The sequence below is a fragment of the Methanosphaera sp. ISO3-F5 genome (assembly GCF_034480035.2).
GTDB lineage: Archaea > Methanobacteriota > Methanobacteria > Methanobacteriales > Methanobacteriaceae > Methanosphaera.
The window spans coordinates 1-57,671 of the sequence record NZ_CP118754.2 but is presented as its reverse complement, the minus strand read 5'-3'; the positions used below and the strand labels follow the sequence as shown (position 1 = coordinate 57,671).

The following is a 57,671-nucleotide window of genomic DNA, read 5'->3' as shown; positions in this document are numbered from 1 at the left end:
ACAATACAAGACAAAGAAGAAACCATAAATAACTTAAACAAGACAATACAAGACCTGAAAGAAAACAATAAGAAATTAGAGGATGAAATAAACAAACTATCACAAGAACTAGACAAACTAGAACGTACAACAGTAATAACCGGAGAACAAAAAGGAAACACCGTAGGAAACACAACAATAAACGTAAAACTAGAAAACCAGATAAGAAATCCGATAAAAAATGCAACAGTAAAAGTACTGACAACAAACAAAACAATACTAGGACAAGCAAAAACAGATAATAATGGAAAAGCAACAATACCAGTAAATATGAACACTACACAACCAATAAACATAATCTATGAAGGAAACAGTCAATATACAAAATCAGAAAGCACACTCACAGTAATAGTGAACAAAATCAATGTCACAATAACATTAAGTCCTGTCAATGGAATAATAGGTGAAAACATAAAACTAACAGCACGTCTAAGAGACCAAAACGGAAATCCTGTAAATGGAGGAAACCTGGTATTCAAACTCAACGGTAAAACACTAAGAAATGATGGCAGATTTGACAGCAAAGCACCAGCAATGAAATTCAAAGTAGTAAACGGACTAGTAACATACACAATCAAAGCAGACCTCTACATAAGAAACACTAAAAACCTAACAGCAGCATATAGTGGAACATACAAATACAAAGAAGCAAAAAGCAGCACAGTAACTGCCCAGATCAAGAAACGAAACGCTAAACTAACATTAACCACAACACCAAAAACACAGCAACAATACAATAAGATAACATTCACGGCAAAACTAGCCGACACAACACCAAACACCAATAACACTACAGCAATGAGCACAAATACCAAAGTAATTTTCAAAGTAAACGGTAAAACAATAAAAGACAAGACAGGAAAGAACCTGCAAGTAAAAGTGGTTAACAATACTGCAACCTACAAGTACACTGTACCAGCAGGTATGGGTGGAATCAATAAGGACGGGTCAATACGTGACTACAAGGTAGAAGCAGTACTCATAAGTGACATATACTATCCAGACACAAAAGACGATGCAACATTCAATGTAGAGAGAAAACCGGTGAAAATCAATATAACTCGGACAAGCATTAACAGTAAAAACGTGTTAAATGTACAGGCAACAATCAAAGACTTCAAATGCAATAAGATCATCGGATCAAATAATGTTGCCCTTAAAATTAATGGTAAATCCTATATTAATCCGGCAACTGGTAAAGTAAAATACTGGAGTGTTAAAAACGGAGTAGTAAACCTTAAGGGTATACAAGTAAATACGTCAATCACTGTTAAAAAGGTAATGCTTGTTACTGGTGATAGACAGGCTTACCTTGGAGGCAGAACGGAAACTACAAAGATCATAAAAGCTTAAGATTATTACCTGTATAATAATATAAGCATCATAACCTCCCACATTTAACCCCCTTTTTTTCTTTAATCATATTTTATAGAATATATATTATATTCTCTTCTTATCAAGCATATTTTAGTTCAAACTAGTGATTTTATTAATAATAAACATTTTTCAATACTAAATGTCAACATGGGGTCAAACCATTATTAAATATTTATAATATCAGATACATAATAAATACAAGAGAGTGTTATTATGGATAAACGTCTAAGAATTGCTCAAGAATTTGCAAATAATATTAAAAATAATGAAATTAAAAGGATAATACTTTTTGGATCAGTTGCAAGAGGCGAAGATAATGACGACTCAGATATAGACATATTAATAATTTCTAACAATCAAGAAAATCTAGAAGATAAAATTTCTGAAGAAAAATATAATATTATAACAAAATACAGAGAATTAATATCAGCACATGTAATAAGTGAAAAACACTATGAGGAAACAAAAAATTATTCTTTTTTAACCAATATAAGAAATGAAGGGATTATACTTGGATGAACAAGAAATAAATGATTATAAAATTAAAGCACAACGAAAACTTGATTCTGGAAAACTATTATATGAAAATGGATATTATAGCGAGTCAGTAACTCAATTTTTTTATGCTATGCTTCTAATAGCAAAGGCATTACTATTAACAAGAGATTACGTAACTGGAAAACAAAAAAGAATAATTGATGGTATTAACCAAATTTTTGTTCTAAAAGAAAATTTTAATAAGAATATTTTTAAAAATTTTGCTAGAACACAAGATCTTAGACAAACAATAGATTATGAAGCAAGAGATTATATTACTCAAGAAATTGCATTCGAAAAAATGAAAGAATGTGAAGATTTCATAAAAGAATGTGAAAAATTTTTTTAATTCTATATATATCTAATCTTATATTATGAAATTATCTTTTTTCAATTTTTAACATTTGAGGTAACTGTTGGTAAAATTTGTTTTTCAAGTGTGTGATTAGTTTTGAGAGTATTCCTTCTTCTATTTTGTATTTTCTTTTTTCTGATTTTTGTAATGACGGTTTACTATTTTAGTCAATTTTAATGACTGCATTATTCATATTATATAAATGTATTTTTTTATCAAAAATATCTATTATTATATGAACATTATACTAATTTGTTTCGGCTAAGGAAGGTGTGACAAAGAATTATTACTATAATAAATATTTATAAGATGCTGTTAATTGTTTCTATGATTTTTAATTTGAAGTATGCGTAATTGTTGAGTTATACGGATTTACTATAGTTTATACTTGCTTGTTAAGCGGTAAATTTTTTTGATAATTAGTTTAATTTATTGAAGTAGAAATTGCTTTTCATGTGCTTGATTATATTTTTTTTGTGCTATGTTTTTTGTGTGTTTTTTACTTCGTTATAGAAGACTATAACGAACTAAAAATATACCTCTGATAAAACTTGAAGAAAAAAATGAAAAAAAGTAGATTTAAATTTTTATTTCTCCAACATACAATTTATCTTAAATTATATTAAATAGAATACTATGAACAAGAATTTTTCTTCAGTTTTTAATGAAGGTTATATAAATCATTAACATTCGTTTACAAATATTTCAGCTTGTTCAATCCTTTTTAGCAATAATATGTGTAGTATCAAAGGCAGTATAATCTGCTTCTTCTCTTAAATATTAAGTACTTGCAAAGTAAGCATATATTTCCTGATTAAAATTGTCTTTATGTACAAATTCATCATTGAATTTATGCATTAATCCGTTATGTGTTTTTCCAGTAGCAATATCTCTATTTATTAGCAAGGCTTTTGCACATAGAAACATTGCATAATAACAGGTACTAACGGCAGTTGAATATTAATCCATTTCATATAACCCTTTACTTGCTATAAGTTTATTTTCAGCCTTTTAGAAAAAGTCTTCTAATTTCAGACAAGGATAACACCTTCTCTTAATACATTAGATAAAAATGAATAATCTTGTGTTGTGTTAAAATGATAGGTATCCATGATATGAGTTGATATTAATTCATCTTCTTCAATCATAACTCTACCAACCAGTTTTGAAATTTCATTATCCAATTCTTCCCAATAATCTGTAACAATTAGTAAATCTATATCTGATAATTCAGTATCTTCACCACGTGCAACAGATCCAAACAAAATAATAGTTTTAATCTTATCAGATGCTAGACTTTTAGCAAATTTTTGGGCAATCGCAACTCGTTTATTCATAGTTTCACCTATTTAATTATTTATTATAAAATTATTTATATAATTATTTGTTAAATGATTACTAAAACATATTTCCCTTTCATCTAATAGATTTGATGCAAAAGACGATTCATCCCCATATGCACAAGCAAAACCAAAGAAGATGTTCTCACTACTTGGATGAAACCAAACAAATAATACTACAAATAAATGAAAACATTCAAAAATTAGGATTTAATAATATAAACTACATATACATGGATATCATCTATGAATAGAAGACCCTTAACTTCCACATGCTGATAGTAGCCTAAGAGCAGAACTAGTAAACTACCTCCATCAAAGTAGAAGTGCCTGAACTAGAAGAAGTATTGCAACACTTCACAATACCATTCAGATATCCACAAATATACACATACTGGATCAAATATACAATAAATCACCTAACAAGAGACAAACGATTTACCGAAAATAAACAGGTAACTAAAACCATACACAATTAAAAATAAAGAACTAATAATCAACAACCAATGGGGGGGGGAATTCAAAAAACAAATAAGTCATACTCAATAACTCATGAAACTAGCAGGAAAAAATTACTGACTATATTACACAAAGTAAGCATAGACACCAAATGAATAATAAGACTACTAAGAACAATGTACCACAAAACACGACATTGTGCCACAAAAAAAGAATAAAACTGTAGCACACAAAAATAATGTGCTACAAAAATAATGTATCATTTTATATATTCCGTTTTAACCTCTTCAATTTGATCATACAAGAAATCTTCATCAATACCCAATTCACTAAAACGTTTCTTCATATCAGTATGAACACTTAAAAACGAATCAGCATCAACCTTATAACTACCAGTCCTATTAGCATAAGAACCAATCTCATCATTTTTATCTTCAATTAAAGACAAAGCCCTTGAAGCACCCAATTGACCATTTTTATACTGTTCATAAACATTAGCTTGTTCCAACATTGCAGTATACGTTCTATTTTCACTATTCAAACGATTTATCTGAATATCAATGAAATCAACAAACTCCTCTTTAAACACCTTAGATTTCAAATCCTGCAACATCAAAATCTCAGTAGAAGTAGTATTAATCGCGTCAATCTCAAACTGTTTAACATCACCCGTAGAGGGAGAAGTCATGTTCCGTACCACATCACCTGCAGCATCACTCTTATTTTCAATATCACTAATCTCTTTAATTCCATTATAGAATGTTTGCTCCTCATAATAAGAAAATCCGAAATATGCCACGGGAACAATGAAAATAATTAACAAAACTATAATTATCAACTTATTTCTCTTTTCCATAAACTATCACTAAATAACTTTATGTAATTAATAGTATATGATAATATCAAACAAAGATAATGTAATTTATACTAAAAAATCAATTACAACATATACATCAACTACTTTCAAAAAGATAATTTAAATACAAAATATTAAAAGTAGCACAAAAAACAAACGTGCCACAAAAAAACAAACATACCCAAAAAGATTATCACCCAAAACACCAAAATATCCTAAGACACAAAACATCACTAAAAAAAATATTAAAACTCATGAAAAATAAACAAATACATATACATCAAACACATCCAAAAACATAAACTAACAAAAAATAAAAAATAAAAAAGTAGCACAAAAAACAATGTGCTACAAACTAAAAAAAAATTTCTAGTTATGCCCTCAAACTTATTAAACAAATATCCCAGCATGATTAAAAAAATAAAATGAGTTATATCATGAAATCTGAACTTTCTAAAACAAAATCAATACTATGTAAATATATAATAAAACCCATATATAAACCTATCAAAAAATAAGTCATTTAACACATAACCAAATAAACCAGACAAAAAAACAACAATAAAAAAATAATAAAACAGTTTATAACAAAAATAAAAAATTAAAAGAATAAACACAAAATAAGCCCAATTTAATCTTAAAAATAAAAAAAATAAAACTAAAAAATTAAAAAACCCCCATAAATGATAATTAAAGGAAAATAATACCAATACTAACTAAACAACCAATAAAACCATACCCTTAAAATTATTTATTCAATGTAAAAGTTTTTATAAACAAAAAAATAACACTATAAATAATAATAAGAAGGAATAGGGGGCAAATAAGGTGAAAAACCATAAAATAACAAAACTATTATTACTACTTGCTATAACCATAATGCTTCTAGGCATAGTTAATGCAACAAAAATTAATGATAGTAAAATAGAAAATACAAAAATAGTAAAAACCACAAAAAATCCAATAATAGTAAAGACAGAAAACCTTGAAAAAAAAATCAATACAGACAATAACCCAATTACCAATAAAAAACTGAAAGATAATAGTTCTAAAAAACAGATAAATAAAAATTCAATCAACAATCAAACAAAAAAAGAAAAAACATACTCCGGACACGTGGATGTCACAGTTGCTTCAAAAGTAGTTTATAGTAAAAAAACCAACATAGTAGTTAAATTATCCGGTTTCAATCCATATACTGATACAGGATATGTATATTTATATTCAGGTAATGACTTTATTGATTCAAAGAAAGCATCAAAAACTACAAAATTTGGAGTTACCTTCACAGATTATGGAACATGCAAATATGAAGTATATTACTATGGTTCTGACGGAACAGCCATAGATACAGGTGAAATTAAAATTAAACCAAGATATTCTATGACACTAACAGCACCCTCAACAATTAATCCAAATCAAAAAATTAAAGCAACAGTAAAAATCCTAGATAAAAATACAAGAATATCCTCCGGTACGGTCAGAATCAAACTTAATGGAAAAACAATATCAACTAAACACTTCAAAAATGGATTATTAACAATAACATACAAGATGCCCAATAACTCAGGTAACTACAAATTAAAAATGGAATATCTAAAAAATAATAAAGTCATGAAATCAGTGACTAAAAATATAAAAATTAAATATCATAAAAAAGTAGGAAAAACAATATTCGGTGAAAAAATAAATATCCGCCGTAACTGGTTTGGTGAACCAGATTATGAATATCTCGGTACTCATAGAAATATTTATATTCATGAAAGAACCACAGGTAATATATTTAAACGTGTTTTAGTTAGAAATGGAGGATATTATAAATATATTTTATTTAAAAAACATATAACTTAAATCAAATACCACTAAATTTCTATTATCCTCCCTTTTTCTATTTTTACCAATTTTTAGATATAAAAAGTTTTTGAATTATTATCTTTCACATCTTTAATTAAAAGACTTGTATGATTATTTAATTTAGTATCTTCAATATCCCGATTTATTTTCAATATCTCTAATTATTAATTCATTCATAGAATGTTTTTTTCTTCCAAATCATGCAAATAAACAGAAATTTCAAAATAAGCAATAGAAACAGGAATAACTATTAACAATAATTAAGATTAATTTATTTCTCTTTTCAATACATATCCCTAAACTATCTTTTATGTAACTAATTTTATTGAATATTTCTTTATGACATGTCAAAACTCATGAAAATAAACAAGTACATATACATCAAACACATTCAAAAACATAAACTAACAAAATATAAAAAATGAATAGTAGCACAAAAAAATAATGTGCTACAAATTTTAATTAGTAACATAAATTCAATAACATAATAGTTACTAGTCAATATTTGAAAACTTCAAATTCATATGTTTTCTTTTTTAAGAAATTCAAGTATATTCAAATGTATTATACCATTGTGAGAATAATTAATCTGATCAGTAGTAATAATATATTTAGGATAGTTATCTTTAATTTTTTCTAGTGATGTGAATTCACGTTTTCTAATTACAGGATCATTTATACTCTCAGATACTTGAACATAGAACGTTTTACCAGGTCGTTTACATACAAAATCTACTTCTAAATTATTAATTTTTCCTATAGTAATATTGAATTTTCTTTTTATTAATTCCAAGTAAACAATATTCTCCATTAAAAAGCCAGTGTTTCTTTTGTATTCATCATTGAATAGATAATAAAATCCCTGATCTATGCCCATATGATCCAGTAACATAAATATCTGCATCATAATCAACCCTGTAACCATTAATACTTTCTTCCCAATTACTAACTTTATGGACTTCATCAAAGAATAAATAAACTTTTCCATCCACATTCTCTGTTTTTTCATAGACCCACTTATTTAAAGATATACCGTCCTTGATATGATTATATCTATTTGATTCAAAAGAAATATAAATTATATTTTCTTCAGGTATGCCCTCTTTATTTAATTTTTTCATGTATTCTTTGAGAAGGTGTGTTTTACCAGATCGTCTAACTCCTGTTATTATTTTAATTTCTTCCGTATCCCTTAATTTATCTAGTTTATTAAGGTATGTAAATCTTTTAACCATAATCGAACATCCACACATAAGATAATTATATATATTATATAAATATTATATTTATTAAAGTTTTTAAATTGCAACTAATAAAATCCATAAAAATGTGAAGTTTTTTAAATTGAAACAATAAACTTTTATTTTTTAAAAGTTTTTGAATTACAACTAATAAAATATATGATTATAATAGTAATATGTTAAGAATATTTTTTATATCAATAGTAGTTTCATAAAAGATTTTAAATCTTTAAGAACAGATATTAGCCAAATGTTTTTCTGTATGAAAAACTTGTACACCCTATTTTTTAAAAATAATAGAAACTTTATCAACAAAATATTTATATTCCATCCACATATAAATAATTATTAATTACGTATTAAGGTGATTAATTTATGAATATGAAAAAGATAATCATCGCATCCGTATTAGCATTAATGGTACTTGGTTGTGTCAGTACCGTAAGTGCAGGATGGTTTGATTTTTTAAAACAAGAAACAACATTAGACATAAATAGTACATCAAACGGTTCAGTATTTGTAGATCTACAAAGTTCAAACAAATCTGTAGAAAACAAAACAGTATCAGTATTTGTTCAAACTGGTGCAGCAAATAAAACATTCACAGTAAACACCACCAGTGAACCAGTATTAGTATGTGTTTTAGTACCTGGAGAATATAATATTTCTGCTAACTTTACCGGTGACGATAATTATTTAGCAAGTAATGCAACTGCTACTGCACAAGTTACAGAAATCTCTCAAAACACAGTAGATCAGATAGTAACTGATATAAACACTGCATTAACTAAATAAGATTAATTATATTTAGTTTTATTCATTTTTTCACCTCCCCCTTCAACAATATTTTTTTTTAGAATCATACTGATTATATTCCAATTAGAAGTGTATAAACCTTAATAATAAATAAAAACCCCGTACTTCTTCTAAATAAATATATTGATTAAATAAATTCTATCCAAAAAAAAATAGCTGAAAAAAAATGCGTGGGAGAGAAAAAAAATGTTTACTAGGAAACATCCTCATATTCAGTTATTCCCCTAGTACCCGGCCCTTCACTGTTTATAACATCAGAATTATAAATAAACTTATTCTCCTGATTTTCAGTATCAATAGAACCATTATACTTAGTTTCAAACTTGTCACCAGATATTAAGGTCTTAGCATTCACATCATTATAAATAGCCATACCCTTAATATGCTCACCATTCACCCTATTTATGAACTGATTATTTTTAAGTGAAATATTACCTATATTATTATATATAACACCACCCCAAGTGAGGTTAGCATTCACCGTATTATTAAAAGTATTTTCCTCAATATTTGCAGTAGCATTACGATTAAAGATTAATCCACCCTTACTACACGTTTCATTAGTAATATGACCAGTCTGAGTATGAGTATCACAAATAGTATTATTTATAAAATCTAAATGTCCAACTTCATGATATAATAATCCACCCCTAAGTTCACCATTAGTATTATCATTGATGAAAATATTATCCTGAATAGTGATATCAGATTCATAATTATCAATTACTCCTCCACGAATTACTTCCTTAAAGGTTAAATTATTGTTCCGGAAAGTATTATTCACTACCTTAGAGCTAGTGTACATGAAGGAATGTATACATCTACCAGTATTGTTCTCGAAGACATTGTTTTCAATAACATTATTTCCCTTAGATACCATGTATACTACTGAAGTTCTTTCATGATCATTCTTTGCATTTGCATTATTTTGTCTAAAGGTATTGTTCTTAAGTATTAAAGTTCCACCATACTCACCAGTACTCCATATGGCTCCACCAGTCAATTCACAGGTATTGTTAACAAACACTGTGTTAGTAATAGTAGTCTTTCCACGACTGGTAATTGCTCCACCCTTAATGTCTCCATGATTGTTTTCAAAGGTACAGTTATCTATTTTCAAATCAGAACTGGAAACCATACAAATAGCCCCAGATTCATTAGTCTGATTCTTTGTGTTTATTATTCTTAAATTATTAATTTCTAAGTTTCCCTTAACATCCATGAACTGTTTGTTCCCGTTTCCATCAATAGTATGGCCGTTACCATTAATTTTGAAGGATACATCCCTGCTTCCACAATATATTTTTTTCGTGATATTATAATCACCATCTTGTAAGTTAATTACATAGGTTTTCTCGCTTTTTTCTTTTGTTTTATTAGCTATAACCTTTGCTAATTCCTTATAACTATGAACATCAATTGTTTCATCGCCACCAGCGTTGAAGAAATTATTTATATTTGTCATTGTTTCATCTATAGCATCCATTATAGGGTTAGTGCCTGTTTTATCATTATTTGCTTCATCTTTTGCAGAAAATGATGGTAGAATTAAAATTATTAATGACAAAATTACTAACAATGTTAATATATTTCTATATTTCATTTTTAATCCCCCTTAAATCCTTATTTCTTAATTTAAATCTTTCTAAGTATTAAGATATATACTTTTCATATTATTAATGTTCTATCAAATAGTTTATTCATAATTATACTATAATAATAGAAAGAATAAAAGACAAACAGATATATTATAGGAGGATATTAGTTATGTTTGGTGGAAGCGACGAATATGTATTAAGAGAAATATTAGACCATGTGAGTCATATCTGGGATTTACATCGTGACCTGAACCTAAATTATGTAGAACTACAATATGCTAATGATTTAAAAGAATTTGAACTGGGAATTATAGATAAAAATGAATTAAACGAGAGAAGAAAAGGACACTACAGGTCAGTAGAAGAATTACGACAAAGAAGAAACTGAATACAGATAATAATTACGTCATATCATATAAATAGATATATACAAAACAGTAATACACGGACAAAAGATGTATAAGATTGTACACAAAAAAATAGTATATAATACAAAAAAAATAATGGGTGATAAAATTGGTACATTGTAAAATGGTACATGAAATGATAAGAGTATATGACCTAGAACGTTCACTGAAATTCTATGCTGAAGCACTAGGCATGAAAGAATCAAGACGAGTAGAAAAACCAGAAGGAAAATTCACACTAGTATACCTGAAAGATGGAGAATCAGACTTTGAACTAGAACTAACATACAATTATGATCCAGAAAAACCATACGATATAGGAACAGGCTATGGTCACATAGCAGTTTACGTGGATGACCTGGAACAAGCACGAGAAGAACACCTGAAAAAGGGTTATACTGTAGGACCATTCAAAGGATTAACCGAAGGAGTAAAAGAATATTACTTCCTAACAGATCCGGACGGATACCAAATTGAAGTAATGCAAAGAAAATAAAGAATAAAAATAATCCTAACAATACTAATTTTTTTTATATTGTAAAATAAAATCTTATTTTATTTTCATATATTAATTATTTCATATTTTCATATTAACAAAAATTACACAGATAACTATACCTAATTTAACGAAGACAGTAGTGATGGAAGGCTGTTTTTAAATTTTTAATATAAAATTTTAAACAGACTAAAATTTTAGAATATAATAGAAAAAAATGTAGCACAAAGAATAAATGTAGCACATAAATATGTAGCACACATTAACAGGTGTAGCACAAAAAATATAATAAAAATCAATATTATATAATTTTTCACTACCAACGGTAAGGGAAAAATAATTTTGAAGAAAAAAGTGTAGCACAAAACAATAAAGTAGCACAAAATATTAAAAATGTGCTACGAAATATATATGTAGCACACCATTTTTAACCATATTGTAGCACAAAATATAACTGTAGCACAAAAAATAGACAAAAAAATATAATCATAAAAAAACAACACAAAACCAAAATCACCAAACAAATACCCCATTATCAAATACAACCAATACCCAATAACATGAATACTACCTAAATCACAAGTCATTTCAAAGAAAAAACATTAATACATAACGATAATAACATCATAAACAGACATAAATTATTATATAAAACTAAACATTATATATTATAGTATATAAAGAAAATTAGTTGATTAAAATGAATAACAAACATATTAAAACCATTTTATTGTTGTTATTAGTTACAGTAATACTAACCAGTGCAGTAAATGCAACAAAAGTATCCAATGATACAAGCAATACTGATACAACACAAAAAAAAGTAGCACTGAACGATAAAACAATTATAAAAACAGGTAATACTAATATAACACCCAAGAAAGAAGAAGTATCCATAAATAAAGAAAACAAATCCAATAAAAAATATAAAACAGAAAGTAACACATATACTGTAAATTATTTTAAACCACTAAAAAACATATTAACAAGTGACAAGTATGATAATCTAACAATTAACATAAATTCAGACATTAAATTCATTGAATCAATAACACTCAGCGAATCAATATCCCATTTAACTATCAATGGAAACAACAAAAAATTTAACGCATATCATAAACATTCGTTTCTAAATATTTCAAATAAAAGTTGTGTTAATATTAAAAACCTGGAACTCTACAATTATGGCTTTCAACCTGATAGTTTTTATGGAGCATTCTCAAATTATGGTGAATTAATATTAGAAAACGTGACTCTAAAATACAGTAGTCTTTGGATGAATGCAATCATAAATTATGGAAATCTGTCCATTTATGATTCAATATTAGGCAATAACCTGGTCGACGAGGGCATTGGTGGAGCCATCTATAATCATGCTAATTTAACAGTTAATAACACCACATTTATTGATAATCAGGTAACATGGTCTGGCGCAGCAATAGAAAATGAGGGAAATGCAGTAATCAATAATTCAATTTTCAAAAATAACATGGCTCTTGTTAATTTTGGTGGAGCAATTGGAAATCTTAACAACATGTCTATATATAACACAATATTTGACAATAATCAAGTTCCATATGAATATTCAATGGGTGGGGCAATATACAATGAGAAATATTTATACCTATGTAACTGCTCATTTAAGAATAACTGGGCATGGTATGGTGGTGCAATATGCAATACCAAATATTTGGAAATAATTAATTCCACTTTCGAAAAAAATCAGGCATATGAGTCTGGTGGTGCAGTAGACAGTAATAAATTAATATTAGAAAATAATCTTTTTTATCAAAACAGTGCAAAAGATGGTGGTGCAGTATGCACAGCAAACAATATGACAATTACAAATAATACTTTTATAGAAAATAGTGCAAACGAATCCGGAGGAGCAATAGCAGTATTTGGACATAATTACACAAAAAACTCTATTAATTCTAACATTTTCATAAAAAACATTGCACTTAACGGATCAGCAATATACAACAATGCAACAAAAATCAACATCATACAGAACAGATTCATACAAAACAATTTAATAAATTCCACCATAACAAACAATAACATTCTAGTTAATAATACTCCACTTACTTTAGAAAACAATATAAACTTTACAAACACTTACTACCCCGGACAAATAGAAACATTAAAAAATTGTTACATAGCAGACAATATAGTAAATGATAACCAAACAGAAACCAGACTAACAATACCAACATATAAACAAAAACAATACAAACAAAAAGTAACAATCACGGGAAAACTCAAAGACAAAAATGGAAAACTAATCAAAAACGCCACAATACAAATAAAAGTAAACAACAAAACGTTCAACACAAGAACCAATAACGAAGGAATCTATAAATATTTAATTAAAGCATCAATAATAGGTACAAATAACATAACAGTTACCTATAAAGGAAACAAAGATTACCAAAAAACAACAAATAAAACCACATTCAAAGTATCTGCAAGCAAAACCAGACTAACAATACCAACATACAAACAAAAACAATACAAACAAAAAGTAACAATCACAGGAAAACTCAAAGACAATTACAATAACATAATAAAAAATGCAAAAATCAAAATAAAAGTAAACAACAAAATATACAACACCAAAACAGACAACAAAGGAATATACAAAACAATAATCACAGCCAACAAGGTAGGAACAAGTACTGTGACAGTAACATACCAGGGAAACAAGTACTACCAGACAGTTACCAAGAAAACAACATTCAAAACCTTTGCAAGAGCAATAAAAATAACAGTCAACAAGATAAGCACAACCACCAAGGGCAAAACAATAAAAATAACAGGTAAACTAACAGACAACAAGGGAACAATACTCAAAAACACTAAGATAAAAATCAAGATCAACACGAAAACCGTAACAGCTAAAACCAATAATAAAGGAGTATACACTTATAACTATAAAGCAAGCAATAAAGGAAGCATTAAAGTAACAGTAATATACCCTGGAAACAAAAACTACAAGACCAGTAATGCTAAAACCACATTCAAAGTAAAATAAATCCGATTTTAACTAATCTCCCACCCCCATTTTTTTTAACTTATTTTTTTAGAATTTCTATTTAATACATTTCTTCTAAGTAGTTACAACATTATATTCTATAAAGAAATTATTGTAGAAGACATAATTCTAGCCTATAAAAAACACTTAAATGTAGCACAGTTTAACTAATTACACATACACCAATACCGTAAATCAACAATAAAATTATATTAAAAGAAATAATAAACCAATAAATATAGAATAAATAAAATACAAAAGGAGGACCAATAATGATTAACAAAATCAATAAAAAGTTATTCATACTACTAATATTAACGTTACTGCTTGTAGGAATTGCAAGTGCAACAGAAATATCCGCAGATACTACAACACACAATACACAGCCAAGTACAGACACTATGAACATCAAAGAACAAAGCATAACAAAAAACATGGAAACACAAATAAAACAAGATAATAAAGAAATAAAAAAACAAAACACCCTTAACAAGACAACTAAAAAAGCAAGTAAAACAATAAACGTGAACAACTACCAAACACTATACGACACACTAACCAGCGATGAATATGAAACACTAACCCTTAACATAAAATCCAACATAAAACTAACTGAAGACACAATAATAAACGACAAAATTACTAAACTTACAATAAATGGTAATGATAAAACAATATCTGGAAACAAGAAATACCAATTCCTGAATATTCCATCAAGAACCACCGCAACCATAAAAAATCTGAATATAATCAACTGCTATTCACTTGAAGGAGGTGCCATAAGTAATACTGGTAAACTCACCATAACCAAGTGTAACCTAAACAATAATAAAGCAGAATCATCAGGAGGATCCATACACAATAGTGCAACCCTAATCATCAAAGATTCCAAATTACACAATAACAAGGCAAAATATGGTGCTGCAATAATAAATTATGGAAAACTAACCATAACTAACACTAAACTATACAGTAATACAGCAACAGATGGTGGTGCAATAGATAACGAGGAAACAATGACAATCAGTAACAGCCAAATAAACAACAATAAAGCACAAAATGGTGGAGCACTATACAATATTGGAACATTAACAATAAAGGGCACAAACTTTAACAATAACAAGGCAAACAAGTACGGCGGAGCAATAATAGAAAAAACTTATGACACAAATAGGAACATTAAAATATCAGCCAAGTTCACAAACAATACAGCGCCAAGAGGATGAGCAATATTCATAGAGAGCGAAGCACGAACTATTCGAGTAAACAGTAATTTCACCAATAACCATGCCACCTATGGAGGCGCAATATACAACCAAAAATCTAAAGCAAGTATAATAACCGGAACATTCAATTATAACAGTGCTAGTAACAGGTACAATTTTGTATGTGACAAAGGACAAAACACTAAAATAAGTGTCACACCAACAAAATACAAATATAGCAGATACGGCGGAGCAGTATACAACAAAGCAAATAATGTAAATATTAACATTAAATCAAACCAGAAAACAAAGATAGAACAACAAAAAACCAGGATAACAATAAACAACATCCCAACTGTAAACAAGGGAAATACTGTGACAATCACGGGTAAATTCACAGACGAAACAGGAAAAATACTAAAAAACACACAACTAATACTAAACATCAACGGTAAACAATACAAGACAAAAACGGACAATTACGGAAAATACACTTATAAATATAAAACAACAACTCCTGGAACAAACAAAGTAACAGTATCGTACAATGGAAATGTTAACTATATCAGATCATCTGTTCAAAAATCTTTTACAGTAACAGACAAATACAAAGTTGTTACTTTACCAATATATAGAAATCCGGTTACAAAATTCATTAATGGTGACCCATTTTGCACTATTTACGAAACTGAATATGCTCAATATAATCCGGGAGTGTATGCAGAGATTGATGAAAGAGGTCTAGAGTATCCTCCAATTAATAAAATTATTAAAGTGACATTCTATTTCAAAAACAACAGAGGTAACATTATCACCAGAACTGTTAATCCAAAGTATAAAACAGGGGCAGAAACTTCATTGATAAGTGGGTACACGCCATTTAAGGCGGATATTACATACTGTAAAATGAGTGAAACAGAACGATATAACTACTGGTATGGATACTAAAAAAATTCTCTTTTATTATTATTGGTGGAACTGTAATCCACCTTATTACTATTTTTTTTAAGTTAAACACGCTTTGAATATAATTTTTATAGTATATTTTCAGATATTCATACTTTTCTTGAAATCAGGATTTGTTTAATATGTTAGCCTGTTTAATATTTTTTTCATAAAAATAATAAACGGACTAAAATAAATAATTTATAAGTATTAAATTGTAGCACGAAAAGAATAAGTGGCACCATACTATAAAAAAATGTAGCACAACATATTACATGTAGCACAAGAACATAGAAACAACCAGTAGAACAATAAATAAACACATACAATGATTACCCTTTATACTCAAAAACAAATAATTATATTAAAAGAAACAAATAAAACCACACATATACAAAAAAAATATTGGAGAAAAACACCATATGAAAAAAGTTAACATTACACTAATCTTAATACTTCTATTATTAACATTAACCACAACAGCAGCAGCAAACATTGAAAAACAATACAACAATAAAACTAAAAATAAACAACCAAGAAACAACAGCACATATGATAAATAATCCCACATCAGATGAATTCCTACAGTTATTACCATTACAACTGGACTTAAAAGATTTGTTCGGCAGAGAAAAATATGCTGAACTACCCAGTACACTAACAGCTAATACTCCACGTACAAGCACATACGAAGTAGGATACATAGCATACTATAAGCCTACAAACTCAATAGCAATATACTATGAAGATGATCATCAGGAAATACCTGAAGGAATCATACCCCTTGCAATAATAGACAATAACATAGACTTATTCAAGGAAAACAACACACACCTAACAATAGAACAAAGCCCCTGAAAAAAATAATTCTCCCCACCACCTATCCACTTTTTTTAGAAATATTCAAAAAACAAACAATAAGAAAACTATTTAAGCAATAAAAATATACTAATTATTATTTAACCAAAACTAATGGGAGGAAATGAAAAATTATGATAAAAAAAGCAATGAAAAAAATAATCATATTAACCCTATTAACACTACTTCTTGTAGGAATAGCATGTGCATCCGAAACAAACACTACAACAAAACATGAAGATACAAGTAACACAATAACCACCCATACAACAGACATTAACAGTAATAATCAGGCAAACACCACCCAGAGCGTAGACAAAACAATAAAAAAACAATCAAGGGAGTATAGAACCTTAAAAAGTGCAAGTAAAACTGTGAACATTAATAACTATAAAACACTCCAGAATACATTGAAAAGCAGAGAATACAAGACATTAACACTTAACATTAAAGCAGACATAAAACTAGCCGATAATACTATAATTAATAAGGCAATAAAAGAGGTTACAATTAATGGTAACTGGAAAACAATAAACGGACAACAAAAATATCAATTCCTAAAAATAGGAGAAACACAGTCTGTCAATATTAAAAACTTGAAAATAGTAAAATGCCAAGCAGATAGAGGTGCAGCAATATATAATAAAGGAAAACTAAATATAACCCGAAGCTCCCTGTGCTATAATAAAGTATCAGGAGAAGAAAGTGTAGGTGGAGCCATATATAACGAAGGAAACATATCAATAATAAACAGCACATTAAACAATAACAGAGCCAAAGGAACCGAACATTCTAAAGGGGGAGCAATATACAACGAAGGAAACATATCAATAATAAACAGCACATTAAACAATAACAGAGCCAAAGGAACCAAATTTTCTGAAGGGGGAGCAATATACAACGAAGGGAACCTATTCATAGGAAACAGCACATTAAACAATAACAGAGCCGAAGAAAGCAACTATTCTAAAGGGGGAGCAATATACAACGATGGAACATTAACAATAAGCAACTCCACTCTAAACAATAACAGAGCCAAAGGAACCGATTATTATCCAGGAGGAGGAGCAATATACAACGATGGAACATTAACCATGACAGACAGTACCCTAGAAAACAACACCGCTCCCCATGGAGGAGCAATAGTTAACAAAGCAAAAATAACCATTTCACAAAGTAAATTAAACAATAACAATGCAGATATTGGGGGCGTACTGTACAACGAGGGAAATTACGAAACAAATACTATAACAAATTCCCAATTATACCATAACCATGCAGGTGTTGGAGGCGCTATATACAACTTTTATGGTATAATACTTTTAAAAAATAGTAAATTAAAGTACAATGAAGCATCTGACGGTGGAGCAATAAGTAACGATGATGAACTAAACATTACAAACACAATAATAAACAACAACAAAGCAACAGGACCAATCAGTTCAGGGGGAGCAATATACAACGAAGGGGACCTATTCATAGGAAACAGCACATTAAACAACAACAAAGCAACAGGACCAATCAGTTCAGGAGGAGGTGCAATAAACAACGAAGGAGAAATAACCATAACACAATCCACACTAAATAATAACAAAGCCCACGATTTTGGTGGAGCAATACGTAACACTGGAGCATATGGAAAAATAACCATCACTCATAGTAATTTAAACTATAATACCGCATCCATTGGAGGAGCAAGTGCGACAAGCAATTCTCTTTCCCTTTTATAATCAGTATAATACAATTATACGTTGTATTATTGGCCTAGTTATGTGGGCTATTCTCGCCCGAAACTGCATCAACTGGCAACGGATGATGTGGGTTGCATGAGGGTAAACGCCTAATCACATTCCTAATATCCATGGATGTGTGGGCTAGAGAAAGACTAATATTGGCTAATGATGAATGAACTCTTATAAGCGTCGTAACCAATGGCAATGGGGAAGGATATTACATTACCCATTGTTTTGCAAGCAGGCAATGCATACTTTGCTCATATGCATTTAGCATAACCCATAGGCTTGTCGGCGTAATGGGAGAGCCTAAGTTAGTCGTATCTGAAAGAAGAGAAACTTGGTAAGCCCTACTTTGACCCACAATTAAACGTGTGGGGGGACTACAGTGTGAACCGGTGTTCCTAAACCTAGTAGGGTAAGGGATGCTAAGAAAGCTAATGACCACAATAGTCGTTAAGACAGTAGGAAATTAAAGGGATATAATAACTACGTGGTATAATGCTGACTTTAGCAGGTGTATATAACACAGGTAACTATATCAATTATAACTATAGAGGTGTAATGAGATATGTCGAAGGATGTTTATGCAGATTTGAGCCAAAATTCTATTTTGGAGGATGCTAAACAGAATGAGTCCGATTATACTAGCGAATGGAATTCTATTCCATGGCAGAAAATTGAACGGAGCATTTATAAGTTACAATGTGATATAGCTTGTGCCGAAATCAGAAAAGAATACAGTAAAGCCAAACAATTACAAAGATTATTGTTAAATAAGGATTCCACAATTCTGTATGGTATTCGAAGGGCTACAATTTTAAATAGTGGCCGTAGAACACCTGGAATCGATGGGATGGTGCTTAGGTCTCATCCTGAGAGAATGGCTTTATACTATAAGCTTAAATCTATGAAATTAAAGGAATATGAACCTTTACCAGTGCGTAGGGTTTACATTCGTAAATCAAATGGTAAAATGCGACCGTTGGGTATACCGACAATCATTGATCGTGTGTATCAGACTGTCGTTAATCTTGCCCTTGAACCACGTGTAGAGGTGGGTTTTGAACCAACAAGTTATGGTTTTAGACCAATGCGCAATGCAGGACATGCAATCGCACGCATACACCAATTCACAAAAAGAGGTAATCGGTCTTGGGTATTTGAAGGTGATTTCAAGTCATGTTTTGATACTCTTGACCATGACTGGATATTAAAGCAGTTGGGAAATTTCCCTGCTAAGAATATCATAGATAAATGGCTTAAAGCAGGTTACGTACATAATGACATGTTTGATTTAACCGATACGGGTACGCCACAAGGTGGAATAATCTCGCCAACACTGGCAAACATAGCCCTAACAGGACTAGATGAAGCATTAGGAGTAACCTACAAGAAAGAAAAAGCTAGAAACACATTCACTTATCGTAATCAGTCAAGATATGCTATGATACGCTATGCAGACGATTTTGTAGTACTATGTAGAACAAAAGAAGATGCAGAAGAAGTATACTCTTTGATTGAACCATACCTCAAAGAACGTGGTCTTAAATTAGCAGAGGATAAAACACATATAACACCATTAAATAAGGGTTTTGATTTTCTCGGATTTAACATCAGAGAATACCCAACACAAAATGGTATTAAAGTGCTTAGTAAACCTGCTAAGGACAGGATTAAAAGACTCAAAAGTAAGATACGAGAATTGTTTCTAAAATATCGTAGTAGTGGAAACATTGACGAGCTAATTGGAAAACTGAACAGTCTAATAATCGGCACTGCCAATTACTGGAAACAAACAGTAGCCCACAAAGCGTTCAACGACATTGATGACTACGTTTGGAAATTAACATATCGATATCTTCGTAGACAACATCCTAACAAGTCATGGGATTGGATTAAAGATAGGTACTTCAAAGAAGATTATTATCATAAACATGATGATAATTATATACTTACTAGTCCAGAAAATCCTAACATACAACTTGTTAAGATGAAATGGGTACATATACACTATGCACACATAATCAAATACAATTGCAATCCTTATGACCCTGAATATAAGGATTACATAAGGAAAGCTTTTAAGAAAACACCATTTGAATGTCTTTACAACAAAGGCAATTAAATAAAATAACATGGATTTATAATTGATTTCGAGATAAAGAATACGCTTGAGCCGTATGTCTTGAAAGGGACACGTACGGTTCTTAGGAGAGAAGGGAAGAGTAATCCTCCCGACTTATCCGACTAGTTAACACTGCAGAACTAGGAATAATAACTATAAGTAACACTACAATAAACAACAACAAAGCAGAAGGAACAGAATATTATGATGGAAGCGGAGGAGCAATATGTAATTCTGGAAGATTAACCATAACACAATCCACACTAAACAACAACAAAGCAGAAGGAACAGAATATTATGATGGAGGCGGAGGAGCAATAGGTAACTGGAATGGAAAAATATCCATAACAAAGACTACCATAAACAATAACACCGCACACGACGGAGGAGCAATAGACAACCGGGATGGAAAACTAAACATTACACAATCCACACTAAACAACAACAAAGCAACAAACAATGGAGGAGCAATAAACATAGACAACGATTTAGAATATGAAAATACTAAAAATCTTATGACAATACATATTGACAAAAATACATTTAACAAAAACCAAGCCAGAAAAGGATCCGCAATATTCCTCAATGAAACAACAAGAATACGGAAAGAAGGAAAATACACAAACAATATAAACAATACAATAACATACATAACAAACAACATTTTTAAACAAAACAAAGCAAAAACAATAGGACCAGTAATAATAAACAAAGGAAAAAACACCCACATGACAAATAATACAAACATGAAAAAATCAAACGACTCCTCCACAATACACATACTACAAGGTACGAACACACAAATAAGATCAAACACGTTCCAAATACCAAAAATTGCAACAAAAATATCCATCAACACAATCAAACAGAAAACCTACAAAGAAAACATGACAATCACAGGAAAACTAACCGATAAGACAGGAACAATACTCAAAAACACTAAGATAAAAATAAAAGTAAACACTAAAACTTATACTGTAAAAACCAATAATAAGGGAACATATGCTCTAAAGGTAGTTGCTAACAAGGTAGGAACAAATACAGTGACAGTAACCTATCCTGAAAACAAGTACTACAAGACAATAACCAAGAAGACAACATTCAAAACCTTTGCAAGAGCAACCAAAATAACAGTCAACAAGATAAGCACAACCACCAAGGGCAAAACTGTTAAGATAACGGGTAAATTAACTGATAACCTTAAATCACCAGTCATGAATAGTCTAGTAAAAATAAAGATTAACAAGAAAACAGTTAAGATAAAGACCAACAAACAGGGTGTTTACACTTATAACTATAAAACAACAGTCAAGGGAAGAAATAATGTGACAATAACCTTCCCTGGAAGCACCAATTATAAAAAAACTAGTACTAAAACTAGTTTCATAGTAAAATAACCATTTATTTTATTTTTTTTATTTTTTACGATATTATTTGTATAAATATCATTTTTTTTATAGAATATTATTAATATATATCTTAATTTTTATACTTATTTTGGTATAGAAAATATATTTGGGTCTGGTTGTAAGAGTTCTGGATAGAATTAAAAAAAAATGATGTATGAATATGATTATTTATATTAGTGGTTTGGGACTTTTACTGAAGTCCTGTGGATAATTTCTCGTAGTTAATTCTTTGCCTATGTGTTTTAGTCGAAGATCAAGCATCTTTCTTCCAGCACTTGTTGGTGCATATAATGGTACTTTTTTTCCGGAGTAGTATGGTTTACGTTCCTCTGCTACTATTCTAATATTTCTTGATGCACAGCCACTTATGACATCTGCGTAGTCGAATAGCATTTCGGCTTCTTCTTTTGTTACGTTGGTGGTGTGTGCTACTAGGATGTAAATGTTCACGTCTTCATCTACAGGGTATTCTCTGATTTCTTTTATTATCGTGGAGGGTATGATTGTTATTGCTATGTTTTTATATCCCCTGTTTATTGCCATTTTTAATCCTTTTATTGGGTTTAGTTCTGCGGTTTCGGGGTTTAATACGTTGTGTTTTCCTACTTTTTCTATGACTTCTGGTATTGGTGTGGTGCTTATTAGTGCTGATACTCTTCCTCCTACTCCTTGTACATTGTCGGGGTCTGTCATTAGTAGTGTTCCTACTCCATCGCATGCTCCTACGACGCAGCCTATTTTTCCTTCTTTCATGTTTGTTCGTAGTGTTTCACTTATTCCGAAGCTCATAACATCTTCTACTTTTATTGAACGTTTTGGTGTGCACATTCCGAATTCCCAGATTCTTTTATTTATGTTGTTTTTGATGAATTCTTTTGTCAGGTTTCCGTTGTCTTGATATTTTTCAAATATTGAACAGTAATCTACTACTGGTTCTCCTATACTTGTTATTTTTCCGTCTTCTATTGTTACTTCAGCTTTGCCTAGGGCTTCTATTACGTGTTTATCTTTTGTCATGTTCTGTTCTCCAATTTATTATTTAATTACAATAACAGTGTTATATGAGAATATTTATAATATTATATAAAAGAGTTTTGTGAGTTAAAACTCACAAAATAGGGAGTGAATGATTTTTTATGAAAACAATCAGAGATTATGATGATAACTGTCCCATTGATGATACATTAAAGTTAATCTCTAAAAAGTGGGTGATTTTCATTATACGGGATATGTTCCTAGGTAAAACTCAGTTTAGTGAATTTCTTGAAGAAAAAACGTTAAGTACAAGAGTACTGACGGATACCTTGAAGTTTATGGAAAACAATAATCTTATCAAGAAAGAGGACAAAGAATATTCTTTGACTCAGAAAGGGTATAACTTAAACAGGATACTGTATAATATGTTGGAATATGGATTAGATGAGGTTAATAGTGGTAACTTAAATGATAAACAAAAGGAAGAACTTAAAAAGGATTATCAGAAAATCCTAAAGATAGACTATGAATGATATTAATTACCTCCCAAAAAAAAAACGTTAAATAATAAAAGATTAAGCAATAAAACCTTTTAATTGTTATTCATCATCCAGTCCTATGATACTTTCCTCATAATCTTCTCTTAATTTTTCTTGTTTAGCATCATATTTCTGGTCTACACGTTTATGGTCTCTTTTTCTTCTTTCTTCAAGTACTTTTTTTCTTCGTTTGTATTCTTTTTTGTATATTTTTTTCAGGTCTCTTTTTCTTAGGCAGTGGCCACAGGGTTTCTTGTTTTCTATTTGGTTGACATCTTTTACTAGTTCTATGTGTTTGTTGGATCCTTTCATTTGTTTTACGCTTTCACAGTCTCGTGTGTGTATGACTCCTGATCTTTTGTTGAGTACTATTTGTTTTAGTTCCATTGTTGTGCACATCCAGTTTTTATTCTTATATATTATATTTATGTTCTAGCCTGTTTATATTTTTTATTATAAAATTATAAAACAGACTAAAAAAAAATATTCTATTAAAAAAAAATAATGCAAATAAAGAATAACCAAAAAAAAATACCCTTAAAATCAGTACAATACCAGTTAAAACATGAAAAAAAAATTTATATAATATGTAATGGAATAATAGTTACATACGATATGTAACGGAAAAAGTATTATTTTGAGTATAATACATTTCTTTGTATTACAGTTAAGGAGTGTTTAAAGTATGTCTCAATTGCCATAGCCCACAAGCAAATATTTAACTGATGATGAATTTTATAATAGAACACAAGAAATAATCTAATAAATATTTTAAAATCAACAGGAGAAAATAATGCACCTAAAATATTACTTACTGGAATAAGAGGTGTTGGAAAAACAGTATTATTACATAAAATTAAAAAAATGATGGATGAAGATTACTTAGTTATTTATATGGATTTAAGTATGTCCCAGTCCATTTCAAAAGAACAAAATGTCTATAAAAGGAATACTGGATTATTATTATAAACAAATTATCAAAGAATGCAAAGAAAAGAATATTAAAACAATAGATAAAAATATCAAAAAATACTTTAAAACATATAATTTTGAAATTAAAGATTACACAACAATTAATGGAATACCAATACCCCTAATTGATACTGAAGTTGATATAGAAAAGTATAAAGATTTCATTTTTAACTTACCTCAAAATATTTATAATGATTATAAAACAGAAATTAAAGGAGTAATACTATTTATTGATGAATTTCAAATCATCAAAGAATTAGAAAATTACCTAGAATCATTTTTATGGAATTTTAGAGGTTATATCTCAAATCAAAGAAATGTAGGCTATATAATAAGTGGTTCAATGAGCTTACAAGATAAACTTATTAGTGAAATTTCAAGTAATGAAGGCACATTTGGTAATAGAATGATATCAATCATATAAACCCATTTACAGAAGAAACTGTTAAAAACTATTTAAAAGAAAAAGCGCCCGAAATAATATTAATCAAGAATCATTTAAACAATTTTATAAATGCACATCAGGTAATCCTTCATACATCAATACATTTGCCAGATTACTTCCTACAAATCAAAAATTAACCGAAAATGATATAATTTCTTGTTTTGATAATAATTTAGAGTATATAGCAACAAATTTTATAAACCAATGGAATAGGTTAACCAAAAAAGATAAGAATTGTTAATTGCTCTGATTAAATCACCACTTAAACGTGTAGAACTTGCCAAAAAACTTAACGTAAAATCAGGCTCACTAAGTGAACGATTAACCAAATTACAAAATCTTGACTTAATAGTTTTTCAAGAAGGTAAATATGAATTTTCAGCAAAATTATTGCACAGATGGCTGATAATAAAATATAAACAAATGGGTGTTTACCAATATAGAGTATGAATTATTATAATATAATATATTATCTACCTAAACATACTCCAATATCCCTCTTTTTTCACTGAAAAAAAGATTATTGTAGCTGTTTAAAACTAATTAAAAAAAGATTATATATTTAAATAATTATATTTAAAAACAGTGATTATATGGTTTATAGTATTAATCAAATAAAAAAAATAGCAGTACCCATAGCAAAAGAATATGGTGTAACTAGTTTAAGTTTGTTTGGATCATATGCCAAGGGTGAAGCTACATCTGAAAGTGATGTGGATTTTTATATAGACAAAGGGAATATTAAAGGTTTATTAGATTATATAGGTTTTATTCAGGATTTAGAAGAAAAATTACAGTGCCATGTTGATGTTGTAACAACAACTATAGAAGATAAAAAATTTATTGAAAAAATTAAAAAAGATGGTGTGTTACTTTATGAGAAAAAAAGATAAACCTAAACTACTACTCCCATACTCATCATTCACTAAAAAAAACTTATTACTTGAAAATTTTATGCTAATAATAATTTTCTAAGACACAATTTTTTTTATCTTTTCATAGGATTAGTAAATCATTGCTTAAATATTATTTTTAACATAATATTATAATAGTGATTATGAATGGAAGTTAAAGAAGTTCTACGCAGAAACTGTCCCATAAAGGATACAGTAGAAATAATTAATAGAAAATGGGCAGTTATATTATTATGGGATATGTTCAATGAATATGAACATTTCAACGAATTTAAGGAAATTAATCCAGAACTAAACAGTAACGTGTTATCGGATACACTGAAATTTTTAATAGAACATGGATTAGTGAATAAAATAAGTGCCGAATATAAAACAAGATATGCTCTAACAGAAAAGGGAAGATCAATGAATAGGATAATGTATGAATTAGGTGTTTATGGCATACAATCAGAAGATTATGATGACCACCAAGAAGAAATAAGAAAATATTTCAAAAAAATATTTGAAATATAAAAGATTTATTAGAGGGAATCCTCTGCAATCTTAACTCCCATCTGATAAGCTTCTTCTAAATCCTTTGGAAACTGTGTTTCCCTTTGTTTTCTTTTGTCTTCTTCATCAAACCAAGTGTTAACATACCTTGAATAATCATCAAACTGGTAGGTGTTATTTACTTTTAGTGAATAAGGTTTGGTGAATACACTTCCCAGGAATGCTTCTTCTAAGAAGTCAAATACAGTGTTATAAAATGGGAATGCTGGATTATCTGTTTTAATGTTCATATCATATATGATGCCTATTGGCATACGTTTTTCTGTAATATTTATATCAGCATATGGGAACTGAGGGAAACATAACCTTTCTATAAATGCCCGTAGCATACCATTAATATCTGCAAAGTATACTGGTGCTCCGAAGACAATACCATCACAGGTACGCATACTTGCCAGAATATCCTTAATATCATCATTTACCGGGCAGGTGCCATAAAAAGGTCCTTCTTTTTGTTTGCAGAGGAAACATGACCTGCAACCAGTATAATTATAATCGTATAAATCTATTTTTTCTATTTCAACATCTTCTGTCTTATCTTTTAAAGTGTCTTTTATTCCTTCAATTACTTTATCTAATAATTTACTTGTATTATATTTTTTTCTTGGACTACCTGTTAACTATATAATATTTCATAATATATTACTCCCTATTCTTATCATTAGTATGTAATAATAATTATTTAAATATAAAAGTTCGTTCCAACTAACCATATACTTCTTATAAAACATGAAAAACTATCCCAAAGAAAATGATAGGAGAATCATCCCCCATAAAAACACGCAACAATATAAGAAAAAAAGAACTAAATAAAAAAAGTAGTAGAAAAAACTATGATGGAATGAACCAGACTAGGATTCCCCCTCAAAACCTACCCGTTCACCCAACAATCGAAGTCCAAAATATAATACAACAATACCCACAGGAATAGAAAGATACCATTGAACACCAAAGCCAGCAGGAATATAACCAACCACTATAGCAACAATGGCAACAAAGACAGCATAATAAAACTGAGTACCCACATGACTGATATGATCACAACCAGACCCCATCGCCGAAAGTATAGTAGTATCCGATATTGGAGAACAATGATCACCAAATATAGAACCTGTTAACACCCCACTAGTACAGACGATAAGATAATTCATATCACCACCACCAAGAGACTATGCAAACAATAATATCACAACAGTTAAAACTAGGGGTTTCATACCATTAACCCATTCATCCAGCACTTCACCAATTGTCAGAATATTTTTACCAACACTAATTAATATTGTAACAATTGATGCAAACAATGCTGACTGGAAGAGAGCAACAGACGTATCCGAATTAGATAATGCTTCAAAAACACCATTAAATAATAATGGTGAAGTACTCATCAGATGATTAGTTTGTATTAGTTCGTATCTAAAGGTTTTTGAGTGCAAATTCTTACTTACATGCTTAAAAACTCAAATAAATGTTTAAAATCATGAGTTGAAAATGTTTGAGTCATATCAAATTAATATACTCACAACATTCTTACTTTAAATACTTCTGAACTGCTTTAAAATGTTATTAATTAATGATCCAGATAAATTAACTCTTTAATCTAAATACTTCTCATATACGATTCCTCAAATAGATTACCACCCTGAAATATTCATAAATAAATGATTATACATGAAGAATTTTTTTTTAGAAAAATAATTTTTTAATAATGAAAATATAGGTAAACTTTTAAATACTATGTGTTTAATAATATATAATTGTAAGTTTAGAAGGTAAAAATTGGGATAATTTAGCCCGTATATCCTTGTCTCGACGAGGGGCGAATTAGGTGGTATATGGGTTCTTCATTCTTCAAATACTAATTTTAAAGATACATTATCTAATAATTCAATAAATTCATCATTTTTATGTTCATATTTCTGAAATGCTGACCAAGCTATTATATCCACTATTTGTAATCCCTTATAATGAAGAGAATTTACGTGTTTTATATCAACAGGATATTTCTTAAAATTCATTAAATTATTATTAAACTTTTTATTATAAATTATAATGTCTTCTTTTTTATTTTTTGATTTATCCACAAATATAAAAGTGGGAGATGTAATTTTAATAATTTTTGCTAATTCTGAGGATAATTCATCATATACCATGTTATTATTATTTTGTTTTAATTTATATCTATTCTCTTTATTGAAAACTATAATGAAGATATTATTATCAAGAGAGTTTACTTTTTTAAGAATCTTTTTCTTGAAATTTTTTGGAAGTGTAGCACCTTTAATTTCATTAGTAGTATTAATATACTTTTTGGAATTCCGTCGTATTTTTGTTATGATTCTATCTAATTTTTTTGAGTCTTTTACTTCTATAGCTGCAATAACAAAATATTTGGAACTAACCTCTTTGTTTCCTAAATCTCCACTTTCATCAATATAAATATAAGACATAATAGACACTGAAATTTTTATAATTTTATTTAAGTTAATTATCAGAAATATACTTAATTATTTTTCAATTTTATCATATTTAATCATTTCTCCAGTATGAATTTATTTCATGACAAAAATATTATGGGATGCGTAATCATGCAACCACCCAAAAAAACAATAGATATAATATATCCTCCCAATAAAAAAAAACACGGAATAATAAAAGAAAAAACTAAGAAAAAAAAAGTATGAAAAACAATGAAGGATGAATCCGACTAGGATTCCCCATCAAATCCTACCCGTTCACCCAAGAATCTGAGTCCAGCATATAATACAACAATACCCACAGGAATAGAAAGATACCATTGAACACCAAACCCGGCAGGAATATAACCAACCACTATAGCAACAAGGGCAACAAAGACAGCATAATAAATCTGAGTACCCACGTGACTGATATGATCACAACCAGATCCCATCGCCGAAAGGATAGTAGTATCCGATATTGGAGAACAATGATCACCAAATATAGAACCTGTTAACACACCACTAATACTGACGATAAGATAATTCATATCACCACCACCTATAGCCCAGGCAAGAGGAATAGCTAATGGCATCAGTATACTCATAGTACCATACGCAGTACCAGTAGCAAATGATATTATGGCACTTAATACGAATATTAAAGTAGGCAGTATGAACATTGGCAGTGAACTTTCTAAAACACTTATAAGATAATGTGCAGTACCCACCTTATCCACAACCCCACCAAGAGACCATGCAAGCAGTAATATCACACCAGTTAAAAGTATCGGCTTCATACCATTAACCCATTCATCCAATGCTTCACCAATTGTCAAAATATTTTTACCCACACTGATTAATATTGCTACTATTGATGCAAACAGTGCAGACTGGAAGAGAGCAACAGATGCATCCGAATTGGATAATGCTTCAAAAATACCATTGAATGAGAATGGTGAAGTGTTCATCAAGTGTATTAGTTCTGTGTTGTTTCCAGTGAGAATAGTGTTGTAACCACTCCAATAAAATGCTAATAATGCCGTGATGACCAATGTAAGTATTGGTATTAGTGCAGACCATACAGAATACTCTATGTTTTCAACCGGCTGAACATCCTTAAACTGAGAAGAATTACCTGCTACTTTTTCTGTATTCTTTCTTTTTCTTGCATCTTGTTCTGCTTTTTTCATTGGCCCAAATTCATATAATGTTAGAGCTGACAATACTACGAATATTAATATGAATATATTATAAAACCTGAAGGGAATTGTTTCCAGGAATAAACCAAAACCACTCACACCAGCCAAACCTATAGTGTTTAAAGCATCCTTTATTAAGGTAATTTCCAATCCAATCCATGTTGAAATGATAGATATACCTGCAACAGGAGCTGCCGTGGAGTCTATGATGAATGACAATTTCTCACGAGATATTTTAAGCTTATCCGTTACAGACCTCATAATAGGACCCACTATCAACGCATTTGCATAATCATCAAAGAAGACACACATACCCAACGCCCATGTTAACAGCTGAGCCTTTTCTGGAGTATCTGCCCTTCTTGCAAATGCATCACCCAACGCCTTGGTTCCGCCCATCCGAGTAATTAACTGTATTATACCACCAATTAGTAAACATTGCAGGATAATTGCAGCATTCCATGGATCAGACATGGATGTGATAACCTCACCACATAATTGTAGAAAGGCATTAACAGCTGTTGTGATAACATTAACATCCCGGACATTTAGCATGAACTCTCCTACAAAAACTCCTAGAAACAAGGAGAGTAATGTTTGTTTGGTAACAAATGCCAAGATTATTGCCACTAGTGGTGGCAGTAATGTTAATATGCCGAAACGAAGAGAATTATCCGTATTCTGTGGGAGTAATGTTATCCAAAAGGACAATACAAACAATAAAATTATTGAAAGCAGTGCCATTACTCCAATTTTTGTATTTGTATTCATTATTATCACATAAAATAAAATATTATATATTTATTATTTTCTAAAAGGAGTGTTTATTTTACAGTAACTGTTTCAGAACACCCCTCCCCCTTTTCTATTATTATATTGGATAATTATATTATAAAAAATTTGATAAAACAATTATAACATAAGAGAAGACTAAAAAAAAAATTATTATGCAAAAAATTATAAAATATACGATAAGATGAATAAAATTAGATGACTGACTTCTATATGGAAATCATATTGAAAATACTAGCCATATAAAATAACTACCAACGAGACAAGAGTACAACCTTAAAACAAAAAATATTATTAAAGAGAGAAATTTGAATAAAAAAAGAAGCATATATAATACAAGGAAGAAAATAAGGGAAAAAATATATATGTGATCATATATTTTCAATTAATTGTTCAAGGTGCTTAATATACATATCCCTAACTGCTTTTGATTGAGCTAAACCCTCAATAAAGCATTCAACTTCATACCCCTCTGATTCAAACATGGACTTCCAAGAATCCTCCTCATCACCAGCCATATCATTTTGAGCATGATCCCCTGCCACTACCATTAACGGTTTTAAAACAATCCTCTTATATTCACCCTTCTTAATCATTGCTAAAACATCATCAAATGATGGTTCTGCCTCAACAGTTCCAATATAATAATTCCCATAATTCTTGGAAACAAGTTTATCCTGTAATGTAGTATAAATCTTGTTAGAATCAGCAGGTGTTCCATGACCCATGAAAACAACAGCAGTATCATCATCATAGTCTGTTGCCGTGATACAGTCAATTAAATCCTCATAATCCTCATCATATTTAATTAAAGGCTCACCCAGTACCAGTGTGTCAAATTTATCCACAAAATCATCCAAATGATCCTTAATTTTATAATGATACTCTGTTCCATCCATCATATGAGTAGGTTGAACAATAAGAGTTTTAACCCCATCATCCACAGCCCTTTCCAAAGCCTCACGAACATTATCTATTTCAAGATTGTCACGTTTCTTCAATTTATTAATTATCATTTGACTCGTGAATGCTCGTCTAATCTCAAAATCTTTGAAATAATCATCAATATCCTTCTCAATTGCCCCAATACTAAGATCACGATTATTGTTATATGACGTTCCAAAACTAACTACTAAAATAACTTTATCTACCATAATTATCATCCCTTCCTTTTAACTTAAACTCATATATTAAATACTGTCAATTATCTAAAAAAGAAATATTTTAAATTTCATTTGAAAAGTATTAATAACTATTTGATAAATATATTACTGAAAATATTTAAAAATATCTATTCTACGAGAAAACATAATACCACCATAACTCCAACACCCCCCACACCAACATTAAAATATGCCATGTTACCAGAAAAAAGCAGATATAAAACCTAATTTTTTACAGAAACATAACAATGCTGTCAATTTAAGTAGTTATCATTTTATTAGTTTATTTTTATTTTAAATTATTTTTTGATTTTTATTTTTATTATTTTCATTAATTTTTCTTTGTTTTAATTTATTATTACTTTTATTATTGTTATAGTTGTTATTATTAGTGTTTATTTTTTTAATCGTTGTTTTAATTATTAATTATAGTTATATTTATATATTACTTTTTATATATATTTTATTAGTGAATATGATTTCTATACTTTTTTGAATTTTGTTATGAGTTTATTGTATTCATTTTTATTTGAATTTATCTTATTTGTGGTGTTAATTTATGAATTTTATGGTTGAGGTTGAGAATTCTATTTGTAGGATTGAAGACTATAATGATTATAAGTATTGGTATGGACGTAAAGCTTTTACTTGTGTTCGTAAATGGAGTTTTATGGATTATGTACTTTTTGTTTTAGTCAATAAAGGTCGTAGTAGTGCTATTGAGATTGAAGAGTACGTTAAAGAACGTTGGGATGATGAATCTAAAATCATTTCTAAACAGGCTTTATCAAAGCAACGACTTAAAATTAAACCTAAAATCTTTAAAGACATGAATATAGACTTTATAAAAGATGTATTTAATAGTTCTGAATTTGAACATGATTTTAAAGATTATACAATACTTTTAGTTGATGGTTCTGATCTTCAATTACCTAATATTAAAATTACCAAAGAAGAATTTAATGTTGCACCAGATACCATAGTGTACACCCAGGCACCAAGTGTTAAAGCTTCTATGTTAATAGATGCTAAATATAACCTTGTAGTTGATGCTATCTTAGGTGATTTTAAATCAAATGAAAGGGAATTAGTTAAACAACACATATCCAATATTGAAGATAAAATAAATTTAGAAAAAACAATAATAATCTTTGATAGGGGTTATATATCACTTGAATTAATGTTATTCCTTGAAAACAAAGGTATTAAATATTTATTCAGATCTAATGAAAGATACTACCAAAACGAAATATTAACTATGAAATCTCGTGATGAAACAGTACAATTAGAAATCAATACCAACAGAACTCAAAACATCAAAGATAAAAACATAAAAAAACAAGCATTAAACCTAGAATATTATCAAACAAGAATAAGCAAACCCTTATTAGACAATGGAGTTACAGAAATACTATTTACTAACATCACCGAATCAGAAGCAGACATTCACAAACTCAAAGAATTATACAAAATGAGGTGGGAAATCGAATTAAATTACGAAAAAATCAAAAATAAGATACGAATAGAAAATTTCTCTGGAAAAAGAAGAACCATAATTGAACAAGACTTCTATTCACAAATATACATCTTCAATTTACAAATGGCAATACAAAACAAAGCACAAAAAGAATTAGAACCAGAAAACAAAGAATTACGAGAAAAACACGATAAAGAAAAACGACCAAACACCAATCTGGGAATAGGACGTCTCAAAAACAAACTAACCCAAATACTATTAAAACCATTAAACGAAATAAAAAGAATCTTAAACAATTTAATCATAAAATCAATCAAATTCACAACAGATCACAAATTCAACCGACCATCAACAAACAGAAAAACCAAAAGACACGTAAAATACCCCTACAATCTAAGAAGAAGCTTTTAAACAAAATATTTTTTTTTCATAGAAAAAACATTATCAAACAAAACAAATCAAAAATTAAGTTGACAGCATTGAGAAACATAACACAAAAACATGAACACGACAACAAAACCACATATTCTACAATATAAGACAAACCGACAGACACATAAAAAAAATAGTCAATCCACAAAAAAGCACTCAGAAACGCTTAAAAAAATTATTAAACCACAAAAAATGCCCCCCCCCCTTTCATTAAAGAAACAACGAGCACCAACCACAACATAAAAGAAAAAAATTCAAACAACCCAAAAACCAACAAAAAAAGAGAAACAAAACAAAAAAAGACAAAACAAGAACTTTTAAAACAACAATTAAAGGCATTAAAACTAATAATAATAAAACACAAAACAACAAATATTCAAAAAACAATGAACACACATTGTAAAATTTTGAATAAGAATAAAATGAAAGGTAGATGAAAACCTATGAAAAAACACATGAAATACTTCATAGTACTAATCACACTACTATTTCTAACAATAAGTGTTGCAAGTGCTAGTGACAACACAACAACACACACAAATACAAATACAGAAACACTAGAACAAACAACACACACACTAGAAAAAGTAGCAACAAGTACAGAAGCCAAAAAAATAATAAAAGAAAACAAAACAAAGAACATAAAAACTGCAACCAAAACAGTAGAAGTAAACAATATGGATGAGTTTACCACAGCTATTAACAGTGCAGTAGAAGATTCAACAAATGATGAATATATTATTAACTTAAAAGAAGGAACATATGATGTTTCAGAATTTACAGTCTATGAAGAAGGATCTTCAGCTCCTAAAATAACTATTAATGGGAATAAACAAACAATAACTGGATCTGGTGATGAACCTGGAATGTTATTTATTAATCTGTGTCCTATCACTATTAACCAAATTACATTTGATGTTTTATTAATTAATGAATGTAATGAAATGACATTAAATAATGTTACCTTGAATGGACCAAGTTCTTTTGAGCGTGATTCAGATACTAAAATATTTGACTCCACAATTACCGGAGAAAGTACATTTACCGGGAGCATGTTATTAAATTCTGTTAAATCTACAGAAACCAGTGTTATTTCAAATATTGGTTCTTTAACTATAGAAAATTCATTATTGAATGGTACTTTAAGTAATAGTAATAATGCAAAAATTATTCTTAAGAATACAACCTTTGGTGAAAACTTTAAGTATGAAGGCAAAGGAACTATTACAAGTGATAACGAAACACAATTATTACCTTTCCAAAATACTTATAATGGAAATTATACTCTAGAAAATGTTATTATAGATAGTAAAAAAACCAATAATGGTAACTTAACCATAATAAATTCTAATATAAATGGTAACATTGATAATTATGGGAATTTAACTATAATTAATTCAAATATTACTAAAACTATTATGAGTTGGGGAAATTTAACTATATCTAAATCTACTATTAATGGACCACTTTCTCCTAGCGAATCACATATATCTGATTCAATTATTAACAATTCAGTATCTATTCAGACAACAGGTTTAATTACTTTTGATGATGATGTTGAGTTTGGGGATAATTGTGTTATTAATGTATATGGTGCTGGAAAAGTTATTATTTCTGATGAAAACAAAATAGCACCTTATTATTCTAGATATAACGGTACATATGTACTTGAAAACATTAATATTACTAAAACAAAAACAAATTATGGTAATTTAACATTACGTAACTGTATATTAAACACGACTATAAGTAATATAGGTAATTTAACATTAGATAATGTTGTTTTTGGAGAAAAAGCAGAAATAACAGCATCTGGTGCTGTTATTACTGACGATATTATGAGTGTAACACCATATTTACAGAATTATAATGGTACATACATATTAGAAAACACAACCATTACCCAAATGAAAGAAAATTATGGTAATTTAACAATACGAAATTCAACAATAAATAGTACCATATCTAATAATGAGGGTGCTGTTTTAATTATTGAAGATGATGTAATATTTGGTTCACGAGCAAGTATCGTTAACAATGGGGAAATAATTACTAATCAAACTACTGCAATATCCGCATATTTAGACAGATATGATGGAGATTATACTTTAGAAAATGTAACAGTTAACACTTATAAAACAAATTTTGGTAAATTGACCTTAAAAAATGTGACATTAAACAATAATGGTGGAATAGATGAGTATGGGGATCTTATTGTAAAAAATTCAACATTGAAAGGAACACTTTATGTTAGTTCCCAATATGGAACAACACCTACTTTAATATTTGAGGATGATGTAATTTTTATTAACCCATTTAAAATAACAATAGCCGGTAATTGTCAAATAATTATTAATAATACGGTAAGGATTGCACCTTATATTGATCGTTATTCTGGTTTAGATTATCTTCTAGAAAATCAAACAATTACAAGAAATAAGAACAGTACTACTAATCTTACTATTCGTAATTCAACTATAAATGCTATTGTAGAAAATAGTGGTAATTTGGTTATTGAGAATTCAACTGTGCAAAAAGAGATTATAAACCACAAAAATGCTACAATAAGAGACACAGTTCTTAACAATAAAATAACTAATACTGGAACTTTAATTCTTGGAGATGATGTTACATTTGGTACTTCATTTAAAATAACTGGTTCAGGTAAAGTTATTACAAATAATACAAGTCAATTATTCCCATATATGGAAGAATTTACTGGAGAAGCAACACTCGACTTGGAAAGTTATACTAAAAATATTGTTAATTCAGGTGATTTAACTATTGAAAATTCCACATTAACTGGAACAATTACCAATAAAGAAAATGCTAATCTAATATTTAAAAACTCAACACTCAACAATGTCGTATCAAATAGTGGAACATTAGAATTAAATAATGTAACAGTAGATAGTACAATAGATAATAGTGGAACATTAATAATATCTGATGACACAGTATTTGGTGAAAATTTCAAAATTACCGGCAATGGAAAAATAATTATCAATGACACACAAAGAGTAGCTGATTACCTAACAACTTATACAGGCAACATAGTACTAGAAAATAAAACTATAAACGCAAACAAAGTTAATGAAGGCAGACTAACATTAAATAATTGTACAATAAATTCAACTATTGAAAACAAAGGACGTTTAATAATAGATGATAACACAGTATTTGGTGAAAACGCTAAAATCACAGGTACTGGTGAAATAGTAATAAATGATATAACCAAAATACTTCCAATAATTGATACAATAAATGGAAACTATGTAATCAATGACACTACATTAAATAAAAGTTACATATTTAATGGAAAAGTAACATTAAACAATTGTACAACAAACCAGAAAGACAACAGTAACTTTGGAACATTAACATTAAACAATTGTAGCATAGATGTCGGAGAAGATAATGTATTCTTAGACAACTTTGGAAAAGTATTTGTAAGCAAAGACACAGAATTAACTGGTAAAATCAATGATCTTGGAGGAGAAACAACATACGATGGAAAAGCAAAAACCTATGTTGTAAACAATAGAACTATAACTTTATTCTTTGACCAAAATGGAATAAAATCAATAGTAAATCCAGGAGATGTACTAGACTTCCAAGGAAAAATAGGAGGAATACCAGAATTAACTAGCATTATAGTTAATAAACCAGTAAACATAACTTCAACTACCAAAGATGCATATATTGAATTAAATACTATTGCTGGCAGTTACTTTGGAGAAGATCCTGGAAACAGTTTCACAATAAATAAAGATGGATCATACACAAATGTAACAGGAATATACTTCCACAACACACAACTATGGCTTTACAACACAAACCATGTAACACTAGATAATATCAGTGCAGTAGTAGAAAATCGAAGAGTAGGAAGTGGAGTAGGACAAACAAGTATAAGAGCAAACTCATCATACATCACAGTCAAAAACAGCTACTTCTACACAAAAGAAAATGGAATGAGTAGTACATTAGTACTAGCATGGGCAAACTATTGTGATATAATAAACAACACCATCATTGGTGGCGGAGGTAATGGAAACTTATTATACCTAACAACATATAATATAGAAATACCATATGGAGCACTATTCAATTCATATAACAACATTATAAACAATACATTAATAGGTCCAGACACAGCAGCTGATGTATGCTATGGAATCACAATATCCGGAAATGGAAACATTATAGACGGAAACACAATAAACTATACTGGTAACGGAATCATGGCACAATGGGGTAGTGGAGTAACTGGAGATGAAAGTGAAGAAAGTGCATACAACAGTACAGACAACATAGTACGAAACAATAAATTATATGGAGGATGTGGAATCAGTGGAGGACACATAATATACAACAATTATGTAGAAGGACCATTATCCATATCAAAAGCAACAGCATACAACAACACCGCTAACCGTTTATCTGTTAGTGGAGAAACAGAAATATATAACAACACAATAAACGGAAGAACCATTATCCAAGGAAAAAACAATCAAATAAATAACAACACACTCAAAGGAAACATAAGCATTACAACAGGACCAATAAACAACACATTAACAGGAAATAACATAACAGGAACAATCACACTAGAAGGACAAAACAACACAATAACAAACAACAGAATTACAACAGATGAAGAATACACAATCACAGGTAAAAGAGAAGTAACAGGCAACATAATTAGTGACAACTATCTACAAGCAGCAAATAAAAGTGGAAAAGCATCAATCAACCTTAGAACTGCAGACAAAAACACTATCGAAAACAACCTCCCACACAACACAAAAACCAGTATCAAAAACAATAACCCAAGCCTCGGCGACGACTTATTCATCATAGTTAAAGTAACAGATGAAGATGATAAACCACTAGCAAATGCAGAAGTAACACTCAAAGTAAATGATAAAGAAGAAACATTAACAACCAATAACAATGGTGAAATAGTATACATTTACACTCCAGAAAGTGAAGGAAACTACACAATCAGTGCAGAATTCAACGCAAACGATGCATACACAACATCCCAGAACACAACAACTGTAAATATCATCAACACCACCAAAGTTGTAGAAGACTTAAAAGAAGAACTTGCAAATACTACACAAAAAGCAGATACCCTTGAAAAACAGTTAAAAGATGCAAACCAGACCATTAATAACCAGAAAACAACATTAGACAACCTTAACAAAACACTCACACAAACACAAAAAGACCTACAAAACGCAACCAAAAAAATAACAGAACAAAACCAGACAATAAACGACTTAAACAAAAAAGTAGCCGACGCCAACAAGAAAGTAGACAACCTCAACAAATCAAACAATGACTTAAACAACAAATTAAATGATGCCAACAAGAAAGTTGACAACTTAACAAACGCTAATTCCAACCTCAACAAACAATTAGCAGATGCAGACAAGAAAATAGATACACTAACAAAACAAAACGATGACCTGGAAAAACAGTTAGCAGACCTAAACAAAAAAGTAGATACATTAACAAAAACCGTGGACACTCTCAACAAGACAGTAGCAGCACGTGACAATACCCTAAAAGAACTAACCACAAAAACAAGCACCAAAATAACAGTAAATAAAATAAACACAACCACAGTTGGAAGCACAATAACCGTAACAGGTAAAGTAACAGATGATAATGGCAAAGCATTAAACAATATGCCTGTAAGTATCAAAATAAACACTGCCACAACCAAAGCAGTAACAAATGCAAATGGAGTATACACATACACCACAACAGCATGGAATGTTGGCACCAGTAATGTAACAGTATCATCAATTGCTAATGACAAATACACTAGTAACACTGCTAAAACAACATTTAAAGTAAGTAAGGCTAAACCTGTGCTTAAACTTAACAGTATCAGTGCTGTTAAATATAAAGACAAAGTAACAGTTACCGGTTCACTCATGGACAACAATAACAAAGCAATAAACGGAGCACAAATAACACTCAAAATTAACAGTAAATCCGTGAACGTTAAAACCGCTAAGGATGGATCATTAACCTACACCACCAGTGCAACAAGTATGGGAACCAACAATGTAACCGCAACCTATAACGGTAACACCAAGTACAATAAAGTAACCGCTAAGACTACTTTCAAGGTTAATAAACAAAACCTCATATTAACAGTTGATAGAGTAGCAAGTGGACTTAAATATAAAGATCCATTAGTTGTTGGTGGAAGACTAGTAGACGGTAATGCTAAAGCAGTAGCAAACAGTCAAGTTAACCTCAAGTTTAATGGTAAAACATACAAAGCAAAAACAGATAAAAACGGTTACTACAAAGTAACAACACGTGCAACCACCATGGACAAAAACAACTTAACAGTAACATACGCTGGTAACAAATATTATAATAAGGCAACTGCTAAGACAACATTCACTGTAGCTAAACAGGATCTTGTCATAACATTCAACACTGTAAAATACAGTAATGGTAAAGTAACTATCAGTGGTACTTTCACTGACCGTAACAGACACGCTCTTATGAACAGTCTCGCTCGTATAACATTAAATGGTAAACAGGGTACAGCAAAAACAGATAAAACAGGAACATTCACCTATACTACTAAAGCAAATAAGGGAACTTATAAGGTAACTCTTGCTTATCCTGGTAATGCTCGTTATAATGCTTATAGTAAAACTAGTACTGTTAAAACAGCTTAAAAAAAATAATTAATTGAAGTTAATAGGGTGTTTAACTTCAATTTCCACTTCTCTTTTTTTATGGATTTAATTATATGTTTCTCTTTTTTTTATAAGAGTCTTTGAAATATTCTGGGGGATTTTTTGAAGTTTAAAATATTTTTTTTCTTGATAATTGTTTATGTTATTTAATATGGGGAGGGAGTTGTATCCTGTTATTTGGATTAAATATAATTAATTGTAATTGTTTTATATTGTCATCACCATTAACACCACCTTGATGTTCCCAAAAATGGGGAGAAAAGGATGGGTGATTATCCCTTTTTTTTATGTCATTACTTTGCTTATGCTGTCTTCGTTTGGTGCTTCTATTTTTACTAGTTTTCCGTTTTCTAGGTATTGGAATTTGTATTGTTGTCTTCCGTCATCCATTTCTGTTTTGAAGTATCCGTCTTTGCCATTGATTACTTTTTTTGGAGTAGCCGTAAGCGTTTAGTGCTTGTACTGGTTTGCCGTTGATTAGTACTCCTACTGTTAGTTCGAGTTTGTCACCGTTACCATTTATGTATTCGTGTGTTACTTTGTTGTCTACTCTTGTTCCGTCTATGTCTTCTACGTCTAGGCCGTCTTCGTCCATGTGTGTTGTGTCTACTTCACTTTCATATGCATTAAATCCGTCTAGTACGTTTAGGTTTTCACCATTTATGTTCACATTACCTGCTGCGTTAACTGCTGTTATGAGTGAGCCTGCAGCTAGTAAGATTAATCCGATCATTAATATGTTTTTCAGGTTCATTATCCTTCACCACTGATAATGTTGTATTTGATGGGTGTTTTTCTTTCCCATCTGTCACAGTCTTATTTAGTAAAATCTAAAAAAGTATCATCATGACAATTTTAAACAGTGACTATAGATTTAATGAGAGAATATTTTAAAGAATTTATGTAAATTATATGTGAAAATTACAAGATTAATAGAATAAGATTTAATGAAAAAGCATAAAGTGTTAAAAATTTATAAAAAATAAATATAAACACTCTAAATAATAATTATGTTTTTTTTTAACTTAAATACTTATAGCATATTTCAATCAAAAAAAAAAAAAAATATAAAAAAATATCAAGTTTTACACAATAAAACAAATGATTAAATATGTTTTTAGGGGTCTAGAAAATTAATATTTTTTTACGACCTAAAAACGCTGATTTTTTAGTATTAAACATTTAATTAATCTTGGTTAAAAATAATACATTTGATTTTTACTTGGATTTTTATGAAAGGTTTTTATTATCGAAATATTTAAATAAAACCTTTAATAAACATATTAATAGTGAGTTAAATGTTATTAGGTTTAAATTTCGATAATTCCAACCCATATACTAGTTTGTTAGAAGAAATATTTAATATTATTGATTCTAGAATAATCCAACAAATAATAGCTTCAAATGGTATAAAACCATTGAATAAATTTAATTTTACTTTAAAAGTTATTTTTATTAGTTAATTTTTTAATTTAAAGGTTTAATACATCATTGATGAGATAAATAAGAAACCAGAAGTTAAATCTTTTTTTAATGTTAAAACTGTGTTATCAGTTTCTCAGGTTACAGAACTGATTGGACGTTTTTCTGCCCAAACAATAGAAAAAACTATCAATACAATACTCAGATATCTTAATAGAAATAATAGAGTTCAATCACATACTTATTTACTTGATGCAACTCCATTGGATGTTGATTATAATTTTGATAGTAAGAAGATTTCCAAGAAAAATTTGAAAATAAAGATCCAAAATGGGGTCATGGAACAAGTATTGGCTTCTATATAGGCTTTAAAGGAACTTTTGTACTAGATTACAATACCATGATGCCTGTTTTATTCATAATACACCCAGGTTCACCCCACGACAGTCAAATATTCCCAGAAATACTAGAACAAATGAAAAAAACACCACCTATTACACTACAATGATAAAATACTAGCTGATAGAGGATATTATAGTTATGAAAACTATGAAATAGGCTTAAAAAAATACCACATACAACCATTAATCCTCACTAAATCCAATTTCAACATAGAAAAACTAAACAACGCATTAACCTGTCCATTAGAATATTTCAGACAAAACAAAAAAGATAAAGAAAATAAAAGTAAATTCATAAAATTAACAAACTCATTTTGTAAAAACATAATCAAAAGAAAAAGAATTAAATATGTAAGAAGCCATATCGAAGACTTTTTTAAATTCCTTAAAGAAGGACTAAATTTAAAACATTTCCACAAATATACAACAGAATCCGTTAAAAAACAACATTACTAACTGTATTATTAGCATCCTTAATAATTAATCAAGGATACACAACAAAAACAGACTTACAAATGCTTTCTGAAGGACGAATAATCTAGACCCCTAAAAATATATTATTTCACACCCCCCCCCCCCTAAGCCGAAACAATAAACATATAACCCTGTAGCAGCAAACCTATAGGAAAAAAATTAAAAAATATAGTATAAGAATCCAGGAAAAAAGGAAAAAAGAAAAAGTAATTAATAGAGTAAAAAAAAATAATATAATAAAATAGTAATTAAGCATTAACAATTAAAGCATTAGTACTAGATATGAGATTGCTGATTGGAGTGTCAAATTTGCGTGTAATATTATCGAATTCAAAAGTCATAGCAAGAATGATTCCTTCATCTGTAGATACTACTTCAGCAAATATTTTCTTAGGATGTACTAGTAATTCTGGTTCAACATTTAATATCTTAGATACATCTAAAAATTCAATACCTATAAGATTTTTATTTGAATCTACATCAAGTATTATTTCACTTGTTACATCAATAGAATATGCATAATCAAAGTCAGATTTTCTAAGTACAAATGCATCAACATCTACATCATAATCATATCTATCCATAATTTATTTCCTCCCAGTACGTTATAGTAGGTGCATTAAATGTTGTAATAAGTTTAATCTTATTGTTAATCCTTTTAAACACGATACAATAATCATAATTGTCACAGTATGGATGTTCATATTTAATCCTTACTTTATCATATGGTTGTAGAGAAATTTCTACTGGATAGTGTTCCGTTAATAATGTTTTATAAAGGTCAATATCCTTGTAGAAGTTGTTTATATGTTTTTTCTTCATTACATGTGGAGAAATGTAATGAAAGGATTAATTTATCATTTGTAACTGTTTCTAGAAATTTTAATGTTTCTATTAATTTATTCTCACTAATGTATTATCCCACCCATTAATCTTAGACTATATTTTAATATAATTATTATATCATTTATATTTTTTAATACACTTATTGTAGCATAAAGTATTATTATCTCTATTTTTAGAACAACAATAGAACAAATAACATGAAAACACAAAAACAATCAAACCAAGAAAAAACCAACAAAGACAAAATAAAATATATTTCGCACACCCTGGTAAGCTGGAAACAATAAACAGGTAAACATTAAACATGTAACAGTAAACCTATAGAAAATAATTAAAAAGTATGGTATAGGGGTCCAGGGGAAAAGGAAAGAAGAAAAGAATAATAATTTATCAATATAAAAAGAATATGAAAAGAAAATGGATTATATTTTAAGAACGGTAGTCATTTTACCAGTCTTGTATATTCCATTTTCACCAGATATTATTTGCAATTCATACATACCCGGCCTTAATGTAGTGGTAAATGACAGGTCTATTTTACCATTGGTACTGTTTACTCCTTTTAGTATTGTTTTTCCATTGACTTTTATTGCTAAGTTAGTGTTTCTTACAAGTAGTTCTCCTGTTTCATCTCGTATAGTAGCTTTGAGTGTTGTTTTATTGTTTTTCGTGGTGATACTGTCTGTGTTTATTATGACACCTTTCTTGGTTATGGTTAATTTACCACTTGTTTGGCTTCTTGTGTATCCTTCACCACCATATACTGCTGTTAAGTTGTATGTTTTTGCACTGTATGTTGATGGTATTGTGTATTCAAGTACTGCTTCTCCATTTACCACTTTGGCTTGTAGTGTTTTTCCATTTTTGTCAGTTAATGTTTTTCCGTTTAATTTGAATACTACTTTTCCACGATTTATATTATCACCGTTCGCATCAACTATTTTTGCCCGTAATGTTATTTTTTCACCGGATTTTACTGTGAATGATGATTTATCTAATGATACTTTAGCAGTGCCCTCGGTGATATTTAGTATGTTAGTTGATTTTGTACGACTTGAGGTGTAGTTTTCATTTCCTCCATAAACTGCTTCTACATAGGATGTGTTTTTCATCCATGCAGCCTGAACCTTATACTTTAGGGATGCACATCCATCTGTTAGTGTGGCATATAGAACATTATTGTATTCATCCTTAAGTGTAATTCCGTTTACTTTAAATATGACTTTTCCACCACTGACCTTTTCTCCATTCTGATCTTTAACATTGGCAGATAAGTTTACTATACTACCTACACTTGATTTTATTGGAGTTATAGTGATGGTAGTGTTTAGTGGTGGTCGTGTTAGTTCTTTGATTGTGTTGTTTAATGTTTCTATTTCTTCTTTTGCCTGTTCTAGTTGATTGTTTAGGTTGTTATTTTCTTGTGTGAGTGTTTGTATTTCTTTTTGTGCATCCTGTAATTGTTTTGTTAAGTCTGTGATTTGTTCTGTTAGATTTTCTATCTGGTTATCTTTTTCTTTGATTTTTTGTGTGAGATTGCTGATTTGATTGTTTAGTGAGTCTATTTTCTGGTTTGCTTCTTCTAGTTGTCTTGTTAAATTATTGTTGGTGTTGTTTAATGTTTCTATTTCATTGTTTGCCCGTTCTAGTTGATTTGTAAGGTTTTCTATATTATCCTGTGCTTCATCTAGTTTTTCTGTGATGTTTTCTACTTGTTCTTCGAGTTCGGCTATTTTTTTGTCTTTATCTATTTCTACTGTGAAGTCTATTGTGGTTTGTGATTCTTTGTAGTCTTCTGTTTCTGGGTATTTGACGTTTATTGTGTAGTCTCCTGGTGTGAGCGTGTTGTCGGTTAGTATTCCACTTGTGGTGTCTGTGTTGATGTCACCAGTTATTTGTATAGTTGCATCAGCTATTGGTGTCTTGTATATTGAATCTTGTACTGTTATGTTTATTTGTACGTTTTTTTCTGTGTTGTTTATTATGTCATATGCTATTGTGGTGTTTCTTTGCTTAGTGATGTTTAGTGTGAATTCTGTTGAGCTTGGATTTGCACAGTCGCTGCTATATGTTACATTTATGGTGTATGAGTCACTTAGTGGGTTGTAAAGGTTTTTTAGTGTGCTGGCTAGTGATTCTGTTGGTAGTTGATAGTTATTTCCTATATTATAGTAAGCAGACAGTAACTTGTATTCATCTTGATAAAATATAGTTGCATCAGCTATTGGTGTCTTGTATATTGAATCTTGTACTGTTATGTTTATTTGTACGTTTTTTTCTGTGTTGTTTATTATGTCATATGCTATTGTGGTGTTTCTTTGCTTAGTGATGTTTAGTGTGAATTCTGTTGAGCTTGGATTTGCACAGTCGCTGCTATATGTTACATTTATGGTGTATGAGTCACTTAGTGGGTTGTAAAGGTTTTTTAGTGTGCTGGCTAGTGATTCTGTTGGTAGTTGATAGTTATTTCCTATATTATAGTAAGCAGACAGTAACTTGTATTCATCTTGATCTTTTACTGTTATAGTAATGTTGCCTTTTTGTCCACTAGCATCTGTTATAAGAAGTGGTATTTTATTGTTTATACCCTCATAGTATTCATATGAATCCTCTGGTGTGGTTATTTGTGAATCACCGATTACCTTGAATGTTACTGTGTTTGATTGTTGGTTACATGTGGTATAGTATATTTCATATTTTCCTGGTTGTAAATTGTTTAGTGTTGTGTTTTCATATTTTGTTGTAATATTTTTTTGACTGTTTATGTATAGTGTTATGTCGTTTATTCCTGTTTCAAAGTCCTTGTAGTGCATAGGATTTGTTAGTTGTATAGTGTAGTTTAGGATTATGTTTTCATCTTGTTGGAATGTGTCTTGGTCATCTTTGATAGTTAATTTTATTTCATTGAGGGCTATGTCTGTGGATTCATAAATATTGTCCTCGTGTATTCCATTCAACCAACTATTTAAGTCTATTGTTTCCGTGTTATTTGTAGCAGTATTTTGCTTGAATGTGTTGTTTGTAAGATTTATCCATCTCAAAGCATTTATTGCAGCTCCATTTGATGCTGTGTTGTTTATGAAATTAGAAGATATTATGTTAGTTAATTTATTCGGTGAATCACCACGATTATATATTGCTCCACCTATACCACCGAATGCTTGATTGTTTAGGAATTGGGAGTTTGTTATAGTTAAAAGTCCATAATCATTATAGATTGCTCCACCATTCTTAGTTGCTTGGTTGTTGTTGAATGTGGAATTACTAACAGTCAATGTAGCATAATAGTTATGGATTGCTCCACCATCCTTAGTTGCTTGGTTGTTGTTGAATGTGGAATTACTAACAGTCAATGTACCCACATAGTTAGAGATTGTTCCACCAAGGCCTGCTTGGTTGTTGTTGAATGTGGAATTACTAACAGTCAATGTACCATCATTGTTATCGATTGCTCCACCATAAGAAGATGTGGCGTTTGTTATGGTGATGTTCTTAAGAATCATTGAAGCGCCATTAATATAGAATACTTGTTGTTGGTGTCCGTTTATTGTTTGTCCATTACCATCAATTGTAAGGACCATACCACCCGTATTCCATGTGATTGTTTCTGTGTTGTTGTATGAACCTTGCAGTAGGCGAATGGTTGTATCAACTCCTGTACTACTTGCATTATTTACGGCATTCTCTAGTTCTGTGTAGTTGTGTACTTCTATTATGCCATCTTGTTTGAGGTTAGTGTCTTTTGTTTTCTTTTCTATAGATCGTGTTTTACTTTCACCTATTTTTATTGGATTATCATCCATTAAATTCTTTTCTTCAAATTTTATTGTTTCTTTATTATCCTGTGATACCGTGCTTATATCACTTACGACTGTATCATCATTTGTATAAGATTGGTCTTCCTGAGGGGTTTCTGTTGCACTGACAGCCCCCACAAAGAGTACTAATACTATGATAAACAGTAATGTTTTTTCTATTTTTATCATATCAGACCATCTTCCATTAATTATAATCTATTATGATACTCTATATGTGGGAGGAGGGTATTTAACTTTATCTAAAATTATGGATTAAATATAAACATATCAAAGATTAAAAATGAAAATAATAAAAAAAATCATAATAAAAAAACATAAATCATCATAAATAACATAATGCATTAATCATACATTTCCCCCTCTTTCTTTCTTATAACATACCATTATACAACAACACATTGGGAGTATACGGGTAAAATGCAAAGTATAGAAATTGCTAACAAAGAGATAACATACGAACATAACATTATCTTAACCTACAAGATAAAAATAACAAAGACAAGATACATCAATAAACAAACAGGCAAAGTTTATGAGCATTATAAGATAAGAATACCATCAGAACTACATCCATTTCTAAAGAATAAACAAAAACTATATTTCAGTAAGAAAGAAGAAGATATCCATATCACATTAGAAAGAAAAGATGACTCCGTACACAAATGTAAGATTCAAAGAAACAAGATCTATAAAAAGGTGGACTGTTATTTTAATTTATCTAAAAAGGTGTTCGATATTAGAAAATCCACGTATTTGTTATGGAAAGTTGGAGATTGTAAATGGTGAAATTGTTGATAGTACTGTAGGCTAATCTAGTTATAAACACCATTTGGATAGTTTTCTATTAAATATAGGAGTAGGTCCATGTTATAAATTGTCGGCGCGAGGCCGTTTTTTTTTACTAAATTTTAAAAACAGGGTAATTCTCAGATAGTGGCCCCTTATTAGAAAATAAAAAAGATGGTTCTAATCATTATAATATTGCGGACATATTGAGTAAAACAGAATATATGGAACATGTAGGAAGAGGAATTTCTAGGATGAAAACTTCAATGTTAGAATATGCTTTACCGTCCCCTATTTTTGAAGAAAATAATAACTTCTTCAAAGTAACATTATACAATTCAACAAATAGTAATCCAAATAATAAACATAGAAATAACCAACATAAAACTAGTATCTTAGACAATATTAAACTTAATAATCGACAAAAACAGTTATTAATTGATTTAAGTGAAAAATGAAAAAATTACTTATGATGATTATGAGAAAAAATTTGAGGTTTCTCATTCTACCGCAGCTCGAGATTTGAATACGTTAGTTAAAAATAAAATAATGATTAAAAATAAGATAAATTTGAAAGTTTATTTTGAATTAATAAAAGAAATATGAATTCATTACCTTTATCAATTAGCATGATTTAATTATTGAGTGTTAAAAATAATTTGTTTTCAAAAAAAAATTTCATTGAGGATTATGTTTTTATGTTAAAGTTAATCTGGGATCAAAAAAATGAACGATACTTTGACATACTTTGACATGTTTAACCAAAACAAAAACACACACAACAAAACAACAACAAAACAACACAACCACAAAAATAAATGAAAGTTTGACATGTTTCGAACAAATTATATTTAATTCAAGAAATAAAATAATATAAGAATAATCAGTAAATCATATACTTATTAACATTACCAAGTCAAAAATGGAAAAAATAGGAGGAAAATGTGGATGGGAAAATAACAGATCCACTTTTTTTATGTCATTACTTTACCAATACTGTCTTCAGATGGTGCTTCTATTTTTACTAGTTTTCCATCTTTTATGTATTGGAATTTGTATTGTTGTCTGCCGTCATCCATTTCTGTTTTGAAGTAATCATCTTTACCATTAATTACTTTTTTAGAGTATCCGTAAGCATTTAATGCTTGTACTGGTTTGCCATTGTTTAGTACTCCCACTGTTAGTTCGAGTTTGTCACCGTTACTGTTCATATATTCTCTTGTTACTTTGTTGTCTACTCTTGTTCCGTCTATGTCTTCTATGTCTAGGCCGTCTTCGTCCATGTGTGTTGTGTCTACATCACTTTCATATGCATTAAATCCGTCTAGTACTTTTAGGTTTTCACCGTTTATGTTCACATTACTGGCTCGTTAACTGCTGTTATGAGTGAGCCTGCAGCTAGTAAGATTAATCCGATCATTAATATGTTTTTTAGGTTCATTATCCTTCACCACTAGAATATAATGTTTCTGATGGGTGTTTTTCTTTCCCATCTCTACTTATTAGTTTGTTTTGGTTCTTATATAAAGGTTTTCGAGTGCAAGTGCTTACTTACATCGTTAAATGGTGAAATAATGATTATAATAGAGTTTTTGGTGAAACGTGTTTGATGAGTGTCTGTATCAATGGGGTATGTCAGTTGTTCTTTTTGTTAATTTTATTCATATAAGATGATATGTTCTATGAGTTTGGGCATGAAAAATGTTCTAGTGTGTGATTATACCTTACTGGCTTTTGGAATAGTTTTAAGCTAGACTGAAAGTGGATAATGGTATGAATATTATGTTGTCTTCTTTTGTTATGAAATCTGTTCTGTTTGATATGACTATGCCATACTCTGATTTATAATAGTTTATTGCTTGGATAATTTGTTTCTTATTTTTTTTACCTATGCCTACTTCGATGGGCACGACATTTCCATTCTTAGTTGTTATTATAAAATCAACTCCTCCTCTTCTGGCATCATAATATACTCCGGTTTTGTTCTTTTTTGTTTCTTTAATTCTGTGTAATGTTGATGCAACCATGTTTTCTGCCAATATTCCGAGACTTTGTCTTGTGTCCCTAGATAAATCACCTTCACTTAAAAAGAATGCTGCTTTACTTTGTGTTGATAAGAAGTAGTATTTGGTGGGTGTTCTGCTTTTTTTGGATGGTGAACCATATATTTCAATTGGAAAGATTAATTCTGTTTTTCTTAGAATTTCAAGTAGGTTTTCTATTGTTTTTGTAGAAGTTTGGATGTTGTTAGCTATTTTATTGAGTGCTATTTCACCGGGTTTTTCTGTTGCTAGTAATGATATTAGTTCGTAAGCTTTTAATCTTGTTTCACTTTTTATTGATGATATTAGATCCATATCGGTTTCTACTATTTTATCAGATACTTCGAGTGTTGTCTGTATGCTATCAATCTTGTTTTTAAGTATTGTTACTGGCAAATCACCATATTCAAGATAGTATTCGAATTCTTTTTTAATATTATGTTTTAAGACTTTATATTCATTTAAATGTAATTGTTTTTCTATTTTTTCTAATTCTTCTACATCCCCTGTTTGCAACACATCATAGATTATGTCTGTAAACTTATAGGGCATGTTTATATTATAATTTAACTCGGTATACTCAGAAAAAGTTAAGGGATACATTTGTTTTTTTATTGATCGTCGTAGTGTGTCCGCTGTTGATTCAAGATTTAATGCATTGGATCCTGTGAATACTATGAACACGTTTGAATTTTCATCATACATTGTTTTAGCAGCTATATCCCAGTTTTTAGCATATTGTGTTTCATCAATTAAAACAAAAAGTTGTGTTGATGTTAAATAGTGCTCTTCATTAATATCTTTGATAAATACGTCTAAATAGTCAAGCAGATTAAAATCTGGTCTGTGTTTTAGTCTGTTTAGATCAAGAAATAATATTCTGTTTTCTTGGATATTTTTTATTTCATATAAGTATTTATATAATTGGTATAGTAGTGTTGTTTTTCCTACTCCTCGAATTCCTGGAATAATAAATGATCTGTTTGGGTTACAAGAATCTATGAATTTGTCAATATATTCTTTTAATTCAAAATATATTGTTCTTTCTTTTAAATACTTGTAATCATGTTTTAAATTGTTATTGATTAATGGGTAGGAATTATTAATGTTATTAATTATACTATTTCTTATTTCTAGTTCATCCATGTAATTAGCACCACCGTTGTATATTTCATAATATATTTTTTATCTTTTACAAAATATAATTCTTACTAATTTTATCTTTTACAAAATATAATTTATACAAGTTTTATCTTTTACAAAATATTAACCAATAATGATACTGATATTACTGCTTAATCCGGGGGATACTGGAAACAAGATAAAACATTTACCGTGTACTCATTTATCCAACTTAAACCCAAAATAACTCCACCGGAGTATAAGTAAATTGGAACTCTCAAAACAGACTAACATAGTTTAGGCTGTATATATTTTTTTATCATAAAATAAAAAACAGACTAAAAAATAATTATGGAATACTGAATGCACAACAAACAGATAAAAACTAAAAAATACAGTGAAAAAACTGTAATAAACCAGTTTAGATACTTAAAAATAACCTCTTAAACAAAATTATCAAAAAAAATAAGAATAAAAATATGAATAAAATCTAAAATAAATTATAATAATCTGATAACACACTTATCAACATCATAACACCACATACTTTAATTAAATAGAAAGGAAAAGGGAGAAAATATCCCCTATGTCATTACTTTACCAATACTATCTTCACTTGGTGCTTCAATTTTAACTAATTTACTATCTTTAATGTACTGGAATTTATATTGCTGTCTGCCATCATCCATCTCAGTTTTGAAGTAACCATCTTTACCATTAATTACTTTTTTAGAGTATCCGTAAGCATTTAGTGCTTGTAATGCTTTGCCATTGTTTAGTACTCCTACTGTTAGTTCGAGTTTGTCACCGTTGCTGTTTATGTATTCGCGTGTTACTTTGTTGTCTACTCTTGTTCCGTCTATGTCTTCTACGTCCAGGCCGTCTTCGTCCATGTGTGTTGTGTCTACATCACTTTCATATGCATTAAATCCGTCTAGTACGTTTAGGTTTTCACCGTTTATGTTCACATTACTGGCTGCGTTGACTGCTGTTATGAGTGAGCCTGCAGCTAGTAAGATTAATCCGATCATTAATATGTTTTTTAGGTTCATTATCCTTCACCACTAGAATATAATGTTTCTGATGGGTGTTTTTCTTTCCCATCTCTACTTATTAGTTTGTATTGGTTTTTATATAAAGGTTTTCGAGTGCAAGTGCTTACTTACCTGCTTAAAACTGTGAAATAAACGTTAAAAAAGGTTATTTAGAAAAGTTACCATTATAAGATATTCCGTATTGTATCGAGAAATATAATTCCCATGATTACATCAATATTTAAGTAAAGTAAAAAGTAATATTATAACCAATTACAAAATCAAAAATGATAAAAGTTATGCAACATAGACCTAATAATAGAAACAAAGACTCATAATATTAAAGTAAAAATAGATTTAAACAAAAGATTTAAAAATCCAATCAACCAGCATATACAACAACATGACAAGAAGTAATATAACAGACAACAATAGAAAAAATAACTAAAAACTAAGAAAAAAATATAACATATGCTATCACGATATAACTTCCCTCAATAAAAGGAGGAAAGGATATCATAGGAGATTAAAACAACCCTAAGTAAATAAATGTAATACATGTTAATCTATAGGTATTCTAAACTTCATAGATAAGATAATGAGAGATCTTTGAGATATGAAAAAAAATGAATATTCTGAAATGAGAACAATTAATTCAAAAAATATATTTGGTGTGATAATATGCATAATAGAAAAAAAATAGCTGAAAAATTTGCTAAAGCTATAAAATCAGAATATATTAAAGAAATAATTCTATATGGATCTGTTGCTCGTGGAGAAGATAAAGAAGATTCTGATATCGATATTCTGATAATAACGGATTATTATGATAATCTTGAAGATAAAATTGCGGATGAAGTTGTTAAAGTAATATTTGATGATGATGAATACATTTCAACTCAGATAATGACAGTAGAACATTTCGAAAAAACAAAAAATTTTTCTTTTCTCACAAATGTTTTAAAAGAAGGTGTAACTATTGGATGAACTAGAAGAATTTTTTAACAAAGCAGAAAGAAATTTAACTTCAAGTAAAATATTATATGATTCTGGAGATTATGCGAATTCATTATCCTTATCTTATTATGCTATGCTTTATCTTCAAAGGCATTACTAATTAAAATAGGAATAACCACCAATAAACATCATGGAATAATAAAAGAATTTGGTCGAAAATATGTGAAAACAGGATTATTTAAAGATGAAATATTACAAATATTTAACAAAAACACAACCTTTAAGAAACCAATCTGATTACGAGCCAATAGATAATATAACAAGTAAAATAGCTTTAGACAAAATCAACGAAGCACGTATATACATAGATGAAGCAAAAAAATTAGTATAACTAAGCATGCTATACTATAGTAATATACGATATTTAGAATTAATGTTTATAAGATATTTTGCATTATAAAAGAATAGGGTGTATTATTTCTTTAATTTTAAACATTGAATGATTAAGTAGTGAAGGTGTTATTATGGTATATACAATTGATGAAATTAAAGGATCTCAGTATCAATAGCAAAGGAGTATTGTGTGAATAGTTTAAGTCTTTTTGGATCGTATGCTAGAGGTGAAGCTAATGAAGACAGTGATATTGATTTTTTCTTTGATAAGGGCGAAGTAAAAAGTTTACTACAGTATTCATCGTTAATAAACAAATTAGAAGAAGCATTTGATTGTTCAGTAGATTTGGTTTCAACTGGAATAAACAATAAGGAATTTTTAGAAAAAATACGAGAAGGCAGTGTATTATTATATGAAAAATAAAGGAAGATATGGAATGTTTAATATGTTATGTCTCTAATCTTATGTGAATAATTTTTTTTTATTGAATTTTTTTGTGGCACAGAGTAGTTTGGTTGCACAGTAGTTTATTGTTTGTTAATGTAGCACAGTAGTTTTTTGTAGCACGTTATTATTAAGATAAATGTGGCACGGATAGTAACACGTGGCACAAATCATGGATGTTATAAAAAAAGTTGTGTGGAAAAAGATTATAAGAAAGGAATACATGAAAAAACAGGTACTTTCATGAGAATCCTTGACCAATGTATAATTATATTATTTACCCCACCCGGATTAGTTTATTGTTCAAATTTTTTTCTCCCAGTAACTTTTATCATAATTTATTCCCAGGTCACGTAGTGCTAAGAGAAATTTTCTTATGGTAGGATATTTCATTTTAAGTTTCATAACCTTCTCCTTTTTATCCCACCATATAATTTCATGGGGATTTAGATCATAGTCTACAAGTATGCCTCCTTCACTGTCCAGGTCCATATAGTATAAGTCATCAATCGTGTATCCTGCCTTCTTAACTTCCTCTATGAACTTCTCTTCTGGTGTTACTTCCCACCCGGTGTAGGGGTAATCCTTTTCAGTGGTTACGTCAACTATTTCTACTGTTTCTTCTATTTTCTTGTAGTTCATGTTTTCACCGTGTATGTGTTGTTGGTTGTGTTATGGTATATGTTCTGGTTTTCTAGTGTTTTCCTGATTTTTTCTATTGAATGACCGTTTAGTTTAAGATGGTTATACAGTATGTGTTCGGGTATTTCTCCCCAGTCCAGGGATAATTGTCGTATTTGTTCCTGTATCGTGTTTAGTTCTCGACGATCGTTCATGGTGGTGTTTCCCATTATTTTATCTGCTTCTAGTGTGCTGGTTTCTGAGTCGAATCCTATGTGTTTCATACAGTATTCTTGTAGTTTCATTGCTCTTTGTGCATCTTTGACTGTTACTTTGTCTGAGAGCCTTATACGTGCTGATGCCTTGCTTAATCTTATTATTGCTTCTAGTTGTCTTGTGGTTATTGGTATGGGATGATTGTTTTCTTGTGCTAGTTGTCTTGTTTTACAGAAGAATTCTGCTATATGTTTCTTCACTTCTTCGTCTAGTTCTGGGTTTATTGTTCTTGCCAGGCTAATATACTTTTTTAGGAGGTCTGCTGGTATTTGTTCTGTTATATCTGGGTTTTCTTGTGTGTTTAGTATTTTCATGGCTATTTGTTCGTCTGTTTCATGGTTTATGTTGTCGATTAGTATGAATATTAGGTCGAATCTTGAGAGGATGGGTGGGCTTAGGTTTAGTTGTTCTGTGAGGTTTTTGTAGGTGTCAAATCTTCCATACTTGGGGTTGGCTGCGGCGAGTACGCTGCACCTGCTGTTTAGTGTTGTGTTTATTCCTGCCTTGGATATGCTTATTGTTTGTTGTTCTAGTGCTTCGTGTATTGCGCTGCGGTCGTCTTCTTTCATTTTATCGAATTCGTCGATGCAGATGTTTCCCTGGTTTGCCAGTACCATTGCTCCTGCTTCTAGGCTCCAGTTTCCTTGTTCGTCTTTTACTGTGGTTGCTGTTAGTCCTGCTCCACTACTTCCTTTTCCGCTAGTGTATATTCCGTGTGGTGATATTTTGCTAACATATTTTAGTATCTGACTTTTTCCGACGCTGGGGTCTCCTATTAGTAGTATGTGTATGTCTCCTCTTTTGTAGCTGCCATCGTGTGTTTGGTGGTTGGGGCTGCTGAAGAGGTGTAGTGCTAGTGCTAGTTTGAGTTGTTTGTATCCGTACATGCTTGGTATTATGCTGCTTGTTATCCTGGTGTATATGTCTGATTGTTTTGCTAGTTTTTTTATCTGCTTTTTTTCTTGTTCTGTTATGTTTAGGTCTTCATAGTTTTTATCGCTTTTTTCTATTGCTGTTATTGTTACGTATTCGTTGAAGTGATTGTTGTCATTGTTGTTTTCTAGTTTTACTATGCCGTTTACTGTTATTTTGTCTCCTGGTTTTATGCTGTTTATCATTTCATCTTTGAGGTAGCATCTTACTTGTGTTGGCTGGAATATTGTGTCTGTGTTGTTCTGGTCTTCTTCTAGTATGAATAGTTGTTTGTCCTCGTATTGGCTGTCTTGTTTGTTTAATGTGTATCCTTTTCTTCTTCCACAGTTTTTACAGTTTTCTTTGGGCATTTTTAGTTTTTCATCGTCTTCTACTGGGTATATGTTGTCTACTCCGCAGTATGTGCATGTCCAGTGTGCTCGTGTTATCTGGTTGTATACTATGCTTCTTTTTTTTACTATGCCTTCGAAGCTTATCCATTTGTTATTGTATCGTTGGTGGATGTGTTCTAGTTTGATTTTGTGTTTTACGTTGATGAATTTTATTGTTGTGTCTGTGTGTTGTATTCTGATCTTTTTTAGGTATCGTTGTAATGTTTTTATTATCATTTTATAGTTGTCTTCGAGGTTTTCTGTTAGTTCTGGATAGTAGGTGTCTATTAGGGTGTAGTCTAGGTTTATTGTTTCATCTTTTGAGACTAATTCTTTTTTATAATATTTGTTTAGTATTTTATCTATTCTTTCATAGTCTATGTCTATCAT

General features: G+C 29.7%; 53 protein-coding genes and 3 pseudogenes (1 of these 56 running past the window's edge). 33 read left to right on the top strand and 23 right to left on the bottom strand.

What is annotated here, in order from left to right:
• From PXD04_RS22955 to PXD04_RS22945, 3 genes are all read left to right on the top strand, one after another.
• A protein-coding gene (locus PXD04_RS22955) for an Ig-like domain repeat protein (RefSeq protein WP_323737563.1) crosses the window boundary here: on the top strand, positions 1–1,392 show its 3' portion. It extends 726 nt beyond the left edge of the window; only the last 1,392 of its 2,118 coding nucleotides appear in the window; the start codon falls outside the window, past its left edge; it ends in the stop codon at positions 1,390–1,392.
• Between the two features lie 237 nt (positions 1,393–1,629).
• Entirely contained in the window at positions 1,630–1,935 is a 306-nt protein-coding gene (locus PXD04_RS22950) for a nucleotidyltransferase domain-containing protein (RefSeq protein WP_323737562.1), read from the top strand.
• Positions 1,928–2,302: a HEPN domain-containing protein gene (locus tag PXD04_RS22945; protein ID WP_323737561.1), complete on the top strand. Its 375-nt coding sequence runs from the start codon at positions 1,928–1,930 to the stop codon at positions 2,300–2,302. The genes PXD04_RS22950 and PXD04_RS22945 overlap by 8 nt, the downstream gene beginning before the upstream one ends.
• A gap of 786 nt (positions 2,303–3,088) precedes the next feature.
• On the opposite strand, the pseudogene PXD04_RS22940 reads toward PXD04_RS22945, so the two are convergent.
• Positions 3,089–3,256 (bottom strand): annotated as a pseudogene (locus tag PXD04_RS22940) (HEPN domain-containing protein); the annotation flags it as partial.
• 83 nt (positions 3,257–3,339) lie between these two features.
• Positions 3,340–3,645, bottom strand: coding sequence for a nucleotidyltransferase domain-containing protein (locus PXD04_RS22935; protein WP_323737560.1), 306 nt, complete (start codon positions 3,643–3,645; stop codon positions 3,340–3,342).
• 329 nt (positions 3,646–3,974) lie between these two features.
• Between PXD04_RS22935 and PXD04_RS22930 the strand changes: the two genes are divergently transcribed.
• A complete protein-coding gene (locus tag PXD04_RS22930; protein WP_323737559.1) occupies positions 3,975–4,127 on the top strand; it encodes a hypothetical protein in 153 nt (50 codons plus the stop codon).
• A gap of 239 nt (positions 4,128–4,366) precedes the next feature.
• On the opposite strand, the gene PXD04_RS22925 is transcribed toward PXD04_RS22930, so the two are convergent.
• Positions 4,367–4,807, bottom strand: a complete 441-nt coding sequence (locus tag PXD04_RS22925; RefSeq protein ID WP_336470738.1) for a hypothetical protein — start codon at positions 4,805–4,807, stop codon at positions 4,367–4,369.
• A gap of 984 nt (positions 4,808–5,791) precedes the next feature.
• Here PXD04_RS22925 and PXD04_RS22920 point away from each other — a divergent pair.
• Entirely contained in the window at positions 5,792–6,814 is a 1,023-nt protein-coding gene (locus PXD04_RS22920; RefSeq protein WP_323737557.1) for a hypothetical protein, read from the top strand.
• Positions 6,815–7,337: 523 nt separating this feature from the next.
• Here the strand turns inward: PXD04_RS22920 and PXD04_RS22915 are convergent.
• Both PXD04_RS22915 and PXD04_RS22910 read right to left on the bottom strand, forming a co-directional pair.
• Positions 7,338–7,610, bottom strand: a complete 273-nt coding sequence (locus PXD04_RS22915; RefSeq protein WP_323737556.1) for an ATP-binding protein — start codon at positions 7,608–7,610, stop codon at positions 7,338–7,340.
• Between the two features lie 46 nt (positions 7,611–7,656).
• Complete coding sequence (locus PXD04_RS22910) at positions 7,657–8,052, bottom strand: AAA family ATPase (RefSeq protein ID WP_323737555.1); 396 nt, start codon at positions 8,050–8,052, stop codon at positions 7,657–7,659.
• A gap of 381 nt (positions 8,053–8,433) precedes the next feature.
• Here PXD04_RS22910 and PXD04_RS22905 point away from each other — a divergent pair, with 381 nt between their 5' ends.
• Positions 8,434–8,853, top strand: a complete 420-nt coding sequence (locus PXD04_RS22905) for a hypothetical protein (protein WP_323737554.1) — start codon at positions 8,434–8,436, stop codon at positions 8,851–8,853.
• 214 nt (positions 8,854–9,067) lie between these two features.
• Here PXD04_RS22905 and PXD04_RS22900 read toward each other — a convergent pair whose 3' ends face one another.
• The gene (locus PXD04_RS22900; protein WP_323737553.1) at positions 9,068–10,477 is read right to left on the bottom strand and encodes a right-handed parallel beta-helix repeat-containing protein; all 1,410 of its coding nucleotides are present in this window, start codon (positions 10,475–10,477) and stop codon (positions 9,068–9,070) included.
• A 164-nt stretch (positions 10,478–10,641) separates the two neighbouring features.
• On the opposite strand from PXD04_RS22900, the gene PXD04_RS22895 reads away from it, so the two are divergent.
• From PXD04_RS22895 to PXD04_RS22850, 12 genes and pseudogenes are all read left to right on the top strand, one after another.
• Entirely contained in the window at positions 10,642–10,860 is a 219-nt protein-coding gene (locus PXD04_RS22895) for a hypothetical protein (RefSeq protein ID WP_323737552.1), read from the top strand.
• A gap of 143 nt (positions 10,861–11,003) precedes the next feature.
• Positions 11,004–11,375 carry a VOC family protein gene (locus PXD04_RS22890; RefSeq protein WP_323737637.1) on the top strand — a complete coding sequence of 124 codons (372 nt, stop codon included), beginning with the start codon at positions 11,004–11,006 and terminating at the stop codon, positions 11,373–11,375.
• Positions 11,376–12,075: 700 nt separating this feature from the next.
• Positions 12,076–14,409, top strand: coding sequence for an Ig-like domain repeat protein (locus PXD04_RS22885; RefSeq protein ID WP_323737551.1), 2,334 nt, complete (start codon positions 12,076–12,078; stop codon positions 14,407–14,409).
• Positions 14,410–14,681: 272 nt separating this feature from the next.
• Positions 14,682–15,635 (top strand): hypothetical protein, encoded by a 954-nt coding sequence (locus PXD04_RS22880; RefSeq protein WP_323737550.1) that lies wholly within the window; start codon positions 14,682–14,684, stop codon positions 15,633–15,635.
• 3 nt (positions 15,636–15,638) lie between these two features.
• A pseudogene (locus PXD04_RS23510) lies at positions 15,639–15,728 on the top strand (hypothetical protein); the annotation flags it as partial.
• Positions 15,729–15,989: 261 nt separating this feature from the next.
• On the top strand, positions 15,990–16,562 hold the full coding sequence (locus tag PXD04_RS23505) for a hypothetical protein (protein WP_409988296.1): 573 nt from the start codon (positions 15,990–15,992) through the stop codon (positions 16,560–16,562).
• A 419-nt stretch (positions 16,563–16,981) separates the two neighbouring features.
• The gene (locus PXD04_RS22870; RefSeq protein ID WP_323737549.1) at positions 16,982–17,122 is read left to right on the top strand and encodes a hypothetical protein; all 141 of its coding nucleotides are present in this window, start codon (positions 16,982–16,984) and stop codon (positions 17,120–17,122) included.
• Entirely contained in the window at positions 17,055–17,417 is a 363-nt protein-coding gene (locus tag PXD04_RS22865; protein ID WP_323737548.1) for a cyclophilin-like fold protein, read from the top strand. The genes PXD04_RS22870 and PXD04_RS22865 overlap by 68 nt, the downstream gene beginning before the upstream one ends.
• Before the next feature lie 134 nt (positions 17,418–17,551).
• On the top strand, positions 17,552–19,147 hold the full coding sequence (locus PXD04_RS22860; RefSeq protein ID WP_323737547.1) for a hypothetical protein: 1,596 nt from the start codon (positions 17,552–17,554) through the stop codon (positions 19,145–19,147).
• Positions 19,148–19,721: 574 nt separating this feature from the next.
• Positions 19,722–21,278: a group II intron reverse transcriptase/maturase gene (gene ltrA / locus PXD04_RS22855; RefSeq protein WP_323737546.1), complete on the top strand. Its 1,557-nt coding sequence runs from the start codon at positions 19,722–19,724 to the stop codon at positions 21,276–21,278.
• 116 nt (positions 21,279–21,394) lie between these two features.
• Positions 21,395–21,514, top strand: a pseudogene (locus PXD04_RS23500) (hypothetical protein); the annotation flags it as partial.
• 279 nt (positions 21,515–21,793) lie between these two features.
• On the top strand, positions 21,794–22,675 hold the full coding sequence (locus PXD04_RS22850) for a carboxypeptidase-like regulatory domain-containing protein (protein WP_323737545.1): 882 nt from the start codon (positions 21,794–21,796) through the stop codon (positions 22,673–22,675).
• 180 nt (positions 22,676–22,855) lie between these two features.
• Here PXD04_RS22850 and PXD04_RS22845 read toward each other — a convergent pair whose 3' ends face one another.
• A complete protein-coding gene (locus PXD04_RS22845) occupies positions 22,856–23,704 on the bottom strand; it encodes a methanogenesis marker 8 protein (RefSeq protein WP_323737544.1) in 849 nt (282 codons plus the stop codon).
• A gap of 119 nt (positions 23,705–23,823) precedes the next feature.
• Between PXD04_RS22845 and PXD04_RS22840 the strand changes: the two genes are divergently transcribed.
• Entirely contained in the window at positions 23,824–24,195 is a 372-nt protein-coding gene (locus PXD04_RS22840) for a helix-turn-helix domain-containing protein (RefSeq protein WP_323737543.1), read from the top strand.
• 66 nt (positions 24,196–24,261) lie between these two features.
• Here PXD04_RS22840 and PXD04_RS22835 read toward each other — a convergent pair whose 3' ends face one another.
• Positions 24,262–24,588: a hypothetical protein gene (locus tag PXD04_RS22835; RefSeq protein ID WP_323737542.1), complete on the bottom strand. Its 327-nt coding sequence runs from the start codon at positions 24,586–24,588 to the stop codon at positions 24,262–24,264.
• Positions 24,589–25,135: 547 nt separating this feature from the next.
• Between PXD04_RS22835 and PXD04_RS22830 the strand changes: the two genes are divergently transcribed.
• From PXD04_RS22830 to PXD04_RS22820, 3 genes are all read left to right on the top strand, one after another.
• Positions 25,136–25,597, top strand: coding sequence for a hypothetical protein (locus tag PXD04_RS22830; RefSeq protein WP_323737541.1), 462 nt, complete (start codon positions 25,136–25,138; stop codon positions 25,595–25,597).
• A 614-nt stretch (positions 25,598–26,211) separates the two neighbouring features.
• Positions 26,212–26,511 carry a nucleotidyltransferase family protein gene (locus PXD04_RS22825; protein ID WP_323737540.1) on the top strand — a complete coding sequence of 100 codons (300 nt, stop codon included), beginning with the start codon at positions 26,212–26,214 and terminating at the stop codon, positions 26,509–26,511.
• 168 nt (positions 26,512–26,679) lie between these two features.
• Positions 26,680–27,045, top strand: coding sequence for a helix-turn-helix domain-containing protein (locus PXD04_RS22820; RefSeq protein ID WP_323737539.1), 366 nt, complete (start codon positions 26,680–26,682; stop codon positions 27,043–27,045).
• An 8-nt stretch (positions 27,046–27,053) separates the two neighbouring features.
• Here PXD04_RS22820 and PXD04_RS22815 read toward each other — a convergent pair whose 3' ends face one another.
• From PXD04_RS22815 to PXD04_RS22790, 6 genes are all read right to left on the bottom strand, one after another.
• Positions 27,054–27,650 carry a flavodoxin family protein gene (locus PXD04_RS22815; RefSeq protein WP_323737635.1) on the bottom strand — a complete coding sequence of 199 codons (597 nt, stop codon included), beginning with the start codon at positions 27,648–27,650 and terminating at the stop codon, positions 27,054–27,056.
• A gap of 285 nt (positions 27,651–27,935) precedes the next feature.
• Positions 27,936–28,235, bottom strand: a complete 300-nt coding sequence (locus PXD04_RS22810; protein WP_323737538.1) for a Na+/H+ antiporter NhaC family protein — start codon at positions 28,233–28,235, stop codon at positions 27,936–27,938.
• An 18-nt stretch (positions 28,236–28,253) separates the two neighbouring features.
• Positions 28,254–28,517: a hypothetical protein gene (locus PXD04_RS22805; protein ID WP_323737537.1), complete on the bottom strand. Its 264-nt coding sequence runs from the start codon at positions 28,515–28,517 to the stop codon at positions 28,254–28,256.
• A gap of 408 nt (positions 28,518–28,925) precedes the next feature.
• Complete coding sequence (locus PXD04_RS22800) at positions 28,926–29,531, bottom strand: DUF3800 domain-containing protein (protein WP_323737536.1); 606 nt, start codon at positions 29,529–29,531, stop codon at positions 28,926–28,928.
• Positions 29,532–29,788: 257 nt separating this feature from the next.
• On the bottom strand, positions 29,789–31,510 hold the full coding sequence (locus PXD04_RS22795) for a Na+/H+ antiporter NhaC family protein (RefSeq protein ID WP_323737535.1): 1,722 nt from the start codon (positions 31,508–31,510) through the stop codon (positions 29,789–29,791).
• Positions 31,511–31,902: 392 nt separating this feature from the next.
• Positions 31,903–32,685 carry a sirohydrochlorin cobaltochelatase gene (locus tag PXD04_RS22790; protein ID WP_323737534.1) on the bottom strand — a complete coding sequence of 261 codons (783 nt, stop codon included), beginning with the start codon at positions 32,683–32,685 and terminating at the stop codon, positions 31,903–31,905.
• 568 nt (positions 32,686–33,253) lie between these two features.
• On the opposite strand from PXD04_RS22790, the gene PXD04_RS22785 reads away from it, so the two are divergent.
• Positions 33,254–34,582 (top strand): IS4 family transposase, encoded by a 1,329-nt coding sequence (locus tag PXD04_RS22785; RefSeq protein WP_323737533.1) that lies wholly within the window; start codon positions 33,254–33,256, stop codon positions 34,580–34,582.
• 464 nt (positions 34,583–35,046) lie between these two features.
• Positions 35,047–41,319: an Ig-like domain repeat protein gene (locus PXD04_RS22780; protein ID WP_323737532.1), complete on the top strand. Its 6,273-nt coding sequence runs from the start codon at positions 35,047–35,049 to the stop codon at positions 41,317–41,319.
• Between the two features lie 403 nt (positions 41,320–41,722).
• Here PXD04_RS22780 and PXD04_RS22775 read toward each other — a convergent pair whose 3' ends face one another.
• Entirely contained in the window at positions 41,723–42,094 is a 372-nt protein-coding gene (locus PXD04_RS22775; RefSeq protein WP_323737531.1) for a hypothetical protein, read from the bottom strand.
• A 790-nt stretch (positions 42,095–42,884) separates the two neighbouring features.
• Between PXD04_RS22775 and PXD04_RS22770 the strand changes: the two genes are divergently transcribed.
• From PXD04_RS22770 to PXD04_RS23495, 3 genes are read left to right on the top strand one after another with little or no spacing between them, the layout of a single operon-like run.
• Positions 42,885–43,127, top strand: a complete 243-nt coding sequence (locus PXD04_RS22770; protein ID WP_323737530.1) for a hypothetical protein — start codon at positions 42,885–42,887, stop codon at positions 43,125–43,127.
• Positions 43,112–43,270, top strand: coding sequence for a hypothetical protein (locus PXD04_RS22765; RefSeq protein ID WP_323737634.1), 159 nt, complete (start codon positions 43,112–43,114; stop codon positions 43,268–43,270). Before PXD04_RS22770 ends, PXD04_RS22765 begins: the two co-directional genes overlap by 16 nt.
• Positions 43,271–43,274: 4 nt before the next feature.
• The gene (locus tag PXD04_RS23495) at positions 43,275–43,619 is read left to right on the top strand and encodes a transposase (protein ID WP_409988297.1); all 345 of its coding nucleotides are present in this window, start codon (positions 43,275–43,277) and stop codon (positions 43,617–43,619) included.
• A gap of 266 nt (positions 43,620–43,885) precedes the next feature.
• Here PXD04_RS23495 and PXD04_RS22760 read toward each other — a convergent pair whose 3' ends face one another.
• The 3 genes from PXD04_RS22760 to PXD04_RS22750 all read right to left on the bottom strand — a co-directional run bounded on the left by PXD04_RS22760 (position 43,886) and on the right by PXD04_RS22750 (position 48,469).
• On the bottom strand, positions 43,886–44,221 hold the full coding sequence (locus PXD04_RS22760; RefSeq protein ID WP_323737529.1) for a DUF2283 domain-containing protein: 336 nt from the start codon (positions 44,219–44,221) through the stop codon (positions 43,886–43,888).
• Positions 44,214–44,459, bottom strand: coding sequence for a hypothetical protein (locus PXD04_RS22755; protein ID WP_323737528.1), 246 nt, complete (start codon positions 44,457–44,459; stop codon positions 44,214–44,216). Before PXD04_RS22755 ends, PXD04_RS22760 begins: the two co-directional genes overlap by 8 nt.
• A 446-nt stretch (positions 44,460–44,905) precedes the next feature.
• Complete coding sequence (locus tag PXD04_RS22750; protein ID WP_323737527.1) at positions 44,906–48,469, bottom strand: hypothetical protein; 3,564 nt, start codon at positions 48,467–48,469, stop codon at positions 44,906–44,908.
• Between the two features lie 249 nt (positions 48,470–48,718).
• On the opposite strand from PXD04_RS22750, the gene PXD04_RS22745 reads away from it, so the two are divergent.
• Together PXD04_RS22745 and PXD04_RS22740 are read left to right on the top strand one after the other, a co-directional pair.
• Positions 48,719–49,087: a hypothetical protein gene (locus tag PXD04_RS22745; protein ID WP_323737526.1), complete on the top strand. Its 369-nt coding sequence runs from the start codon at positions 48,719–48,721 to the stop codon at positions 49,085–49,087.
• A gap of 194 nt (positions 49,088–49,281) precedes the next feature.
• Entirely contained in the window at positions 49,282–49,545 is a 264-nt protein-coding gene (locus tag PXD04_RS22740) for an ATP-binding protein (RefSeq protein ID WP_323737633.1), read from the top strand.
• A gap of 516 nt (positions 49,546–50,061) precedes the next feature.
• On the opposite strand, the gene PXD04_RS22735 is transcribed toward PXD04_RS22740, so the two are convergent.
• From PXD04_RS22735 to PXD04_RS22725, 3 genes are all read right to left on the bottom strand, one after another.
• Positions 50,062–50,445 (bottom strand): hypothetical protein, encoded by a 384-nt coding sequence (locus PXD04_RS22735; protein ID WP_323737525.1) that lies wholly within the window; start codon positions 50,443–50,445, stop codon positions 50,062–50,064.
• Between the two features lie 387 nt (positions 50,446–50,832).
• The gene (locus PXD04_RS22730; protein WP_323737524.1) at positions 50,833–52,275 is read right to left on the bottom strand and encodes an ATP-binding protein; all 1,443 of its coding nucleotides are present in this window, start codon (positions 52,273–52,275) and stop codon (positions 50,833–50,835) included.
• Between the two features lie 560 nt (positions 52,276–52,835).
• Positions 52,836–53,303: a hypothetical protein gene (locus PXD04_RS22725; protein WP_323737523.1), complete on the bottom strand. Its 468-nt coding sequence runs from the start codon at positions 53,301–53,303 to the stop codon at positions 52,836–52,838.
• A gap of 663 nt (positions 53,304–53,966) precedes the next feature.
• Here PXD04_RS22725 and PXD04_RS22720 point away from each other — a divergent pair.
• The 4 genes from PXD04_RS22720 to PXD04_RS22705 all read left to right on the top strand — a co-directional run bounded on the left by PXD04_RS22720 (position 53,967) and on the right by PXD04_RS22705 (position 55,059).
• Positions 53,967–54,272: a nucleotidyltransferase domain-containing protein gene (locus tag PXD04_RS22720; RefSeq protein WP_323737522.1), complete on the top strand. Its 306-nt coding sequence runs from the start codon at positions 53,967–53,969 to the stop codon at positions 54,270–54,272.
• Entirely contained in the window at positions 54,265–54,402 is a 138-nt protein-coding gene (locus PXD04_RS22715; protein WP_323737521.1) for a HEPN domain-containing protein, read from the top strand. The genes PXD04_RS22720 and PXD04_RS22715 overlap by 8 nt, the downstream gene beginning before the upstream one ends.
• Before the next feature lie 84 nt (positions 54,403–54,486).
• The gene (locus PXD04_RS22710) at positions 54,487–54,633 is read left to right on the top strand and encodes a hypothetical protein (RefSeq protein ID WP_323737520.1); all 147 of its coding nucleotides are present in this window, start codon (positions 54,487–54,489) and stop codon (positions 54,631–54,633) included.
• Positions 54,634–54,795: 162 nt separating this feature from the next.
• Positions 54,796–55,059: a nucleotidyltransferase family protein gene (locus PXD04_RS22705; RefSeq protein ID WP_323737632.1), complete on the top strand. Its 264-nt coding sequence runs from the start codon at positions 54,796–54,798 to the stop codon at positions 55,057–55,059.
• A gap of 324 nt (positions 55,060–55,383) precedes the next feature.
• On the opposite strand, the gene PXD04_RS22700 is transcribed toward PXD04_RS22705, so the two are convergent.
• Together PXD04_RS22700 and PXD04_RS22695 are read right to left on the bottom strand one after the other, a co-directional pair.
• A complete protein-coding gene (locus PXD04_RS22700; RefSeq protein WP_323737519.1) occupies positions 55,384–55,722 on the bottom strand; it encodes a hypothetical protein in 339 nt (112 codons plus the stop codon).
• Positions 55,719–57,671 (bottom strand): minichromosome maintenance protein MCM, encoded by a 1,953-nt coding sequence (locus tag PXD04_RS22695; protein WP_323737518.1) that lies wholly within the window; start codon positions 57,669–57,671, stop codon positions 55,719–55,721. Before PXD04_RS22695 ends, PXD04_RS22700 begins: the two co-directional genes overlap by 4 nt.

Excerpts from the sequence above, each read along its gene's own strand:
- PXD04_RS22910 (WP_323737555.1), bottom strand. The coding sequence starts at position 8,052 with ATGGTTAAAAGATTTACATACCTTAATAAACTAGATAAATTAAGGGAT.
- PXD04_RS22750 (WP_323737527.1), bottom strand. The coding sequence starts at position 48,469 with ATGATAAAAATAGAAAAAACATTACTGTTTATCATAGTATTAGTACTC.
- PXD04_RS22890 (WP_323737637.1), top strand. The coding sequence starts at position 11,004 with ATGGTACATGAAATGATAAGAGTATATGACCTAGAACGTTCACTGAAA.
- PXD04_RS22880 (WP_323737550.1), top strand. The coding sequence starts at position 14,682 with ATGATTAACAAAATCAATAAAAAGTTATTCATACTACTAATATTAACG.
- PXD04_RS22760 (WP_323737529.1), bottom strand. The coding sequence starts at position 44,221 with ATGGATAGATATGATTATGATGTAGATGTTGATGCATTTGTACTTAGA.
- PXD04_RS22935 (WP_323737560.1), bottom strand. The coding sequence starts at position 3,645 with ATGAATAAACGAGTTGCGATTGCCCAAAAATTTGCTAAAAGTCTAGCA.
- PXD04_RS22850 (WP_323737545.1), top strand. The coding sequence starts at position 21,794 with ATGACAATACATATTGACAAAAATACATTTAACAAAAACCAAGCCAGA.
- PXD04_RS22710 (WP_323737520.1), top strand. The coding sequence starts at position 54,487 with ATGAAATATTACAAATATTTAACAAAAACACAACCTTTAAGAAACCAA.
- PXD04_RS22825 (WP_323737540.1), top strand. The coding sequence starts at position 26,212 with ATGGTTTATAGTATTAATCAAATAAAAAAAATAGCAGTACCCATAGCA.
- PXD04_RS22730 (WP_323737524.1), bottom strand. The coding sequence starts at position 52,275 with ATGGATGAACTAGAAATAAGAAATAGTATAATTAATAACATTAATAAT.
- PXD04_RS22810 (WP_323737538.1), bottom strand. The coding sequence starts at position 28,235 with ATGAATTATCTTATCGTCTGTACTAGTGGGGTGTTAACAGGTTCTATA.
- PXD04_RS22830 (WP_323737541.1), top strand. The coding sequence starts at position 25,136 with ATGTCTATAAAAGGAATACTGGATTATTATTATAAACAAATTATCAAA.
- PXD04_RS22835 (WP_323737542.1), bottom strand. The coding sequence starts at position 24,588 with ATGGAACTAAAACAAATAGTACTCAACAAAAGATCAGGAGTCATACAC.
- PXD04_RS22885 (WP_323737551.1), top strand. The coding sequence starts at position 12,076 with ATGAATAACAAACATATTAAAACCATTTTATTGTTGTTATTAGTTACA.
- PXD04_RS22780 (WP_323737532.1), top strand. The coding sequence starts at position 35,047 with ATGAAAAAACACATGAAATACTTCATAGTACTAATCACACTACTATTT.
- PXD04_RS22720 (WP_323737522.1), top strand. The coding sequence starts at position 53,967 with ATGCATAATAGAAAAAAAATAGCTGAAAAATTTGCTAAAGCTATAAAA.
- PXD04_RS22755 (WP_323737528.1), bottom strand. The coding sequence starts at position 44,459 with ATGAAGAAAAAACATATAAACAACTTCTACAAGGATATTGACCTTTAT.
- PXD04_RS22775 (WP_323737531.1), bottom strand. The coding sequence starts at position 42,094 with ATGAACCTGAAAAACATATTAATGATCGGATTAATCTTACTAGCTGCA.
- PXD04_RS22845 (WP_323737544.1), bottom strand. The coding sequence starts at position 23,704 with ATGACAAAAGATAAACACGTAATAGAAGCCCTAGGCAAAGCTGAAGTA.
- PXD04_RS22820 (WP_323737539.1), top strand. The coding sequence starts at position 26,680 with ATGGAAGTTAAAGAAGTTCTACGCAGAAACTGTCCCATAAAGGATACA.
- PXD04_RS22860 (WP_323737547.1), top strand. The coding sequence starts at position 17,552 with ATGATAAAAAAAGCAATGAAAAAAATAATCATATTAACCCTATTAACA.
- PXD04_RS22695 (WP_323737518.1), bottom strand. The coding sequence starts at position 57,671 with ATGATAGACATAGACTATGAAAGAATAGATAAAATACTAAACAAATAT.
- PXD04_RS22905 (WP_323737554.1), top strand. The coding sequence starts at position 8,434 with ATGAATATGAAAAAGATAATCATCGCATCCGTATTAGCATTAATGGTA.
- PXD04_RS22895 (WP_323737552.1), top strand. The coding sequence starts at position 10,642 with ATGTTTGGTGGAAGCGACGAATATGTATTAAGAGAAATATTAGACCAT.
- PXD04_RS22725 (WP_323737523.1), bottom strand. The coding sequence starts at position 53,303 with ATGAACCTAAAAAACATATTAATGATCGGATTAATCTTACTAGCTGCA.
- PXD04_RS22790 (WP_323737534.1), bottom strand. The coding sequence starts at position 32,685 with ATGGTAGATAAAGTTATTTTAGTAGTTAGTTTTGGAACGTCATATAAC.
- PXD04_RS22700 (WP_323737519.1), bottom strand. The coding sequence starts at position 55,722 with ATGAACTACAAGAAAATAGAAGAAACAGTAGAAATAGTTGACGTAACC.
- PXD04_RS22900 (WP_323737553.1), bottom strand. The coding sequence starts at position 10,477 with ATGAAATATAGAAATATATTAACATTGTTAGTAATTTTGTCATTAATA.
- PXD04_RS22870 (WP_323737549.1), top strand. The coding sequence starts at position 16,982 with ATGAAAAAAGTTAACATTACACTAATCTTAATACTTCTATTATTAACA.
- PXD04_RS22840 (WP_323737543.1), top strand. The coding sequence starts at position 23,824 with ATGAAAACAATCAGAGATTATGATGATAACTGTCCCATTGATGATACA.
- PXD04_RS22950 (WP_323737562.1), top strand. The coding sequence starts at position 1,630 with ATGGATAAACGTCTAAGAATTGCTCAAGAATTTGCAAATAATATTAAA.
- PXD04_RS22785 (WP_323737533.1), top strand. The coding sequence starts at position 33,254 with ATGAATTTTATGGTTGAGGTTGAGAATTCTATTTGTAGGATTGAAGAC.
- PXD04_RS22745 (WP_323737526.1), top strand. The coding sequence starts at position 48,719 with ATGCAAAGTATAGAAATTGCTAACAAAGAGATAACATACGAACATAAC.
- PXD04_RS22800 (WP_323737536.1), bottom strand. The coding sequence starts at position 29,531 with ATGTCTTATATTTATATTGATGAAAGTGGAGATTTAGGAAACAAAGAG.
- PXD04_RS22795 (WP_323737535.1), bottom strand. The coding sequence starts at position 31,510 with ATGAATACAAATACAAAAATTGGAGTAATGGCACTGCTTTCAATAATT.
- ltrA (WP_323737546.1), top strand. The coding sequence starts at position 19,722 with ATGTCGAAGGATGTTTATGCAGATTTGAGCCAAAATTCTATTTTGGAG.